This is a genomic window from Streptococcus mitis, from assembly GCF_009496155.1.
GTDB lineage: Bacteria > Bacillota > Bacilli > Lactobacillales > Streptococcaceae > Streptococcus > Streptococcus mitis_BQ.
Window position 1 is genome coordinate 1 of record NZ_WIJP01000012.1, and the last position, 57,671, is coordinate 57,671.

Genomic DNA, 57,671 nt, shown 5'->3' on the forward strand with positions numbered 1-57,671 from the left:
CTGCTGACTTAGTCAAGTCTGACGCTGGGATAACTGCTGTCTTACCTTCTGGGGTTGTGACTGTCGCATTGCCTTTGTCATCTACAACTACTGTTGCATCTGGATTTACAGCTTTAACCTTATCTTCAATCGCTTTCTTCTCAGCATCTGTCAACTTGTCTGGGTTAGCAACTACAGTTTTGTCCGCTGGTTTAACGATGTCGTTGCCTGCGTTTGGTTTAGCTGCATCTGCTGCTGACTTAGTCAAGTCTGACGCTGGAATTACTGCTGTCTTACCTTCTAGGGTTGTGACTGTCGTATTTCCTTTATCGTCTACTACTACAGTTGAACCTGGGTTGACTGCTTTAACCTTATCTTCGATGGCTTTCTTCTCTTCTGGAGTTAACGCATCTGGATTTGCTACTACTGTCTTATCAGCTGGTTTAACGATGTCATTGCCTGCGTTTGGTTTCTTAGTATCTTCAACAGTACGTACTAATTCTTCTACAGGAATCACTTGTGTTTGTCCATCTGGAGTTGATACTTTAGCATTTCCTTTTTCATCTACTGTTACTACAGAATTTGGATTTACTGCTTCTACAGCTGCTTTAATTTTCTCCTTCTCAGCATCTGTTAATTTAGCTGGATCTGCTACAACCACTTTATCCGCTGGTTTAACTACATCATTTCCTGCTTTTGGTTCATTTGCTGTATCAGAAGTTTTCACAACTTGTTCAGGAGTGATGATTTCCTGATGACCATCTGGAGTTGTAACAGTAATATTTCCATCTGCATCTTGAGTAATTTCTTTAGCATCTGGATTTACTTTCTTAACAGCTTCTAAGACCTTAGCTTTTTCATCATCTGTTAAAGCACTTGGATCATTTACAAGAACTTTATCAGCCGGAATATTCACTTCACCTACAGCTTTAATAGCCGCTTTATCTGATTCTTCAATTCCATTGACAGCTTCTGCTGTTTTCGCTGCATCTACAGATTTTTTAGCTTGTTCTGCAATCTTGTCTACTTGAGCTTTAAGTTCTTCTTTAGCTTTAGGAGTCAAGTCGTCACGTGCATCAATTGCTTCTTTTTTAGCTTGTGCTTCTTCATCAATTGCTTTACGAGCGTTTGGTTTATCTTCTACAACAGGGACAGATTTTTCGATTTCTTTTTCAGCTTCGTCTTGAAGTTGCTTAACTGCTGCATCTGTTCCAGCTTTATCGATTTCTTTCTTGGCTTCTTCTGCTAGAGTTTTAGCTGCATCTGCTGCAACTTTCTTCTCATCATCTGTAGCATCTGGAGTGTTTTCAATTGCTTTCAATTGCTCAGCTAATTTATCATCGATTGCTTTCTTAGCTGCTGGTTTCGTTACTGCTTCTGGATTTACAGCTGCAACCTCATCTACACCTGTTTTCTTAGCTGTATCTACTGCTTTTTGAGCTTCAGCTGCTTTTTCTGGTGTATCTGCATTGTCTGGTTGTTCATTAATTGCATCTGTTGCTGATTTAGCCTTATCTTGAGCATCCTTCTTAGCCGCGTCTTTTTCTTCTTGCGTTAAATCAGTACGAGCATCGATTTCTGCTTCTTTCTTAGCTAATTCGTCTGCTACTGCTTTCTTAGCCGCTTCTTTCGCTACTGGATTCACTTTCGCAACTTCATCTAATCCAGCTGTTTTCGCTGTATCTACTGCTGCATCTGTTGTTGCTGCATCGATTGTTTCTTTAGCTTTCTTAGCTTCTTCTGTTGCTTTATCTTTAGCTACTTTTTTCTCTGCATCTGTTAAGTCTGTACGGGCATCAATAGCATTATTTTTAGCTGTTAACGCATCGTCGATTGCTTGTTTAGCTTCCGTTTTCTTAACTGCTGCTGGATTTACGGCTGTAACTTCATCTACACCTGTTTTCTTAGCTGCATCCACTGCATCTTGTGCTGTTTTCGCTGCTTCTGGTGTATCCGCTGCATCAGGTTGTTTAGCAATTTCAGCTAATTGTGCGTCAGCTTTATCTTTTGCTTCTTTCTTAGCTGCTGTTTTTTCTTCGTCAGTTAAGTCTGTACGAGCATCGATTTCTTTATTTTTAGCTGTTAATGCATCTGCAATTGCTGTTTTCGCTGCTTCTTTCGCTACTGGAGTTACGTTTGCAACTGCTGTAGTTCCATCTGTTTTAGCTTTATCAACTTCTGCGTCTGTTGTTGCTTTATCAACTGCATCTTTAGCTGCATCTGCTTTTGCTTTTGCAATTTCTTTCGCTTTAGTTTTTTCTTCTGGAGTTAAATCCGTACGAGCATCGATTTCGTTGTTTTTAGCTGTTAATGCATCATCGATTGCTTTCTTAGCTGCTGGTTTCTTAGTCGCTACTGGATCTACAGCTTTAACATCTGCTACACCTTTATCTTTAGCTGCATCTACTGCTTTTTGAGCTGCTGTAGCTTTATCTGCTGAATCAGTAATAGCTGGTTGTGCATCAATTGCATCTGTTGCTTCTTTAGCTTTTGCTTTAGCTTCAGCTTTTGCTGCTGCTTTTTCTTCTGTTGTTAAGTCAGTACGAGCGTCAATTTGCTCTTCTTTCTTAGTCAACTCATCTGCTACCGCTTTTTTAGCTGCTTCTTTAGCTACTGGGTTTACAGATGTTACATCTGCTACACCTTTATCTTCAGCATCATTAACGATTTTTTGTGCTACCACTGCTGCGTCTGCAGTATCCGCATTATCAGGTTGAGCGTTAATCTTAGCTAATTCAGCATCTGCTAATTTTTGAGCTTCATCTTTAGCAGCTTTTTTCTCAGCATCTGATAAATCTGTACGTTTGTCGATTTCAGAATTTTTAGCCGTTAAAGCATTCGCAATTGCTTCTTTAGCATTTTCTTTCGCTACTGGGTTTACTTTTGCAATTTCTCCAGTACCAGCTGTTTTAGCTTGATCTACTGCATCGTTTGTTGTTGCAGCATCAATAGCTTTAGTTGCTTCTGCTGCTGCCGTATTATTTTTCGCGATAGCTGCATCTTTTTCTGCTTGTGTTAGATTTTGGATTGCTTTAATCGCATCTTCTTTAGCTTTACGAGCTGCTTCAACATCTGCTTTTGCTGCGTCTTTCTTAGCTACTACTGGGTTATCTGCTGCAATTGCACTTGTTCCTGCGTTTTTAGCCGTATCAAGAGCTGTTTTTGTAGTAGCATCATTAATTGCTGTTAATGCTTTTTCTTTATCAGCATTTACTTTAGCAACTGCTGCTGCTTTTTCTTCATCAGTAGCGTTTGGAGTAGCGTTAATTGCTGCAATTTTCTCATTTGCTGCTGTGTTTACTGCATCGATAGCAGGTTGTTTATCTAATTTAGTGAAGTCTGTTAATGGTCTTACATCTTTAGAACCATCTTTATATGTTACTACTAAGTTGTTACCATCTTTTGTAATTGTATCAATCTTAGAATCTTTGTCGGTTACTTCTTGTCCACGTTTAGCTTCTAAGTTTTTATCTTCATTTGTTTTAGAAAACTCAATCTTAATCTTTTCTTTAATTGCATTAAACTCATCATCAGTTACAGCCGTTGGATCAGCTACTGCTACTTTATCAGATTCATCCAAGTCTTTAATATCATATTTTGCTGTTTGAGCTTTTAATTTAATAGTAAACGCACCTGGATCTGTAGCATAAGTATTTCCTTTAGCTGTATTTTCAATAAATGCCCCATCTGTATCAGTTGCTGTTGCATAACGAGTTACAATTGTAAGTTCTTGAGCTGGTTCTTTAGGGAATTTACTCTCAGCAATTCCAGAGTTATCTTTTGAAATGTTACCTTTAATTTTTACAATAGCTGGATTTTCTGCTGTTGCTGGTGTTTCTGTAGAAATTTTTTCAACTGTTGTATTGTACTCATTATCTAAAACATCAGGATTGGATGCATCTTTAGCTGGTGAATCCTGATTCCCACCACGTTTAATTGTCGCAGATGCTATTTTCCCTGAATCATCTGTAAATTTAACAGGAATTTCAAAATCTTCGTTCGCATATACGTAAACGTCTTTTTTACCGTCTACTGAGTATGGAATCTCCACTGTTGGAGCAACATTCGTACGTGCAAAGTCAGTTAATGGTAATGTATCTGTAGATCCATCGTTATACGTTACCACCATATTATTAGCTACTTTTTCAACAGATTTAATCTTGTCGGCTTTATCGTCAACATTTTGACCTTGTTTCGCAACTAAGTTAGCATCTGTATTCGTTTTAGAATAGTGAAGTTTGATGTTTGCATTGTTTGCACCAACTATTTTTGCGAACTCTTCAGCTGTTACATTATTAGCATCAACTACTGGGAACTTAGCAGATTCTTCTGCTGGAGTTGTAACATCATATTTTTGAGTTTGTGGCTTAAGCATGACACGGAAGGCATGGTCGTTAGCGGCATCCTTTCCAGAACCAGCGAATTTTGTTCCTTCGACATCTGTAACTGTCACATAACGCCAACCTAAAGGCAGCCCCTGTGGAGTTTCTCCTTTTGTTGCTGCGTCTAGTCTATCTTGTGATAAATTATCTACTGCCTTCGGAGTACCTGAGTATCTGATAACCGCTGGTGTCGCATCCGATGCTGGTGTTTCAGTTTTAAACTCGTTTGCTGTATATCCATACTGAGTATTGATTTTATCAGTCTCACCGTCTACAGGTTTGAAAGCATTGCTTCCCCATTGTTCCAGTGTGGCTTTTGAAACCTTATCCGAATCATCTTTGATTTTAATATCAAACGAGTTCTCTTCTGCACCATAGACATAGATTTCTCGTTTAGCTTCATCTGAGTATGGAATCTCTACGACTGGATCGACGTTTGTACGTGCCACATTTGAAAGTGGAGTTTCATCTGTCGAATCGTCAGTATATGTTACTACTACTTTTTTGCTTGTAGTATCAACATCAATACTTTTTACTATTGAGCTTTGATTGTCTACAAGTTGTCCTTTTTTAGATTCTAATCTTGCATCTGTACTTGTTTTAGAATGTTCAATTTTAATCTGAGCTTTAATTTTAGCAATATCTGCTTCAGTTAAGCTATCAATATTTGAAACGGCAATCTTATCAGCATTTGATTCTGGCAATTTGATGCTATATTTGTATGTTTGAGATTTAAGGACAATCTTAAAGTATCCATCTGCATTTACACCACTTCCAGAAGCAGACATTGTCGATCCATCTTTTGCTGTTACACGAAGGTAACGATCCCCCATTGCAAAGTTTTGAGCTTCAGTTTTATTATAGGCAGGTTTACTCATGATAAGTTCATTCGGTTGCCCTGTCATTCTTACTGTTAATGGGGTATCTGTTTCTGTAGTGATCTTTTCGAAGTTATATCCATATCCATCTGTTACAGTTGTGTCATTTACAGTTGTGAACTTTTGACTTGATGCTTGTGTTGTTTCTACGTATGTGACTTTGTTTGTTGATGAATTGATTTTAAATTCTACATTAGCCTCTTCTTTGTTATAAACGTAGATTTCTTTTGTAGTATCATTTGAAAACTCTGTAGTGTAAGTAATATTACCTACAGTTTTTGAAGTTTCAGCACGGAAAGCATTGTTTTTGTCTAATGCTTGTCCATTACGTTCGTCTTTTGAACCTGAGTTTTCGATTGAGTTAGATTCTGATTTAGGTTCAGTATTTTCTGCTGTTTTACCTACAGTTGGTTGTCCGTTAGTTGTGTCTACTACTGGAGTCTCTTGTTTCTCTACAGGTTTGTTTCTTAATCTAGCGTTAGCTGTAGTGACAAGTTTGCTGTAAGCTTGTTTTAGTTCAGCTTGAGTAGTTGCATTCGCTAATGTAGCTTTTGCAGCTTCTAAGTCAGCTTTTAATACTGCAACACTTTCTTCTGTTTTGTTATCGTAAGAACCGTTAGAAAGTTTTGTCTCAATTTCTGAAATGTAGCTTTCAAGTTGGGTCTTGTCCAAAGTTGGAGTTGTTGCTTCTACAGATGTCTCTTGTTTGCTTAGTTCATTAGCTGATACAGCTCCATTCCCCAAGAACATGAAAAGAGCAGCGACCGCTACACTAGCCGCCCCAAAACTATATTTACGGATCGAGTAACGCGTGACCTTTTCACGGTGCAGACGTTCAACACGACTCATAGATGGTTTGTTTTCCATTATTTTCTTTTCTCCTTTTATAAGGTTAATTGATTTGATTTCCACATGACACCTGCACACAGAAATCTACAATTTGTATTTTATCTTATTTTCAATATATATGCAAATGATTTGATTTTAAATTTTCGCAAAAAAAAAAAAAGCGTTTTGGGAAAGTAAGGAATTTTCAGAAAAATCAAATCGGTATATTTTCTCGTTTTTATAAATAAATAATTCACATGTTTTTATAATAAATTTGCTTTTGTTTTAATTCCATCCATAAAGATAGCGCATTCATATAGGGTTAGTAGAGAAATAAATAAGTTTGAAGGGTCAAATAAATTATTTTTACGCTACATAAGAAAAAATTATTCGTAAAACATATGAACCAAAAATAAAACATGCTACCTCACTTCGGTAACATGTCATCACTTTCTACTTACAACAACGCCTCAAACTCAGCGATGGCCATGCCTAACTGCTGATTGGCAACTTCAGATGTCAGAAGACCTTGGCGAACGAGATTTACTAACATAGTGAAACTTCCTTCAACTTTCCCACGCTCCAGTCCCTGTTCAATACCACGTTCTAATCCCTTTTCTTCAGCTTGTTCCAAGGCATAGTCCTGAGCGAGTAAGGCTTGTTCTTCACGCATACGTAGTTGGCTAAACATCTTCCTGTCCTCCTCGGACCAGCTCTTATAGTCCAGCAGTTGGTCTGCCTGACTGATGGCTCGCTCAGGTTGTTGGGTAAAGGGCTTATTCCCAAAAAACTCCAACCATGGTTTGCGAACCTTGTCCTTGCTGGTTTCTCTGTATTTTTTTAATTCCAAGAATGCCATCTTGACTAGTATTGGTGATGGTCTTACAACAACGCCTCAAACTCAGCTACGGTCATGCCCAATTGTTGGCTGGCAACCTCTGCGGTTAAAAGACGTTGACGAACCAGATTTAGTAGCATAGACAAACTACCTTCAATTTTCCCACGTTCTAGTCCCTGTTCAATGCCCTCTTCGCGACCACGTTCTAAGCCTTTTTCTTCAGCTTGCTCCAAAGCATAGTCATGAGCCAATAGCGCTTGTTCTTCACGCATACGTAGTTGACTAAACATCTTTCTGTCCTCCTCGGACCAGCTCTTATAGTCCAGCAGTTGGTCTGCCTGACTGATGGCTCGCTCGGGTTCTTGGGTAAAGGGTTTATTCCCAAAAAAACTCCAACCACGGTTTACGAACCGCATCTTTGCTGGTTTCTCTGTATTTTTTTAGTTCCAAGAACGCCATCTTGACTAGTATTGGTGATGGTCTTACAACAACGCTTCAAACTCAGCTACGGTCATGCCCAATTGTTGGCTGGCAACTTCAGATGTCAGAAGACCTTGGCGAACGAGATTTAGTAGCATAGACAAACTACCTTCAACTTTTCCACGTTCAAGACCACGCTCTAATCCTCTTTCTTCAGCTTGTTCCAAGGCATAGTCCTGTGCTAACAAGGCTTGTTCTTCACGCATACGTAGTTGACTAAACATCTTCCTGTCCTCCTCGGACCAGCTCTTATAGTCCAGCAGTTGGTCTGCCTGACTGATGGCTCGCTCGGGTTCTTGGGTAAAGGGTTTATTCCCAAAAAACTCCAACCATGGCTTGCGAACCTCGTCTTTGCTGGTTTCTCTGTATTTTTTTAATTCCAAGAACGCCATCTTGACTAGATGGTTCTCTCGTCCATTGTTTGTAAGTGTTAAAACCTCACCTGTAGTGTCCTCGCGCATACTAAAGCTATGAAAAGCCAAATCATCTTGGAAGTAATTGCTGTCCACAATAGCGATTGCGTATACTGGAGCAATATGTTTGTAACTCTGGTGAGTATTTCCCTCTCGTTGGCGAATTTTTTCAAGATTTTGATTGACCTGACTGCACAAATAAGCCCACAGGCGATTAATGAAAAAATTCTGATGATGCACCTGAATCTCAATGATAACTTGAGTGCCATTATCTAGTTCAGCTAAAACATCTATACTGGTATAGAAATCCTGAGCCGAGTACGGCAGGGAAGGCAAGACATGAATATTGCTTCCCTCCAAAATAGTTACATTTTTAGCTGATAAGTCCAGCATATCGCGAATAAATTGACAAGTGATTTCTGGATTACTGAAAATTTTCTTAGCAACCAAGTCATTAGTTGGGCTGATGCCTGGATGACGTACAGTCATACTTTTCCTCCTTTTATTATACCACAGTTTTAAATCTAAGCTCACTAGATTCACTGCTACTATCTATTTATTCGGAAAGGAAATGAATTGTGAAGATATTTTATCTCGTTTCAACTAAAATATGAGCTTGATCAACCAGTTGTCCATTAACAGTCAGATTCAGATAGAAATCGAGGGTCTTATCAGCAACAAAATACAGGGTTGGTAGGCACAAATCTTTTCTGCTTTCCCCTACTTGGAATTGAAGGACTTGAATCTCGTCCTGATAGACGACACCATGAACACCTGTCCCTGGTTGAATCGAAATCTTAGCTTCCAAAGGGGTACTACTTTCGCTACGTTCAATCCTAAAATGAAGAGTCTCTCCCTTTGTCACAGCTAGACTTTTTTCTGCAAATGCTAGTCCCTGAACAGCTACTTTTTGTGATAAGCTCGGAGTGTTATAGAGGGCAATCTTGGTCAATACAGGCATAGATTGTGCCTCTGTAATGATCACGCGCACCTTCTGTGCCTCTACTAGTGGACCTCGCAAGAGGCGCTTTTGACCAACTGTAAAGCCCATGCCAAATTCTTGCCAGACGCCATCCACCTCTACTTGCAGATAAAAAGCAGCGATTCGTTGCCCTAGCTTCAAATCTTCTCTTAACTCAATGACATCAAAAGTTTTCGGTGACCCTAAGTCAAGTTCTAACTGGATGGGCAAATCTGCATCGCTTGCCCAAGAACTAGTCTCAAGACCATCTGTTAAATGGTGACAAGCAAAGTCTGCGGAAAGAGCAGGACCAGATACCTCAGCTCCCAGAGCCAAATCTTCTTTATAGAGCTCATTACGATAAGCTTCAAATTCATAAAGTCGTTCAACATCCTTTGTATCAAAGAGACCATCTTGATTCGGCGGAATATTAAGCAGGAGTGGAGTTCCTCTCCCAACCGAGTGAAAGTAGATTTCTACCAATTCCTCGAGAGACTTAGGATCCTGGTCCTCGTGGTAAAACCAGCCTGGCCGGATGGAGACATCTGCCTCACCGATTGAAAAAAACGTGCCTGAGGGATCTCCGTGCTGAAGATAGTCTAACTCTGCTTCTGTTCCTAGTTTGTCAGGATTCACCTTTTGCCATAGAGGGGGTCACCTGCATATCCTCGTTCATTACCAATCCAGCGAATACTGGTGCCTTCTGTTGAAAAAATCAAGCAATCGCCCTGCAGGTCACGAATGGTTTCAAACCATTTTTCAAATTCATAATTGACCTTTTGAGCGCCCTCTCCTCTAGCACCATCCATCCAGACCTCAGCAAATTTCCCTGCATTGCCATAGGCAGGATTTGATAAAATCTCCTTCAGCTGGGCCAGATAATAGGCATTATAGTCCGCTTCTCGCTCCACATGGTAGAGAGGACTGTGGGCATCCCAAGGTGACAGGTAGACTCCCATATCCATATCAAACTCAGTAGCAGCTTGGGATACTTCAAGGAGCAAGTCCCCCTCTCCACTCCTCCAAGGACTGGCCTTAACCGAATAATCTGTATGAGCTGTCGGATAGAGGACAAAGCCATCGTGGTGCTTGACCACCAAAATCAACTTTTTGAAGCCCGTTTCCTTGAGTACACGCACCCACTCACGCGCATCTAGCTTTATTGGATTGAAGCGTTCAGGATTTTCCTGACCTGTCCCCCATTCCTGATTATAAAAGGTATTGGGGCCAAAATGGATAAAGGCTGCTAGTTCATACTCTAAATACGCTAGCTGGGCCTGACTAGGCAAGGGTCCATGTGGTTTTATTTCTCTTACCATACTACTTCCTATCTACATTTTTCTTTACTTTTTTGGCATGTACTTGCAATTCTGTTAACGCTAGTGGATTTACCAAGTTTTCAAATCGAAGACGAAGGGCATAGGTCTCCACCTTGTCAAATTCAAAACGAAACTCTTCATCCTTGTCACTTGACACTTTTCTAATAGCTGATACAGGTCGCCAATTCTCCTCTTGTTTGAGCAGAGAATCCTTATCCAAATGATTCGGAGTCCGAGGCAAACTAGGCTCATTCCCTACATAATAATCAATAAAAGTCGGATCCATCGCCACGTATTCTTGATTCTCAACATAATACAAGATCAGGTTATCCACAAATCGCGGTTTTAAAATCCCTGCATCTCCAAAAAGAATGCCCACACTGGCTTGCTCTGACTTGACAATCCAGGTATTGGCTATCGATTTTTTCCGAGCAATGACCTTGTCATTGAGGTAGGAGGCTGGGTGATTCGGCTCTGAGTGGGAAGCAAAGACCAGAGGCAGGTTAGATCCTGTCCACTGATTGGAAATAACTTCCCCGTCTACACTGGCATCTGTCACATGGATGGTGACTGTTGCTGGTAACTTACATCCCGCTACTTGTCCTGTAAGTACACATTCTCCTACCTGAGCATAGACTTGGGGTTCGAGTTCATCCCAAGTCACCTTGGCCGTATCTCGTCTACCATCTGATAAGACTAGCTTAACTCGGTCTGGTAAGTGTGGGGCTTCCTTGACAAGCGTCCAAACCCTTTCAGGCTCAATAGCACAAATCCCTTGGATACAAACCTGAGCAGAAGCCTTTAAATCCAGACCCTCTAGCTGACCAGATACCGTAAACTCATGAAATCTTGCCAAATCTTCTTCGGATATTGCCTCCCAAACAACCTTGACTCGTTTTGCACTACCGAACTCATAGTCCACCAAGACCGAAGATGGAAGCTGTGGATAAGTACCCTTATCTGTATACGCGCGAAGTGGTCGTACAAAAACTGCCTGCCCTAGTGAGGTATTCTCTGCAACCTGCAAATGAGTTTGATAGATCTTCCCTTGATAAAAGGCGCGAATAGACAAGTCGCCTGCAGACAAGCAATGAAGCACTCCCTGCTTAATAATGGCGTGGGCACTACCACTCGTCTTCCAAATCACTTCACTATTCCCCACCTTGTTCACAGGGTTATCCACAGTTTGTGGATAAAGTCCAATAGCTGGGGAATCCCCTTCTTGCAAACCTGCCTGATCGTCCACTCGAATCTCAAACAAGCGCTGATTTTTCACTGGCTGGCAATCCAAAGCCTCTCCCACTAAGAAATCAAAACTTGCTGGCTCTAGCCCTCTGGCACTAGCTTTTACTCTTACTAAACCTGCCTGCTCCAAGCTCTGAACCAAAAGGACACCTCTTCCATGAAAGGCTTTCCGCTTAAACCGACCATTTTTCTGAGCCTGATAACGTTCACGACTGGCCTGCCTACCGTTATCCACACCCACAATGCGAGCTGGTGCTTCAATTTCAAAATGAAGCTGATTGGAAGCATTTGGCACCCAATTTCCATCCTTGTCCAATACATCAAAATAGAGATAGAGGAGGTCTTGCCCATCTGGCTCCAGTTGTGTTTTCTCGGCATGTAACCCGATTTTGGCTGCCTTACCTGCAGTCACCGCCCTATCTTCTGCCACAATCTGACCTTGACGGTCATAGGCCACAGCATGCAATTCTCCTGATTGATAAGCCAAACGCCATTCGAGATAGAGTTGGTCAGCTCCTTCTCCCTCTTGGTATTTTCGACCGTCTGAAGTCCATTTTTCCTGAAAGGTTTTCAGACCTTGGGATTTTCCATTGAGAAATAGCTCTACCGAACCAGCATTTGAATACACTCGAACAGGGATATCCCCATACTTATCCACAACTTGTTGATAACTCTTGTGGATTTCCCAATTCCAATGGGCCAGGATATGAACCATGGGATGCTGATTACCATCCAACCACTGACTTTGGTAGAGATAATAGTCATTTTTGGGAATTCCTGCCGTGTCCACTATCCCAAAATAGGAACTCTTTACAGGCGTGTCATTTTGATTGTGCCAAGGAGTCGGCTCTCCGATATAGTCCACTCCTGTCCAAATAAACTGACCTGCGTAGTCTAGCCGATCTCTATCTGCTATCCAAGAAGCCGTCGCTGTCTTCCCCCAAGGAACCCGATCATTGCCATAGTCTGACTGTTCAAAATTCCGAACGCGGCGATTATCCCCAACCCATTCCTTATCTGGTCGAAAATAGCTATCACGCGTTCGGGTAGCCGATGAGGTTTCAGACCCGTAAAGTCGCCACTTGAGATGTCTTTTGCGAATCGCGTCAATATTATCTTCCGAGTAATTTAAGCCCACTACATCCAGCAAATTGGCTATCTTTTCATGACCTCCAGAACCATCGCCAAAGCGGAATTGATCCATTCCCATGGTCACAAAACGGCTATCATCAACCTCCTTGACCCTTCCCAGCAAGCGTTTGATAGTCTTCAATGAATGAGCATCGCCATTTGCTTCGCTGATTTCATTTCCCAAGGACCACATAAAAATCGCTGGATTGTTCTTACCACGTTCAATCATGGTGCGCAAATCATAATCTGACCAGAAATCGCCTGCTTTCGCTTCTGGATGAGTCGCTTCTTTCTCAAAAAAGCGACCATAGTCATATTCTTTCTTGCCTCCATACCAGGTATCAAAGGCTTCTTCTTGGATGAGTAGCCCCATTTTGGCAGCCACATCCAGCAAAATACTACTAGCTGGATTATGGGTGACTCGAATCGCATTGACGCCCATTTCCTTCATCTGGCGCAATCGTCTCTCAGCAGCTGACCTGTTTTCCACAGCTCCCAGCGCTCCATAGTCATGGTGCAGACAAACCCCATGAATCTTCAACCAGCGACCATTTAGAAAGAAGCCCTTATCCGCTTGCCAATCCATATAGCGGTAACCAAAGGTTTCCTCTTCTTCATCAACCAAAATGTCATTTTTGTAAAGGCGAGTCTTCAATTGGTGAAGGTGAGGATGTTCAATATCCCAAAGCAAAGGTTGGAAAATTGATATGGCTTGTTGGAAAGAATATTTGTCCCCAGCTTCAATCACTACAGAGTCTGTTGCCTGCCAGTCTGAAACCTGTTGTCCATCATACCAGATGCTCTGTACTAAATACACCGACACGGACTGAGATCCATCATTTGAAACCTTGCTTTCAAGCTGAGTCTCCACCCATCCATCTCTTTGTTCCTCGAGCTTGGGACTTGCTATCTTAATCCCATACAAATCCAGATGCACCAGATCTGTAATCAACAATTTTACTTCTCGGTAAATACCGCTACCAGAGTACCAACGACTGCTAGGTTGCTGATTTTCCACAAAAACTGCAAGCTGGTTGGCTGTCCCATCATTTCTTAGATAAGGCGTGATATCATAAGAAAATGGTGTATAGCCATTGGGATAATAGCCCAGCGCTTGTCCATTGATATAGACTTGGGAATTCATGTAAAGCCCGTCAAAGAGCAAACGCACCGATACAAGACTGGCATCTTCTTCCAAGTAAAACTGCGTCCGGTACCAAGCCTGCCCCCCGTTTAACTGACCACCCTCATTTTGCGCTGGCGAATACTGGTCAAAATCATTGTAAATACTCCAGTCATGTGGCACTTGAATAGCCTGCCAATTTTCCCTCTGAAAATCCGACTCCAAGGCCTCTTCCTTCCCCACCTCTTGGCTAAAAAACCAGTGATTTCGTAAAACTTCTTCTCTTCTCATACAAGCATTCCTCTTTAAACGACTCTAATGATTTGACTATAGCACAAAACAAAAGCGCTTTCAATAGTTCATCCATCACTCCCTAAATACTCAGAAAAGATTCTATAATTTGTGGAAAAGTCTGAAAATCATTCCATATTCAAGCAAACTGTAATTTTCAAGAAATAAGGTCGAACCTTACAAGAGCGCAAAAAACACCCCTCTGAATGTTCATTCCAGAGAGATGTCCCTTTTGTCTTAGCTATTGTAAATCGACTGTCTAAAGTCATCTGAATCTTTGAGATAAGCTTTATAAATCGCTTTTTTCAGTTTTTGAACTGGTGTTTCGATAAAGCTATAGGTGTGAGCAGTTGTTTTGCCTGCCTTAATCTGTTTCAACTCCTCTTGGACAGCTTTCTGCATCAATTCACTTAACTTCTGACTTGTCAGACTTATTTCCTGATCTTCATATTGGATTGTCAAAGGTTTCAATTGATTGAGCCTATCCACTCTTTCCTTGATCTGTGCTTTTTTGAACTCAGCATAGCTCTTACCATTCAAAATGTTATTGAAAATGTAAGTATCAGATAAAGGCTTGTTCTCAGACTCTGCTGCTTGCTTATATTGATTTGAAACATAAGGAACAAATCCTTCATAATAACCCAAAGCAGCCATCAATTCAAAGGCTTGTTTTCTAAAGGTGATATCCCCACTCATACCTTTATCATTTTCACTAACTCCAAAAATTGTATCAAACATATCAACAGTATAGTAACCATTTGCTGCAATTTTACCTTTATCTGAAAAACCAGCAATGATATAACGATTAACCATGATATGATTGTCAATCAAACTATCAATATCTGTCAATTTTTTGGCATCTTCTAAGGTCAGAGCTTGAATCTCCTCACTCTTATGAGTCGGTTTAACTGCTGGATTACGGTAATCTACCCAAGTTCTAGAACCTGTTGAAGTGATTGGCATTATTTTTTTGAAATAACTCATCTTGTCTTCTGCAGATAAGTTTCTACTTGCCTCTGCTTCTAGGTAATCTAGAGTATAAAGAACATCAAAACTTCCCTTCATGTAAGATTGCAAATCTTCTGCCGTTTTAAATCGATCAGGTGTTTTATTGTAAAATCCATTCTTATCACTCTCATCATATACAAAATTGAGATTGAAATAAGTATCTTTTTCTGGATTATAGGAGTTTTCAAAAATACCACGCGCATAAAACTCTGCTCCTGTACCATCTCGACGACTGTGATTATTAAACAAGACCGTTCTATCCAGTAAGTGCGTCATTTCATGAGAATAAGTAGCTGAACCTCTATCATCCAGAACCCTATCTATAAAGTAACGGACACCTAATCCGTTAGCCTCAGCTCCCACCTTACTTACTGGAGAATAGTAATTCATAGGAGTCATAAATTGGTCGACTCCCTTATCAACTCCACTACCAGAAGCTGGTGACCAAGTGCTATCAATCTGGGCATTTTGATTGCTTGTATATTTCTTCATCGTATCAATAATCAAGCGATTTGTCAGCAACTTATCACGATTTTCTGGTTTTGTTATACGATAAAGAGTATCAACATAGTTGGCTTGTTGTACAGCCGCTTTTTCAATTAAAGACTTGACTCTAGCAAGCTCAGCCTGATACTTAGTTGGATTAGACTGGGCAAGAGAAGTATCTATATAGGAACCAATATTACCGTAAGTAATCGTCGCCATATTACTAATCACGTAAACATGTGGTTCTTTCACATTCAAAAGTCCCAAAATAGCAGCCATATTGGCCTCTTGTTTACGAGAATCCTTTTCCCCAGCGGTCAACTTGCTATATAGCCCGACATGCGCTGAAGGATTTTCCTTAGATGGTTTTTCAACAATCATAGCTTGGCTAGATTTTTTAAGCCAAGTATCCGCATCATCTGACGTAAAGAGTTGGCGATTGCTGTCTAAAAATTCCTTCAAACTATCCTTACCTGTAATAGTAGATAAATACTTTGTAAATGTTTGAGGACTATTGGTCAATTTCATCTCTTCATAAGACATGGATCCTAATTTCTTCAAACTATCCAAGGCTGTCATTGTCTTATTACCAAATGAGCTTGGATTAAAGGCCAAAATATCACGAATATTCGTGTCCCCAAATTGAATATTATAAAAACGATTGATATAAGACAGTCCCAACAAGATCTGCTCTTTATATTGCTCAAGCTCTTGTTTGACCTTGCTGCGATTTTCAGGGGTATCTCCTATAATCCCCAAAGTATGAGAGGCAATCTTTTTGAAACTTGACTCAGCTTGCATCTTCGTCTGATCAAAGCTTTCTTGAATTGACAGTTTTTGAAGATACTCTGTGCGCAACATATCTTTGACCTCTTGGTCAGTGATATTTGGGCGTGTTTTTCTGAGCGCAATTCTCTTTGTTATAATATCTCGAGGATCATAGACAGGCTCCAACTGTGCTTTTAGTTTACTGTCATGTAAGAAATCTACTGATCTCGTGCTTGTGGTCAGAGCAGACACATCCACAGCATCTTCTCTCTCACTATTTGCTGGAAGGATGTGTGGTTTATCCTCCTGACTACCAACTAAAATAACTCTCGGTTTCATTGGTTTTGTTATTTGACTCACTTCTTGAGGATTAACCAATTCACCAGTTTGTTCATTGATAGCGTATGTTCTGGTAAGTGTATTCTCACCAACTTCTCCTTCAGAGGCTACCTTTTCTATATTTTTAGCAAGTGAAGAATCCTCTCTTCGCTCCTCAGTAACAGCAATCGGTTGTATTACTTTTTCCACATTACCAACTTGAATCACTTTATCGACTGCTGGATTTACTTGTCTAGTGGTGTCAGACACCGTCACCTGACCTGTTGCCTTGTCTAGTTGATAAGTCGTCCTAGTTTCCACCGAACCATCACGCCCTGCAACCGCTACTTTCTCTTGTCTGAACTCCAAAGCAGGATTCACCTGATAGATCGTTTTATGAGATAGGACAGTAGTTTCAACACTCGGTTTAGTTCCAACTTCTACAACTTGATCAACTTTGTTAGCTACTATTTTGACAGTTTTATTCTCAGAAATATTTCCACTTGCTTGATCTTTAGTATAGGTAGTAGTAACTTGTTCTTGTCCCTCAACACCCGGAATCTTTACTCTTGTAACGCCGTGGTCTAGTGCCTCATTCTTTTCATAAATTGTTTCATAAGGAAGGACTTTGGTCTCTACTTTGGTCTGAGGAAGTTGAGTGTCTTCTTTATACTCTGGGAGATCCTCCTGTATCTCAGGCTCACCGGAAACGCCACCTTCATATGACGGAAGAGAAGGTTCTACCAATGATTCGCCGGAAACACCACCCTCATAAGACGGAAGGGACGGTTCCACCAAGGATGCACCGGGAACACCGCCTTCATAAGACGGAAGGGACGGTTCCACCAAGGATTCACCAGAAACACCGCCTTCATATGACGGAAGAGATGGCTCTACCAAGGATTCGCCAGAAACACCGCCTTCATATGATGGAAGCATTGGTTCTACCAAGGACTCATCGGAAACACCACCCTCATATGATGGAAGCATTGGTTCTACCGAAGGCTCGCCGGAAACACCACCCTCATAAGATGGAAGGGGTGGTTGGACTTCCGGGGCTGTGCTTATGCCATTTTCTTGAGGTTCCTTCTCTTTTGTCCCGATCAGAATCACCTGAGTAACTGGTTCACGAAGCACTTCTCTCCCTACTTCATTTCGCGTAACAATACCATCAATAATCCTTACTTCTGTTAAGATTCGTTCTTGTCCCTTGGCACCTTCTATAGAAATTCTTTTTTCTCCCTTAGCCAGAGTTGGGTCAGACTGCAATTGAGTTTCAAACTCTATCTCCCCTACCCTAACTTCCAGTTCTGGCTTGTCTTCAATAACAGTTTTCATTCCTTCATCCAGTACTTTTTTAGACTCAATACTCATACTTTTTTCAGGAGATGGATTTAAAACGGGCGCAACTGCGTAGGTTGGTTGAGAAGATTGCACAAGATCCTCAGTCGAATCAAATTGAGATGCAGTCTGTGGTACAATCTTCTTAGACTGAGATTCTGAACTTTCCTCCTTTTGAGATAATGCTGGCGATTCTACCTTATCAGCAGAAAGTTCCTTGCTAGCACTATCTCTTACCAAATAATATCCCGTAAATTCATATCCTTGGACTGTTTCAGGACTTGGTAAAAACTGACCTTCTACTCTCTTAACAAGGGCTGGTTGCAATTCTACCAGATTTTCTAAAGCAGAGATGGATGCTCCCCAGCCACCAACAGCAAAGACGGTCACAAGGAAGTAAGACGCTCCCTTTTTTCTCTTGATTAAAGTGAAGGAAAGCAATAATAATCCTGCTCCCAAGATAAACATCCCATCATTAGAAAACAGACCTGTTTCTGGTAATCTTGTAGCCAATTTTCGATAGACAAAATAGTATTCTTTTCCCTCTTCTACCTCAATCTTATTTTCTTCAAACCATTGCAACTCAGATTTCAGCTTTTCAGATAAATCCTGCTCATCCAAATAATGACTTGAAATTAGTGTTGAAGTCGTTTCTGTAGCCTGTACAGGTTGAGCACCCATACCAGCAAAAAATAAACTCGTTCCTAGCAAGACCGAACAAGCTCCTATTGTATATTTTCTCAAAGAAAAACGCTGCTTTCTCTCAAATTGAAATTCTTTCATCCCATATCCTATCATTCATTATTACTGTATATTTAGTATATCAGAAATAGTTTGTATTCACAAATCTTTCTAGTTATTCCCTTATCATTCCAAGTTAAGGGAGACAACATACAATAATTTTTATTTAAATGTATATCAATGTTCTTTGCTTTTCTTAACAAAAGCAATACAAAAAGAGCCTGTTGCCAAGCTCTTTATACTCAATGAAAATCAAAGAGCAAACTAGGAAGCTAGCCGCAGGCTGTACTTGAGTACGGCAAGGCAACGCTGACGTGGTTTGAATTTGATTTTCGAAGAGTATTAATCTATTATTTCTTCTCAGCGCGAAGGGCTGACAAGATTTGTGTACGGATATCATCCACACCATTTGGTGTATTTGGTAAAAAGATGGTTTGATTGCCTTTTGCAGCAAAAGTGTTCAAGGTATCCAAATACTGGTTGGTCAAGAGGATGGACATGATTTGTTCTTCTGTCATACCAACATTGGCTTCCTTGAGTTCTGTGATAGACTCTGCCAATCCATCCACAATCGCCTTACGTTGTTGGGCAATCCCCACACCATGAAGGCGATCCTTTTCTGCTTCGGCTTCAGCTGCAGTGACGATTTTAATCTTGTCGGCTTCCGCTAATTCTTGCGCTGCGACCCGCTTACGTTGCGCCGCATTGATTTCATTCATGGATTGCTTGACTTCTGCATCTGGCTCCACCTTAGTAATCAAGGTTTTCACGATAATGTAGCCATAAGTGGTCATTTCTTCTGCTACTTGGTGTTGAACTTCAAGGGCAATCTCATCTTTTTTCTCAAACAATTCATCCAAGGTTAATTTTGGAACAGAAGAGCGAAGGGCGTCTTCGATATAAGATTTAATTTGAGATTCTGGACGCATGAGTTTATAGTAAGCATCTGTCACGCTCTGCTCGTTGACACGGTACTGAGTCGCCACATTCATCATAACGAACACATTGTCCTTGGTCTTAGTCTCAACCACAATATCGCTTTGCAACAAGCGCAACTGAATCCGCGCTGCAATCGAGTCAATCCCAAAAGGCAATCGAATATGAATACCGCTATTGGCAACCTTTTGGTATTTCCCAAAGCGTTCAATAATCGCCACCGACTGCTGACGAACCACATAAACTGTACTCAGTGTGACTATCACCAATAGGAGCACACAAACCACCACAAAAATCATCAAAAATGTTGCCATTATTGCGACCTCCATCATTATTTTTTCCTGTATTATAGCACATTTAAAGAAGGTTGTGCAGTTTTTACTGCGATTTTTTCTGAAATGTCAATAATTAGAGGTGAAACTACATTTCAAGTTAATAATCGCTTTTTTCATTACATTATCTTTATCCATATTCAGGGAATAGCTTGCCTTAACTTTTCCCTCGTGCTATACTATTTATTGAAATGAATAAATAGGAGATATTTCATGAAAACAGCAAAAACTACTGTTACCATCCTTTCTGCACTTGCTTCTGTCGTCTTATTGGCTAGTTGTGCAACAAAGTCTACAGAAACACAGACAAGCAATAATAGCTCATCTGATAATCAAATTACAATGACATATGACCAACTACGGTCAAGAGAAAACACTATGTCAACCCTTTGGTACCAAAAATCAGCTGAAACTAAAGCTTTATACATACAGGGTTATAACGTTGCAACAAAGCACCTAAAGGAATTGCTCAAAACAGAATCAGACAAACCTTACTCTATCGTTTTAGACTTGGATGAAACTGTCCTAGATAATAGCCCTTATCAAGTACAAAATGTCAAAGACGGTACAGCATTCACACCCGAAAATTGGGATGTTTGGGTTCAAAAAGCTTCAGCAAAAGCCGTCCCAGGTGCCAAAGATTTTCTTCAGTTTGCTGATCAAAACGGTGTCCAAATCTACTATATTTCTGACCGCTCAGCTAATCAAGTAGATGCTACCATTAAAAATCTTGAAAGTGAAGGAATTCCTGTTCAAGGACGTGATCATCTCATGTTCTTAGAAAGCGGTGTAAAATCCAAAGAAGGTCGTCGCCAAAAAGTTCAAGAAAAAACAAACCTTATCTTATTATTTGGTGATAACCTCGTAGACTTTGCAGATTTTTCTAAGACTTCTGAATCTGACCGTGATAAACAACTTGAAGAATTGCAAAAAGAATTCGGTGAAAAATTCATCATCTTCCCAAATCCAATGTACGGATCATGGGAATCAGCTGTATACGCTGGTAATAAACTAGATGCTAAAGGTCAAGTAGAAGAACGCCAAAAAGCCTTGCAAGGTTTTGACAAATAAAACAAATAAGCTGATTCTATATAAAATAAAGCTAACTTACAATCTTCAAAAAGTGGATAGGAAGGAATTCTGATAATCAGAAAACTTTTCTATCCATTTTTATAATTGATATAACATCAAGCTTTTATACATCTGATACTATACGTTTTCTGATTTTAAAGACTTTGTCGCCTAGCCCCTGTATTTCAAGCATTAAGTAAGGTTGATGGTCTAAATTTATTGTGGTATACTATTTTTGTCATCGGTTACCGATTACGTTCCTTACGGTTCGTGAGAGGAGGTGAAACTAATGAGCCTTATACCTGAGCTTGCTCTTACTATTATAGCGGACGTCATAGCTGGAATTATCTTGTATTTCGTCTGCAAATGGCTAGATGGTAAGGAGTAGACCGACTGACTAGCCTATCAACACCCGTTAAATCGCTAAGATACGTAAAAAAGCCCTTAACTACTGCAATAGTTAGGGGCTTTGGTGTTCTAATGAACCTTATACACTAATTACATTCTAGCATATAAGCCCAGATATTTCAAGAGTTTTATTTATTTTGTATTTTTAAAGTTCTGTAAGGTCTATAGTGAAGTTAGCCATCTAGTACCCCAAAAACCGACTAGCTCCTATGAACTAGTCGGTTTCTCATCAATGCGCCAACATTTCTTGAGCGATTTCTTGGCCAGATAGATTGTCTGGGTAGTAGGTTGGCCAGTTGTCCATTTCTTCAAAGAGGGCTTCTTGGCTTGTTCCTCCAAAGAAGATATGGAAATGTTCTGCCTTAACTGGGGCGATATTGTGATCACTAAACTGAACATATTTGAACTGTCCAGCGTCAGCATCTGTCGCTTCAAAGAGGAAACGCACGCCACGATTGCCTTTCTTGTAAGTCAAGATTTTCTTACCAACATACTTGTAGGTGAATTTCTTACTTTGTACACCTTGAACAAATTCCATAGTGTTATCAGTGATGTTAATCTTAGTCACATCTGTCTGATAGCCTTTTGTATAGTAGGTCTTGTACTCAGCCTGAGTCATCTTACCAGTCAACTTAGCCTTGTAGTCAAAGACTTGATCAAACGTGCCATCTTCGAGGAAAGGATAAACTGATTGCCAGTTACCTGCATAGTCACTCAAGGTGCGGTCCTTGACAGCTGTATCCTCAAAGTAACCATTTGGGACTGTCTTGGTATCCTCTCCCTTTTCAGGCTCGATTGCTGGGCCTTCTTGGTCCGTTGTTTGTTTCAGAGCCTTGAGGTTTTTCTCCATCACGGAAATATAGTTTTCGCCAGCCTTGGTGTCCTCTTCTGTCAGACTTTCTAAAGGGTTGAGGACATCTGTTTTGACGCCTGCTTCTTTTGAAAGTGTACTAGCAAGGGCTTGTGAAGCATTTTCTTCAAAGTAGATATAGGCAATTTTATTTTTCTTGACATACTCTGTCAATTCTGCCAGACGAGCAGCTGATGGCTCTGCATCTGGAGAGAGACCTGAGATTGCGACTTGTTTGAGTCCATAGTCCAAGGCAAGGTAGTTAAAGGCTGCGTGCTGAGTCACAAAGCTCTTTTGTTTGGCTTGAGACAAGCCTTCTGCATAAGCCTTATCCAAAACTTGCAATTTTTCGATATAGGTAGCAGCATTCTTCTCAAAGGTCTCTTTTCTATCAGGATAATCTGCTGACAAACTATCACGGATGTGCTCTACTAGTTTAATGGCACGAACTGGTGATAACCAAACATGGGGATCGTACTCATGGTGATGTCCTTCTTCTCCATGGTCATGGTCTCCCTCTTCTTCCTCGCTACCTGGCAAGAGCAACATATCGCCTGTCGCCTTGATGGTTTTTACCTTTTTCTTATCCAAAGTATCTAGCAATTTAGGGACCCATGTTTCCATGTTTTCATTTTCATAAACGAAGGTATCTGCATCTTGAATTTTAGCAACTGCCTTGGCAGAGGGTTCGTATCATGGGGTTCTGTCCCAGCACCGATGAGGAGTTCTACATTAGCCGTATCTCCTGCGACTTGCTTAGTAAATTCATAGACAGGGTAAAAGGTTGTCACGATATTTAGTTTACCATCTGCCTGTTTTTGGTTGGAACAAGCTACCAAAAACAGAGCACATAGACTGGCTAGCAATAGGCCAATTTTTTTCATGTCATTCTCCTATTTGATAAAACGTCTTACTAAACTGATCAGTAAAAAGACACTTACAAAGATAATGGTAATACTTGCACTTGCAGGTGTTTCTGCATAGTAGGAAATGTAAAGTCCTGCTACCATTCCCAAAAATCCAATAGCACTGGCAAGCAGCATAACCGATTTAAAGTTTTTCCCCAGACGCAGGGCAATACTAGCTGGCAAAACCATAATGGTCGATACCAGAAGAGCTCCCGCAGCTGGAATCATAAGGGCAATGGCCACCCCTGTCACCATGTTAAAAAGAATAGACATGGTACGAACTGGCAAGCCATCCACAAAGGCCGTATCCTCATCAAAGGTCAAGATATACATTGGACGAAGGAAGAGGAAGGTCAACATCAAAACAACCGCCGCAATGACAAAGAGGGAAATGACCTGCTCTTCGCTGATAGTCACAATCGAACCAAAAAGGTACTGGTCCAAACTCATAGAACTAGAGCTTTTTCCCTTGCTCATGACAATCAGAGAAACAGCCAAACCTGTTGACATGAGGATAGCTGTCCCAATTTCCATAAAGCTCTTGTAAACCGTACGGAGATACTCCAGAAAGACTGCTGCAATCAAGACAATGGCAATAGTGGAAATAGTCGGAGAAATCCCCAGAACTAGACCAAAGGCTACACCCGAAAGTGAGACGTGGCTGAGGGTATCACTCATCAAACTCTGACGACGCAAGATAAGGAAAGTTCCAAGAACTGGCGAGAAAAGACTCATGGCAATAACGGCCAGAAAAGCTCGTTGCATAAAGTCATAAGATAACAAACTAAGCATGGCCCACCTCCTGATCATTCTCATGAACGTTGAAACAACGCCATGGCGAATCTTGGTTACGAACTAGATGAATATTGCGGTCCGCATAGTCCTTAACTTCTTCAGGATCATGGGTAATCATCAAAACAGCCTTGCCATGATGATGGGCGCTGTGGTGCATCAGTTCGTAAAACTCATTTTTACTCCCTGCATCCATCCCCGTTGTCGGCTCATCTAGGATAAACATATCTGGGTCAGAAGCAAACATACGTGCGATCACCGCTCGCTGCTTTTGGCCTCCAGATAGAGACCCCAAGCGTTTATCTCGATGTTCCCACATGCCAACTGAGTCCAAACTGGCCTTGATATGCTCCTCATCATGAGCATTCAAACGACGGAACCAGCCTTTTCGCGGATAGCGACCCGACTTGACAAATTCATAAACCGTACTTGGAAAACCAGCATTAAAACTAGCAATCTGTTGAGGAAGATAGGCTATTCTCAATTTCTTACCCTGCGTATTTGTCTTTGAAATGGTTACCTTACCGATGCGTGGCTGGAGAATTCCAAGACTGGCCTTAATCAGTGTCGTCTTAGCTGCCCCATTTTCCCCTGTCAAGGTAACAAATTCCCCACTATCAACACTATAATTGATATGTTCAAGAACAGGCTCCTTATCATAATAGAAAGATAAATCCTCTACCGTAATATATCTCATTATTTGATTTCTCCTACTAAAGCAGTCAAAAACCGCTGGATCACTTTTTGTTCATTTGGAGTAAACTGAGTCGCCACTTGTTCATAGGTTAGAAGTGTATGCTCATGGTGATGATGGTGCTCCTCAGCAATTGGACGAGCCAAATCAGTCAACTGATAAAAAATCACACGCGCATCTTTAGGATCCTTGGATGTCTCCAACATTCCTTCCTTGACCAAAGATTTAATGGCCTTGGTAACTGCCGCTTGACTGACATTGAGGCGACGAGCCAATTCTGAATTTGTTAAAGATTCCTCTGACAAGAGCATGAGGATATGCTCCTGGGTATTGGTCAGAGCCACCTCACTAGTGCAATGACCTATTAGGATTTCATGCTGATTTTCAGACTTCAAGATAACCTCATTCAAAAAAGTATCAATTTCCTGCGCAAGCTGTCTCATGTGTTACTCCTTTCTTAACTATCACTTTTAGATAAAAGTATCGATAGTTACTGATTCTTTACTGGTTAATTATATCACAAACCAAAAAAGAGTCAAGAAAAAACGTGAAAACTAGTTTCATTCTTGAACTCTTCTATATTATCTATTGAAATTCCTTGACATTTCCATCATAAGTCGCCCAGTCTTTACTGAAAAAGCGCTCATTAAGATGGTAAGTAGGAGCTGGTGTGGGATTAGATAGGAAAGGATCAACAGCCTTGTCAAAAGCCAGCCACCCCATCCAACCAAGATGGATGGTATCCTTCATAAAGAAAGGCTCCCCACCATCCTTAGAAAAATCTGCTATATTAGTAAAACCTTGACTTTCTAACTGGAAGCGAATCTTTTGCACCGTTTCTTGGTACATATCCTCATCTAATCCTGTGAAATCCATCCATTTTTTATTTACGGGAGGAATCACAAACATTACATTGACCTTCGACTTGGCAAACTGATTTAAAACTAACTGCAAGTCATTGTACTCAGAAGATTTAAGATAATTATAACTAGTCTGTGAGCCTTTTAACTTTTTCAAATAATCTCTGATTTGTGTATCATAGAAGTGATTATCTATACCAAATTCATTATTGGAAGTATTTTTTTCAGCATCTGCTTTAATAACATCTCCTATATCTTGATAAGAAAACTGTTCTGGAATAGTATTCAAATATTTATCAACATGTTCTTTATATTTCAACCACTGTCTGATTGAGAACTGTCCAAAAAAATTTGCTTGTTTCTGATTGATTAGAGCGCTAATTTTTATACGAATATGATCAAACTCTGAAAGAGACTCATTATTAGCAATTTTTTGTACTATATCTTTCATTGATACATTTGGAAACTGTTTTAATAATCTCTTAGATGCATGCTGACTACTAATATCTCCTGATTGATTTTCTAAAAAGGAAGTTAATTGGTCACTATTAAAATACGATTGAAATACTGCAGATTCATAATCATTTTCTGTAAACCATTGGGGAGATATAACAAATACGGCTTGCTTATTCTCTATTTCTGGCAACATCTGTTGCATTCCAAAATACTGGTTTAGCGATGCAGCTCCACTCTGTCCTAAAAGATAAGGACGATAGGAGCGATTGTATTTCTCAGCCAATACTGCAGGATGAGCGCCATCAAAACGAAGCCACTCACTTGAACCAAAGAAAGGTATAAATCGGATAGAAGTATCAGACAAAGCTTTTGATTTTTGATTTCGTTCTCTAAAACTTTCTGCAGTAACAGAAGCTGCCGAATGCTTTTCAGATACAATGTCATGTCTAATACTTGCAGGATAACAGCATATAACCAAAATAACCAACAAACCAGCTATCAAGACCGGTCCGAAGATCATCCATAAGCGTTTAAGCATTTTGTAGCTCCACAATACCAGCTATGATTTTATTAGCTGTATTCCAGTCGTCGCGACCAAACTCTGTTACAGGGACACGAATGTCAAAACGGTTTTCAATCTCCACAATCAATTCAACCGTTCCCATACTATCCAAGACACCTGCATCAAAAAGATCTTCATCCATCATGTCAGAAACATCTTCCATAAACAACTCATCAATAATTTCGATAACTTCTGATTTGATATCCATATTTTATTTCCTTTTATTTTTAAAACCATAGATCATTCAAAAATCCAGAAAAGATTAAGAATGACAGCATGACGACATGGAAGGTGACAACCATGCCAAGCAACTGAATCCAGCGATTCTCAGGTAGAGCAGTCTTCCCTGCTTTTTTCCGTTCCTTATTGAGCGTTTTTTTCTTGCGAATCCAAGCGTCATTAATGACCAAACCTAATCCATGAAAGAGTCCATAGGCAATATAGTACCAGGTCACTCCATGCCAAAATCCCATAATCAGCATATTTACAACGTAGGCCACACTTGAGGTTACATTACGATTTTTAAAGACTTTCTTTCTGGTCAATACCATCACCATCCGCATAAAGACAAAGTCACGAAACCAGAAAGAAAGACTCATGTGCCAACGATTCCAAAACTCCTTTAAATCCCTAGATAAAAACGGCTTATTAAAGTTGATAGGACTACGGATTCCCATTAAATTTGAGATGGCTAAGGCAAACATAGAGTAACCTGCAAAGTCAAAGAAGAGCTCCAGACCAAAGATATACATAACTGCCAAGGCATAGAGGTTAAAGAAACCACCTGACTGCAGGGCTAGATTCTTCAGAGGAGGGAGTAAGGTCTCTCCTAAAACATGAGCTAGGATAAACTTATACAAAAAGCCCCACATGATATAGCGAACAGATTCATCCAGCATATCCATCAACTCATCCCGCTCAGGAATGGTCTGATAACTTTCATTAAATCGCTTAAAGCGATCGATTGGGCCACTTGAAAAAGTCGGCATAAAGAGAAGGAAGCGGAGGAATTCCCAGAGGGTAAAATTCTTAATCACTCCATCTCTCAGCTCGATGATAATCCCAACCGAACGAAAGGTCAGATAAGAAATTCCCAAGAAGCCAAGCAAAGACTGCGTTCCATTGATAGCTGGCTGCACCTTGACAAAGATAATCGGAAGTAGGGACAGAAAACTAACTAGGTAGAAGACCCACTTGCCATCCTTACTTTTTCGATAGTGCTTGTAGAAGAGCAGGAGCAATATCTCCCAGCACAGATAAATACTCAAGGCAGCCAATTGATTGGTCTTCCCACCTACCAACATGGTGACGATAAAGAAGAGACTAACCAGTACTTCATACCAGGCAAAGCGTTTCTTAAAAAAGAGGCCGATAAAGATAGGCAAGGTTGCAGCAATCACATAAACAAAATACTGAGGATTGCCATATGGCTCTAAATGAGGAAGCTGTTTAAAGAACTCCATCATCTATTATTCACCTCGTTAATCAATCCTTTGATGTCAATTTTTCCATTTGGAGTCAGCGGTAAACTGTCTCGATAAAGGAATTTAGATGGCATCATGTAGGACATCATAATATCTGTCAAGTCTTCCTTGATAGCCTTGGTAATATCAATATCTCGCTCAAACTGTTCACGAACACCGTCTTTTAAGATGACATAGGCTAGCAGATTTTGTACCTTGTGGTCTTTGTTATAACGCGGTACTGCAACAGCAGACTCGATAAAACGAGACTTGTTGAGGTTTTGAGAGACATCTTCTAACTCAATGCGGTAACCATTAAACTTAATCTGAAAGTCCATGCGTCCACCATAGAGAAGCAAGCCTTCATCTGTCATGGTTCCCACATCGCCTGTATGGTAGGCTGGCAGACCTTCAAACTCAAAGAAGGCTTCTGCCGTTTTTTCAGGATTGTTCAGATAACCTTTTGAAACGGCTGGTCCAGAAACAATGATTTCTCCCTGTTCGCCATTTGGCAATTTATTGCCGTCCTCGTCAATGATAAAGGTTGGAGAATCAGCCTTGGTATAGCCGATTGGTAGGCGTTTGAGAGTCGCCAACATCTCGTCTGTCACGGCAACAGCTGACAAGGCTACTGTCGCTTCTGTTGGACCGTAGGCATTGATAATACGGGCATTCGGGAAACGCTCACGCAGTTTTTGAGCCGTTTTAACCGTCAATTCTTCTCCATCAAAGTAGAAATGCGTGATTCCAGGCATTTTCTCGCTGTTGAAGTCTTCTGACAACATAGCCATATCCGCAAAAGAAGGGGTTGATGTCCAGATAGCGATTGGCAATGAAAAGATGGTCGCAAAGAGTTGCTTAAAGTCCTGAGTGATGGCAGATGGTAAGGCAAAAAGAGTTCCTCCCAGTGCCAAGGTCGGTGCCCAATACATGACAGACAAGTCAAAAGAGTAGGGTGGCTGTGCTAGCATTTGCGGACGACTCGGTGTCGCAAATTCCTTGTCCGTAATCATCCAGTTAGTAAAGCTGAGGAGGTTATCATGTGAAATTTGCACTCCCTTAGGCTTACCAGTCGTACCAGAAGTAAAGATGATGTAGTAGTTATCATCGCCCTTGACTGGATGCGTGATCTCATAGCTTGTCCCTTGAGCAAAGGCTTCTTGAACCTGAGCTAGATTCAACATCGGTGTAGAAATCTGCTCCAATGGAAAATCTGAGATGGCAATAATCAAGCTTGGCTCTGCTACTTCTAAAATAGCCGAAACTCGCTCCAAAGCCGAATGGCTGTCAATGGGAATGTAGGCATGACCTGACTTAGTCAGCGCTACAAAGGTTGCCAACATTTCATATTCTTGGCCTCCAAAAACAACCACAGGAGATTTCTCTGGTAAATTCAGTTGGTCAATAGCTGCAGCTAAACTATCCGAATCAGCCTTTAAATCTCCATAAGTGTGTTCCTGTCCCAAAACATTGTAAACAGGATAGGTAGGCTGTGTCTGAGCAAAATGCTCAATGGTTTCAATCATATCTACTATTGGTTTATTTGACATAATAAGGACTCTCCTTCAAGTTAAAATTCATTATAGATAAAGCTTCCTTGCCCCTGACCAAGATAGCTAAAAAAGTAAAGCAGCCCTAGAAAGATAAGAAAATACAAGGCTGTCCGACCAAGAAAAAGGTACAATTCTTTTCTCTGTTTCATCAAGAAAAACCATTCATTTCTGTAATTTTTCGCTAAAATAAGAGTGATTCTTACTAGCTTATTTTTCTACCATTGTACCACTTTATAGGGTAATTTTTCAATTGTTTACCATACATTTTCACTACATTTAAGCAACTTTAATTTGTTCCATGTGATTCTTTCCAATGATAGCTTGAATTCTTTTCAGTATGGACTACATGGGGAGCTACAACAAAGTAGGCTCCATACTACCTATAGAGGATTTCTCCACTATAAATATTATAGAGCCTTATCTTGCGTCTCACTCTATCAGTGCGGTTCCCTTAATCTAGAGTTTTTTATAGTATGTAACCTTAAAATTCACTATAGATAAACTCTTGAATGTTCGAAAAATCAGTCACAAAACAGTAAATCACGATACTCAAGATAACCGTATAGAAAAATAGAGTCCACAATAGTAAACGTTGTGTGTCAGTCAGTCTCGTTTGCAAATTTGTAAAGTTCTTTTTCAACTTCCATCCATCCTTTCACTCCAACGTGCATCACGTCAAATAAAAAGTAATCCTCATACTCTTTATTTCCATAGTTTAATACAGTAACACCATGGCTCTTGGCAATATTTTCTATTTTTTTATAAGTTTTTTCCCGCATCTCTCGTGAAACACCTGTGTAATCATTCCACTTACCATTTACTGGGAGTATAATAACTTCAACTTCAATTCCCAATTCCTTAGCAACTGTCAAGAAAAGTTCCATGTCTGAATACTCGGGTGACTCCAGATAGCTCAAATCTTTGTTAGAATCTTTCAACGAAGTATAGCGATCTTTTAGGTAGGTATTGTAGTAGTTATTATCAACAGCATAATCATTATTATCTGTTTTCTTTTTAACCTCTTCTACAAACTGATTCGTCATTTTCTCCCAATCATAGTCTGGGGTTTTGTCTCCTAGTGAAGGATAATCTGATTTGGCATAATTTTCATAAAATTTTAGTTTAAGCTTAAAGGAATAAAGCGCGTTATCTAACTCCAATAGTTTTTTATCAACAATGGTTCCTTTTCCATCTATGAAATAACTTTTATATTTTTTATAGATGTCATTTTGTTGCTTGTTCCCTTTAGTTATTTCAATAATTCTATCAATAAGTTTTTCCTTGGTATCTTTACTAATTTTCTTATTAGAGAGTGTCTGAAAAATATGTTCCTGAGAAGCCTTGTTCAAAAAGGCATCTTGATGAGTCCCATCTTTTTCAAACCACTGAACCGACTCTATTATAGCCACTTTTCGCTTACTCATAGCTCCTTCAATCGAACCCAAGGTCGTAGCTTGAATAATATTTTGAGAATAACTGGTTCCTATCTGCATGATATTAAAATCGTTGTAGTTAAACATTTTATTGGGATGATAGTCTTCATTTCTAGTCGCAACCAACTCCGAAGAACCCAATAAAACAAGTGTATGGGGAGTGATATTGCTTGTTAGAATGTCTCTACTTTTATACTTTTCATACGAAGTGCTATAGCGAATACTGTTATCCTTGACTTTATAATAATCGTCAATCTTCTTGACATATGTTACATTTAAAAGGGCAAGCGTCGCAATTACGAGCACAAGCGATAGCAAAAATGCTTTTAGTTTAATCATCTCGTTTTATCCTATCCCTTCGATTCTTCCGATTTCTTTTCAATTTCTTATCTCTTTAAAATCGTAAGTAAGATTTTATAGGGTTCACCTGAAAAGATAAAGAAACCAATCATAACCAAATTCATGGTCACAAACCAACTTAGTAGTTTATACCAATTTTTGTTTTTATTTTTCTTATAAAAAGTGCTTTTCTTTTGATATACTTCAAATCCAGCCATCAAAACCCCATGGTAAAAGCCATAAACAATGTAGCTAGCACTAAGACCGTGCCAAAAGCCCATGACCAACATATTGACCATATAGGCATAGGTTGCATTGTGTAGTCTATTTTTAAACCATTTTTTTCTGATAACCTGCATCAAGACTCTTGAAAATACGAAATCTCTCAACCAGGTTGACAAGGTGATATGCCATCTAGTCCAGAAATCCTTGATATCAACACTCAAGAAAGGTTTGTTAAAGTTCATCGGTGTCTGAATACCTAGAATATTACTACTTCCAACGGCCATTAGACTATAACCTGCAAAGTCGAAGAACAGATACAAGGTATAGAGGTACATATACTTGATTGAATAGACAACTGTGCTAGTATTATTTAGAGCGAGTAACATCTGGTAAACATAGGTTGATAAAACAATCTTGTAAAGAAGGCCTAGAACGATACGATAAACACCGTCCCCTGCTAACTCTAGATACTCTTTTCGAGGCATGACCTCATTTATCTCTGTTAAAAATCTCCTACTCCGATCAATCGGGCCAGCACTAACTGTTGGGAAAAAGAGTAGAAACTGAAGATAATCTTTTATATTGATTTTTTCTTTAATCAAACCATCCGATATTTCCAGCATGATTTGTATTGTTTTAAAGGACATATAAGAAATCCCAATAAAAGCCAACAGATGCAGAGAAGTCAAGGCAAAGACTTTATTAATCACCAAAGGCAGAATGGAAAGAAAAACAAGAGGTTTCAACCGCTTTGCTTCCATCCTTTGTGCTAGAAAAACTATCAAATATTGGTAAACGACAAAGGCGAGTAAATAGACAATCATCGCTCTACTCTTGCCATAAATAGCTCCTGTAAATAAGAGGGAGAGAACCAAAATATAGTAGTCCTTACGTTTTTCAAAAAAGTTTACCACAAAACCAATCAGTAAAACTACAAACAAGAGAAGGAAGAATTCATTCCCCTCGAAATAATTCATACCAGCCAAACTCCTTTTTTCTTTTTATCATCTCCTGATTTATCTTTTTAGGATTAGCTCCTATCATATCACCAAGGATAGTTAACTCCATTCATTATACCATAATTTAAAAACTATAAATACTTCTATTTTCTAATTTTTTAAAATAAAAAATCCAACTGACTCTTAGTACTGAATCCCAATAATGAGACAAAATTATTCACACCATAAATAAAATTCAAGAACAAAAAATTGATGAAGGAACCAGTGAAGAATTCTGCCTTTCTAGCTGTAAGGCTTCGTCCCCTTCCTATAATTCTTTTAACTTTTTTAGGTAAGCTACCTCAGTACGTAAGTATTCATTCTCCTACTGAAGTCGTTCTAATTCTGTCATTTCTTCCCAAGTTTTCTTTCGTTTACACCCCATTTCAGTCGGTCTCTCTCTTGTTTTCTCAACAATAGCATACCCGTTTTTCTTGTATTGTGATAGCCAATTTAAGAGCAAGCTACTGCTTGGAAGTGCATAATCTAGAGGCACACTTCTTTGTGAACAATCTTCCAGCAGAACTTTCTCAACCATTTCTTGTTTTAATTCTGGAGAATAATAGCGATTCTGCCCTTTCTTGACAATTTCAATCCTATAACGATCACTCAAACTAAACATGTACGTTAGTTTAGAAATACCTACTCCAAATATAGTGGAAAGTTGCTTTAAGCTAATTCCTTGTTTTCTTAGTTCATAGATTTGAACTTTATCTTTATACCTCAATTTTATAATAAAACGCACAATATCAAGTTTTTTCAACACCTGATACTATGCGATTTTCTGATTTTTAAAGACTTCTTACCTGGTTTCTCATTTAAAATAGTCTCGTCTGATATAAATTAAAATAGCTTCTATCATCAGACAAATGGCTGATAACCAAAAACTTATGCTAATACCAAAACTCTCAGTAATATAGCTCATTAGCAAAACAAATACTGAAAATGATAGTGTCGAAATCACTTCAAGAACGGAATAGACATTAACCAAATGATTTTCCTCTACTGTTTCCTGAAGAAATACACTTTCAGGAACTTCCTTTAGCTGCGATAACATACCAACTAAAGCTGAAAATACTAAAAACATCTGTGCGTTTGGAAAATATAGAATAGTCAGTGTCACTATTGCCATGGCTACAAGAGGAAAAAGAATACTTTCCCATTTAGCAGCGAGGAACTTTTCAGATAGCCTAAATGCAATTAAGCCACTAATTATAATACCAATAGAGTATGCTGTATTAGAATATCCCCAGTAACTTTCCGTTTTATTTAATAACTCAGTTACAAAGACAAGTATGATAGAAGAAACCCAAATCGTATTTGAGAAAATTTCCAATAAATTTGCTGATACAAAAAGTCTTAATCTAGGATCTCTAGCAACTAACTTCCAACCTTTGAGCAAAATTTCAAGATTAGTTTCTGACTCTAGCACCTCCACTTCAGCGTTAGGAAGAAATAACATCAGAAAGCTAGAAATGATATACAAGATTAAAATGATAAACGTGGTAGGTAACAGACCAATTGTTGCAAATAAGAGTCCACCTAATCCCCAACCCACCAATTGAACAGCTTCACCACTCATTGATAAGGCTGAATTAGCCTTACCCAAATCGGTCGCATAGCGTGGCACAATAGCATAGGAAACGGGTGCTGCAAAACCATCTAATATGGAAATTACAACAACAAATAGATAGGTTACCAGAGGCGCTACTGATTGCATTACGGTAAACATTCCTACCAGTATCGCCAATAATATAGTCTTTCCAAATTGGGATAAAGATAAAACCCTATTTAGCGCTATTCTTTTAGTAACTAAAGGAACTAAAAGACTCGCAACAAAAGAGGATATCCCTATTAAAATGGGAACTAGTGATGTGGCAATTACTGATTTTGAAATAATGTATATGTTCGCAATGATTGTTACTCTAAAGAAAATATCTGCTAAATTTGCAAACAATTGAGAGACTAACAACTTGACAAATGAATTAGACATGTACTTTTTAAAATCTTTCCCCTCTGTTTAAAAATAAATAAAATCCTAAGCAAAAAAGAGCCTGAATTCCAAATATTAAATAATTACTTTTTATACTAAAGTTATCTGCAAAAGCACCGGCCAGAAAATCTGCTACCATAAAACTTATTGAAATAAATAAATTATATGCCGACCACAATACTGCTCTATTTTTCTCTATCGACATATTAAATTTAGAATAAAAATGGTTGTTATAACTGGAATTGAGAATACGCATTAATAGAAAAGTTATAATTTGGATGAATAAATTGGTTTGAAAAAACATAAAAATAGCTAGTATTGGTATCATTAAACTTATTTCAAACTTAATTTTTAGATAACTCCCCAAAGCCATAGATATATTAAACATAAATAGTACGATACCCAACATATCTAATGAGAGTCCCTGTTCATTTAAAAATATACCTGCATAAGAGTTGCTAATCATAATTAGAGTTGAGAATGCTACTCCTAACAATATTAAGTTCCACGGAATATCTTTAACATTATCGATGCTGAATATTTTTTGATTATTATTCAGTGTATTTCTGATTTCAGGTAATCCTATTAAATTTAATTGACTTAAAACCACAAATACAATGGAAATAATAATCGGATAACTATAATTCCTATTCAATAAATATGGAGATATAATTGTAATAATAGCAATAAAAACATATTTTACTGTATTGAGATATTTCAAAAATGATTTATATACTACCTCGTCATCAATTATTTCAAAATTATAAGCATTAAGAACTCCTGAAGATAATGATTCCGACAATCCAAAAGATATTGTTGAAATATATATTATATTTGATTTTCCAAACAGTAAACAAGATAGCGCTAAAATTAATAGGAAATTTGATGTAACCAAAATTTTCTTGTAACCAAACTTACTTGAAATAACGCTTAATGGAATATCAAAAACTGCGCCACATAACTCGGTAATAACTGATAAACTAGCTATTTCTGTGAAAGAGAAACCTAGATACTTTAAAAGTAACATTGTTACAAAGTAATACGGTAATCCAGACAGAAATATATTCATCACATATAAATTAAAAATCCGTTTACTCATAATTTGCAAACTGAGTCTCTAAAATATTCTGGACTCTTCTCCTTAATCAAGTTAACATAACAGCCGCCTTCGCAAATTTTTACTAAGCCACAAGATAAACATTTAGAATTCTTCGTTCTAAAAGAACGAATTTCTCCATACAACCAGTCATCATACCAAATATCTAACAAATTTTTTTCAAAAGCATTTTGCTTGGTTCGATTAATTCCTAAAAAGGCAATACAAGGCATGATATCTCCATTAGACATTATTTCCATTTTAGTATACTTCGCACGACATCCATAATACATTTCATCAAACTCTGAAAATTCAATCGAATTATTTATTAATTCCGGATAGGCGGTGTAAAGATGACACCCCTCAGTAGCAAAATTTAACTTAGCTTCTCGTTGAGTTATATAATCTGTAACATACTTATTCAGTCTTCTCAAATCAGCTAAATCGTATTTTTTCTTTATTTTAGTATATCCTGTTACCTCAGAATAATTAGCTATTGAAAACCTATCTATTTTATTCTCTATACAAAAATCAACTAATTCTATAATTTGTTCATAGCTTTGCTTTGTATACACTGCATTAATTCTACATTTTTTTCCAACAGCTTTAAAATATTTCGCTAATTTTATCTGTCTATCAGGTCTTACCCCCATCAATTCAAAATTTAATTCAGGATTTAAAGTCTGCAAAGATAAAACTGGTGTAATATAGTTAGAATTAGTCAGAATATCTACTGTGCTTTTCTTTATTAACTGGGCATTGGTCGTTATAGTAGTCTTCAACTTTAGTTTTTCACAAGCTATCAATAAATTATCAATATCAAAATATCTAGTCGGCTCTCCACCTAAAATTGAAATACTAAGCACTCCATTATCTTTTGCCTGACGCAAAATTCGCTCCCAATCTTTAGCAGGTTTGGAATTTCTATCTTCTCGATTTGCTAAAAAACAAAAACCACATTTTAAATCACAGTACATACTAGGATATATTACTAATTCGAGTGGAAAACTCAGTATATTATGCTTTTTTAATTTTGCTACATGCTTCCTCGCATTTTTTAAAGTTTCGGCAGGATCTTTCAATGATCCCTCAATATTTTTATCAGAATAGATATCTAATGATAATGCTCGCTTTAATTTTCCTGCTTCTATATCTTTCTTAAAAAAAGAAACAGCAATTTCGAAACCATGGGTTTGAACTAGATATAGAAAAAAAGCCTCAGTCTCATCTAATTCAACTCGATCAAAATTTGTTTTATTTATTAAAATTCCACCAAACTTCTCTAGTCTAAATAAAATATCTTCTGAAATTCTTCTCATCTTGAATACCTTTCTAAAAAAGCAGAGGGAAAAGTAACCTCTGCTTATCCTATGAGATAAATTACTTTATCACTTCCAACCGTCGCCTTTTGCCATAGAACTAGACTCAAGGACTTTTTCAAGTTCTTTAGACATAATTGTAACTCCTTTCAAATAGGATACTGTAATTATATTCTTTTTCATCACTTACAATAAAACATTCCCATATCTGCACACTACCCTTTATCTGCTAAAATTTTTTCTAAGTGCCTTTCATAATTCTTTGCCAAATGGTTACTTCCCGCTAATTTCATTGCTCCAATACACTTCCTCATTTCAATAATTGCTTTGCAATCCGTCTCTGTTTTGTAGCGATAAAGATGTTGTGCATACTGAAACACCAACCGTTCATAAATTTCTATCTCGGTGAAAAAGCATTGGTTTAGTCGTTTTTCAAAATACAAAGCATCAAGAAATTTTCCTCTTTCAATACATGTGATATATCCGTTCAATAGCATAGATGAAATCAGTCGTCTATTATTAGGAATTTCTTTATAAAAATCAGAACGTCTAGACATCTCTCTAGCCAAAACCATGAAGACATCGTGTTTTAGGACATCTAAAGTATTTGAAAAAATCAATAATTCATAGTATCCCCAATATTCAACACTAAAGAGATAGTCAGTGAGATAAGATAAATCATCACCAGAATAATAAGCTTCTCCCGATAAATCTTGTAAACGAATTTTTAATAAAATAATGTTAAGCTTATGAAATTTCTTTTGTTTAGAATCTGACTCCATCTGAGAATAAAGTAGTTTTTTCAACCCATCAACATCATGATTTGATACAAAATGCCTAACCTTTGATAAGAGTTCGTTCAGTTCATCACGATGAAAATCATGAACAGCATACATAAATTCATCAATAGGCATGTTAATTTCATCCAAAATAGCCATAAATTTTGAAATGGTTAAATCAGTCTCTCCCTTTTCAAAACGTGAGAGCTGTGATGTTGATATACCAGCTTTTTCGACATCTTTCAAGCGAAAACCTCTAGATTCTCGAAACTTTTTAAAAATTTCTCCAAATTTTTTCATAATTTCTCTCCAACAAGCATATATGGGAACAGTTTTTGATTTTTAATATTTTAGCATAAAATAGAAGAAAACAAAAGTGAGGTATTTCACATGAAAAAAACAAAAATTATTGCCTTTATTATTCCTAATTTTGGGAGGAATTATGATTATCGTTGTTGGCTAGTACTAAGAAGTTAGTTAGTAGAATACTTACATCTTCAATCGAAAAAGAGACTGGGAAAAAGTCTTAAAAATCAGAAAAACGCATCATATCAGGTGTTGAAATTTGATATGATACGTTTTATTATGAGAAGATTTACTTCATTTTTTGCTGAAATTGGGCTCTTGCCCAAGCCCTATCAACATAATTGTTTTCTAGATTAGAAAAGTGAGAATACAAGTACAGCCAAGGCTGCTCCGATAACAGGTCCCACAACAGGAATCCAAGCGTAAGACCAGTCTCCGTCTCCTTTGTTTGGAATTGGAAGGATACTGTGCATGATACGAGGTCCAAGGTCACGAGCTGGGTTCAAGGCATAGCCTGTTGTCCCACCTAGTGATAGACCGATACCAACAATCAAGCTACCAACTGCAAAGGTTCCGATACCTGCCTGAAAATCGTAAAGACCCAAAGCAAAGATTGTCAAGACCAAAACAAAGGTTCCAAGGATTTCGCTAATCAAGTTAGAAACTGTATCCTTGATGGCTGGACCGGTGCTGAAGGTGGCTAGGATATTGCCTGCATTTTCCTCTGCCTCATAATGCGGTTTGAATTGCAACCAAACCAAAATCTGACCCAGCATAGCCCCTGCAAACTGGGCTAAGATATAAGGGAAAACGGAAGCCCAAGGCAAACCACCTTTCAAGGCCACACCAATCGTCACAGCTGGGTTTAAATGAGCTGGACTGAGCTTGCCAGATACAAAGACTGCAACCGCAACTGCAATTCCCCAACCCATAGTAATCACAATCCAACCTGAACTGTTGCTCTTAGTTTTAGGAAGAACCACACCTGCTACAACACCATTTCCTAGAAGAATCAGGATTAAAGTCCCTAGAAATTCTCCAAATAATTCATTCATCATCTTTCTGTCTCCATTAAAAATAAGGGGCGGGCGACAAGGAGTTCTGCCCTCCACCTCTTTTATTTTTTCTTAATTTTTTAATTCTGCTAAATCGTTGTTAGCAAGAGCTGATTCGACGTCAGCACGGTAAGCTGCTTTCTCATCTTCTGTCCAGTCATAGAATCGTTCCATTTCATCCAAAACTGGCTCAACGATGCTATCCAAACTATCACGCATAAAGAGCATGTGGTTGGTACGACGAAGGAGGAAGTCAACTGGGCTAAGAGCCAACTCATTGCGCATTGCATAGTGAAGTGATAAAGTATCTGCCAAGCTGAGTCCTGGTGCTTGTTCCAAGCTATGAGCAAGGGCAAAGACTTTCGGTGCATTTGAACCGTAAAGATTTGCTAGGTAATGAGCTTCCTTGCTATCCAAGCCACGTGACACTCCAAGTTGTGCAAAGGCTTCGATTTCTGAGTCTACATTTGCTGGGTTCAATTCCCCACCTGAAACAGGGTAAGTCTTAGAATTGATGAGTTTAAAGCTACGGTCAAATTCTGCTTTGAGGATGTCAACCACGCGCTCCATAGCACCTTCTGCCATCTTACGGTAATCTGTGATTTTACCACCAGCAAGGGTCAAAAGGCCATTGTCATCACGATCCAAGCTCGAACCACGTGAAACTGCAGATGGATCCAAATGTTTTTCAGATGTACTGCTTTCAACATTGCTGACAGCAGCTTCAACATCTTCACGCGTTTTTTCTTTAGAGAGATAAGATTCAACAGTCGCAATCAAGTTGTTAAAGCTTTCATCACTGATTGTACCGTTATTTCCTCCATTGTAGTCAGAAGCGCTATTGCCTGCAATCAATGGACGAAGACCTGCCCAGCTACTTTCAATGTCAGCAACTGTAATATTCGCTTCTGGGAAGCGGTTGTTGACAATGCCAAGTAGGTAATCTACATCTTCTTGAGTTACTTTTGGATGTTCCAAATCACCTGTGTAGTCTGTATCAGTTGTACCAAAGTAAGTCTTGTTTTCACGTGGGAGAACAAAGACCATACGACCGTCACCCAAACCTGTGTCAAAGTAAACTGGCTGTGAAACCTTGATCTTGCTTGAATCCACTACCAAGTGAACTCCCTTAGTTGGACGCATTTGTGAGAATTGGGTTCCCTTATTAGACAAATTGCGTACCTTGTCGCTCCAAGGACCTGTCGTGTTGATAACCAGACGAGCCTTGATTTCAAAGACTTGGTCTGTCAACAAATCATGAGCTACAACACCTGTAATCTTGCCACTTTCGTCAAAGAGGAAGCCTTCTGCCTTCACGTGGTTGGCAATGAGGGCACCGTCTTGGTTAGCACGTTTGATGTTTTCAATCACGAGACGCGCATCGTTGTTACGGAAGTCAAGGTAAACCCCACCTCCTACCAAGCCTTCTTTCTTCAAGTTTGGCTGGCGTTCCAAGACTTCTTCCTTACTCAAAACCTTGTTTGCAGCAGGCGTATTGCTGACACCTGCCAAGAGGTCGTACAAATCCATAGCTACTTTAAGACGGAATAGGCTAAAGGTTGCTCCATCTTCATCATAAACTGGCAAGAGCATTGGGTCTGGTTTTGGAATATGAGGTGCAATTTGTTGGACTACTGCACGTTCTGAAACCGTATCTGATACTACTTCTACGTCAAATTGTTTGAGGTAACGAAGACCTCCGTGAACCAATTTTGTTGAACGGCTAGATGTTCCTTCTGCGAAGTCCTGCATTTCAATCAAACCAGTATCTAGACCACTAGCTGCCGCCTGCAAGGCTACACCAGCCCCTGTGATTCCTCCACCGATAATCAAGAGGTCCAGGGTACGTTCCTGCATTTTTTTAATTGATAATTCACGTGTTTTCTTTGAAAATTCCATATTTACACACTTTCTAACTAAGTAGCTTTATTCTTCCAGTATTAGTCGTCGATTTCCGCAAAGACTTGCGTTGCTTTCACAGCCTTCTTCCAACCCTTGTAGAGTTGTTCCTTGCGCGATTCGTTCATAGATGGCTCAAAGAGTTCTCCAGTCTCGTTCAAGAGCTTCAACTCATCCAAGTCTTTCCAGTAACCAACTGCCAAACCTGCTAGGAAGGCTGCTCCTAGAGCTGTTGTTTCCAAGTTTTTGGCGCGTGCGATGTCAATTCCCAAAATGTCAGCTTGGAACTGCATGAGGAAGTTGTTCATGGCTGCACCACCATCCACCTTCAAGACTTGGATAGCTGTCTGAGCATCCACTTGCATGGTGTCAATGATATCACGCACTTGATAAGCAATAGATTGAAGAGTTGCCTTGATAAAGTCTTCCTTACTTGTTCCACGAGTCAAACCAAAGACAGAACCACGAGCGTTTTGGTTCCAGTATGGAGCACCTAGACCTGTGAAGGCTGGAACGACATAAACTTCATCATCGTTGTGAGAATCACGAGCATATTTTTCAGATTCTGGTGAATTTTCGACCATGCGAAGACCGTCACGAAGCCATTGAATGGCACTTCCTGCAATGAAGATTGAACCTTCCAAGGCATAGTAAACCTTGCCGTTGATTCCGTAACCAATGGTTGTCAAAAGATTGTTCTCAGACAACTGCATCTCTTCCCCAGTATTCATGATAATGAAAGAACCTGTTCCATAAGTATTCTTAACCATACCTGGTTCAAAGGCCAACTGTCCAAAGAGGGCCGCTTGTTGGTCCCCAGCCATACCCGAGATTGGGACTTGTCCACCATAGAAATGAAATGGCGCTGTCTTACCGTAAATTTCAGAGTTAGAACGAACTTCTGGCAACATAGCCTTAGGAATATTGAGAATTTCCAAAATCTCATCATCCCATTTGAGTTCTTTAATGTTATAAAGCATGGTACGAGCTGCATTTGAGTAGTCCGTCACATGAGCCGCACCGTCAGTCAATTTCCAAACTAACCAAGTATCGATAGTACCAAAGAGCAATTCTCCTTTTTCAGCTCGCTCTTGAGCGCCTTCTACATGGTCCAAAATCCAACGAACCTTAGTCGCAGAAAAGTAAGCATCGATGATCAAACCAGTCTTTTCATGGAATTTTTCCACATAACCTTGGCTTTTTAGTTGTTCAGCCAGAGGAGCAGTTTGACGTGATTGCCAAACGATAGCATTATAGATAGGGAGCCCTGTTTTCTTATCCCAGACAACCGTTGTTTCACGCTGGTTGGTAATCCCGATTGCTTCGATTTGATTTGGCTTGACACCACTTTCGATGAAAGCTCCCGCAATAACTGACTGGACGGAATTCCAAATTTCATTGGCATTGTGCTCTACCCAACCTGCCTGAGGGAAAATCTGAGTGAACTCTTTTTGACTCGAGCTGACCTTGTCTCCTTTTTTGTTGAAAATAATGGCACGAGAACTTGTAGTTCCCTGGTCAATGGCCATGATGTATTTTTCTTGTGACATGTGCTGTCCTCCTCATAAAAATCTTGAAGATGTCTCCTCTTTACACTTACTAGTATACAAAATAAAGCGCTTTCCTGTTTATCAACTTTTTTTAATTTTTAAAAAAATGTGAGTAGATTGTGTAAATTTCACAAAAAAGACCTGGAACCACCAAGTCTTTTAAGTGAATAATAACTGACGAATCCCTGCCAAATCTTCCATATCCAAGTCATTTTTTAAATAATAGACTGGTGTCTGTTCCTTCTTATGAATCGGGTTATTGGTAACCAGCAAATCATAATGCCGACTAGAGTTATATGCTTCAATGGTAATAAAACGGTTGTATTCCAAATACCGTTTCAAAATGGCTGCCATCCTTGAAAAGACAAGAAAACCAGATGTCAAATCCAGACCAATCCGCATATGCTGACCACCATTTTCAGCCATATATTCGATTAACTGGAGCCATTCCCAGAGAATTTTCTTATCCAAATCCGTCCCCTGCTGAAAGGCAGGTAGAGCATGAAAAATCTCCTCTGCTGTCTCTTTAAAATCATGTTCCATCAGCAAATAAGGATGACGATTCTCCAACTGGTACTTGTAGCGGTCCTGTAAAATATAGCCCTTATAGAGATAGACTTGAGCACAAAGCTGACTGAGTTCATAGGTGACATGATCCTCTGTATAATCCCCCAATAGTTCCTCCTTCTTCATTTCTTGAATCAATTGCGTCAGCAAATCGGCTAACTGCCCTCCAAAACCAAGAATATACTCCATAGTATGAAGAGGAAGAATGCGATGAGATAGGAGGAAAGAGAAGAAAATCATCATCTCCCCATCCTCAGTTCCCAGAGGAAGGTGTTGCCCAGCAAAAAAGGACGAAGCCTTTCTCAGCAAACGAAGGTAGAAAATATTGTCAAAATACCCTCTCATTTTCTCTTCTATCACTTGAAACTGACAGGCATTGACACGGAGACGTTGTTGACTGATGTGAGCCCAGAGAATCAAATCTAATTTCTGCCCCGAAGACAAACTCGCACCGCAGATTTCTTCTAGTGTAGCAATTTCCTGCTTTCTCTCTGGCTTCTGCATGTGGCCTTCCCATTCCTGACTCGACCAGACCTTGCGGAAAAAACAGAAATAGAAATAGCGAATCTGATGCTCTGGACCTCGCCAACGTCCATTTTGGATGGATAAATCAAATTCGGACAAAATCTGATTCAAGCTAGACAAATGGCGACCAAGCGTAGCCTCGCTAATCATCAATTCTTGAGCCAGCTGATGGGCTAAAAACTGTTGGTGGTAGAGAAGATAAACAAGAATCTGGTATTTAACAGCATTCTCTAAAAACAGGCTCCGAATATCTCTCCCCTTGGTAGCTGCACCGATTGACAGACGCAGATTTTCATCTTCTAAGTGAATAGTCAGCTCTAAGCCACTATCCATAGCCCTATCATTGAGCAGGGTGACATATTTGGTTAGGGTTGCTTTTGAAAATCCTGTTTCCTCCATTACAGCCTTGACTGTCGTCTGAGACTCTTGTAATAGAAAGGAAAGGATTGAAAATTGGCCAGCTTCAACCTTTTCCATCAAATCTCCTAAATACATTTGTTACCCCTTTCATTTTCTATCTTAAGCATAGCATAAATCTTACAAATGCTGAAATAATCTGTTTCTCTTTTTATTTTCATGCTAATTTCCTAGTCTATTATCCTGAAAATCGACAAACACACGGCTCCCCCTTTGGGCATTTTTATGCTAAAATAGTAGCTATGGATAAAATTATTAAAAGTATATCAGAAAGCGGAGCCTTTCGTGCTTTTGTTCTTGATAGCACAGAAACCGTCCGCACTGCTCAAGAAAAACATCAAACCCAAGCCAGCTCAACTGTAGCACTTGGTCGAACTCTTATCGCCAGCCAGATTCTCGCAGCCAATGAAAAAGGAAATACCAAACTAACAGTTAAGGTACTGGGATCTAGCTCTCTAGGGGCCATTATCACGGTCGCTGATACCAAGGGTAACGTCAAAGGCTATGTTCAAAATCCTGGTGTTGACATCAAAAAGACTGCAACTGGTGAAGTTCTAGTTGGACCTTTTGTTGGAAATGGTCAATTTCTCGTTATCACAGACTACGGTACTGGAAATCCTTACAACTCTATGACTCCCCTCATCTCTGGGGAAATCGGTGAAGATCTTGCCTTTTATCTGACTGAAAGCCAACAAACCCCTTCAGCAGTGGGTCTCAATGTCCTTTTGGACGAGGAAGACAAGGTCAAGGTTGCAGGTGGCTTCCTAGTCCAAGTCTTGCCAGGAGCCAAGGAAGAAGAAATTACTCGCTTTGAAAAACGCATCCAAGAAATGCCAGCTATCTCAACCCTTCTGGAAAGCGACGACCATATCGAAGCCCTCCTTAAAGCTATCTACGGTGACGAGGCTTATAAGCGTCTTTCTGAAGAAGAAATCCGTTTCCAATGTGACTGTAGCCATGAACGCTTTATGAACGCTCTTGCCAGCCTTCCAAGTTCAGACTTACAGGAAATGAAAGAGGAAGACCACGGGGCAGAAATCACTTGTCAATTCTGCCAAACAACCTACAACTTTGATGAAAACGACCTGGAGGAACTCATTCGTGACAAATCTTAATACACCCTTTATGATTGGCAATGTTGAGATTCCCAATCGTACTGTTTTAGCGCCCATGGCTGGCGTGACCAACTCAGCCTTTCGTACTATCGCAAAAGAGCTTGGAGCTGGACTCGTTGTCATGGAAATGGTCTCTGACAAGGGAATTCAATACAATAACGAAAAAACCCTGCACATGCTTCATATCGATGAAGGCGAAAACCCTGTTTCTATCCAACTTTTTGGTAGCGATGAAGACAGCCTAGCACGCGCAGCAGAATTTATCCAAGAAAACACCAAAACCGATATCGTAGATATCAACATGGGCTGCCCAGTTAATAAAATCGTGAAGAACGAAGCTGGCGCTATGTGGCTCAAGGATCCAGACAAGATCTACTCTATCATCAACAAAGTCCAATCTGTCCTTGATATCCCTCTTACTGTCAAAATGCGTACAGGCTGGGCTGACCCATCTCTTGCCGTAGAAAATGCCCTCGCTGCTGAAGCTGCAGGTGTTTCTGCCCTTGCCATGCATGGCCGTACCCGTGAACAAATGTACACAGGCCACGCAGACCTTGAGACCCTTCACAAGGTTGCCCAAGCTCTAACCAAGATTCCATTCATCGCCAACGGTGACATCCGTACGGTTCAAGAAGCCAAACAACGCATCGAAGAAGTCGGGGCTGACGCAGTCATGATTGGCCGCGCAGCTATGGGAAATCCCTACCTCTTCAACCAAATCAACCATTATTTTGAAACAGGAGAAATCCTACCTGATTTGACCTTTGAGGACAAGATGAAAATCGCCTACGAACATTTGAAACGCTTGATTAACCTCAAAGGAGAAAACGTAGCAGTTCGTGAATTCCGAGGCCTCGCTCCTCACTACCTCCGTGGAACATCTGGCGCAGCCAAACTCCGTGGAGCCATTTCCCAAGCTAGCACCCTAGCAGAGATTGAAGCCCTCTTGCAATTGGATAAGGCTTAAAATGGTTCATACGGCTCTACTGATTATCGATATGCAAAAAGCATTTGATAACCCTATCTGGGGAGAACGAAACAACCCTCAAGCTGAACACCAAGCATTGAGGATACTGGCATACTTTCGTAAACACGCTCTTCCAGTCTTACATGTTCAACACATATCTGACAATCCCCAGTCGCAATTTCATAACAAACAAAATCAGGAGTTTAAAAGTGGATTTGAACCAGTTGCTTCCGAACCTGTCTTTCAAAAAACGGTTAATAGCGCCTTTATTGGAACAAATCTTGAAACCTATTTACGAAAAAATCAGATTTGTCATTTAGTCGTTGTTGGTTTGACCCTGCCTCATTGTGTATCTACTACGACACGAATGGCAGCAAATCTTGGTTTTGAAGTCACTTTACTAGCAGATGCTACTGCCAGTTTTACCCTATCGAACAAAAACGGTCAGACCATCTCTCCTGAGACTATCCATGAGATTAATCTCCTTTCTCTACAAGATGAGTTTGCTCAAATTCTTACTACAGAAGAATTTTTAACCCAAGTACAAGTATAAAAGAATCCGTCAACTCTTATTTGAGCTGACGGATTCTTTTATACTGTAATGCAGTGAACCAAGACACAAATAGGTAAATTTGGACCTTAGAACTGGTGATTAACAATTATTCATAAATGTCTATAGATTCAGTCAGAACTAACTCTACTAGTCTACCCCCTTTAAAGCACTAATCATGTCAATCTTTCTCATACGAAGACTAATAAAATAAGCAGTCCCTAAAGATGTAAACCAAACCAATAACGTAGCAAAAGCAAGGACATATATACTGACATAAGCGGTATACTCAATTCGAATCGTCGAAAATGTTGCTACATATTCTTTCAAAAACCATATGCCTAAAGGAATTCCTACTAGCCACCCAATAAAGGTAGTTAGTATAGTCTCAAAAAGAGTTACCATCTGTAGATATTGATTAGAAAATCCTAATACTTGCAATGTAGCATAGTCTCTCATTCTCTCTACAAAGTTTAAAGAACCTAGATTATAGAGAACAATAATAACAAGTAATAAAGCAAAGCCAATAATCATTAGAAATACACTCATTAAACTAGCTACAAAATCATAGGCATTTTTTTCTTGGCTCCCTTTTTCAATGACAGATAGAACACCTTTGTCTTGCTTAATAGTATCTTGGTCCACCTCTGACCCAACTAATAAAGTATGGGGAGTAAAATCTCCCCCTGCTTTTTCAAAGACTCTAGCATGAAGATAAGCCCCTTGATTGGTTTCACTTGTGACAATCCCTTTTACTTCAAACTTGTAAGTATAACCATCTTGATAAGGAGTTACAGTTAAAAAATCTCCGACTTTAATACCTGCCAAACGGGCAAATGATCTAGTTACATACAAACCATCATCTTTCAAAGATTCAGCACTCTCTGTTTTTGCTTGGATCATATCTCCATCATCAAATATAATCAATAAACGGTTGTATCCATCATCTGGACTAAAATGTGCTTGTGAAATTTGTACACCTTGCCCACCATATTTAGACTTAGAAGTAGGATAATCCGCCACGGTCAGTCGTTTTGAGTAAGAAAAATCTTCATTATATGCCTTATCAACAAGATGATTCATAGATACAGGCATACCAATTCCAGCAATCAGTAACATCATACTTCCTGCAACTCCCACGATTCCCATCAAAACTCGAATACGATTAAACGAGGCATCCCGAATTGCCCATCTTGAAGGATAAGAAATTCGTTGCCAGATAGAGGAAAATCTTTCCACAAAGACAGGTTTAGCAAGTTTTTCTTTACCTCTTAAAAATATTGCTGGTAAGCCTCTAGCTGACTCTCTAGAAGCTAAATAGGCAGCTAAAATACAAATTATAATGACTACAATACCAATGACTATTGATGAAGATGAATAAGAGATCTGCCAATTTGGAAGTGTAAACATTGACTTTTGAGTTTCTAGTACAAACCATGACATCAAGGGAGAAATAGCAAAGCCTGCGAAACTTCCTAATAAACTTACTACTAAGCCAAATAAAATATAATGTAAACTGATAGCCTGATTTGAAAAGCCTAAAGCCTTTAATACAGCAATCTCTTTTGTTTGGCCATCAATCAAACGCTGAATAGTTGTAAACATAGCCAAAATAGCTAACAAAATAAAGATAAAAGAAAATAGGTAAGATAAGTTTCTAATTTGCCCCACTCGATCAGTAGCTTCTGATATTTCAGTTAAACTTTTTTGATCTTGATAAGAAACTAACTCGCTCCCTAAAATAGACTCTAAATCTCCTCGCAAATCTACCTTAGAACCATAAATTTCTAAAGCATTATCTGACGATAAACTCAAAATTCCTTTTGCAATTTCATTATCGGCAATATAACCGTAGGCATCATTGTCAGGATTTGGAGCTATATATTCCATGCTACCTGTAAAATAAATCTTATCTGTCGCCTGAACAAATCCTACAATTTCTAAATCTATCTGTTTCCCCCTTGATGAAATAGAAATTGAATCTCCAATCTGTAAATGATTCTTCTTCGCATAATTCCCATCAATCCAAATCGAATCTTGTTTTCCCTCAGAAAAAGGACTTCCTTCTGTTACTGTAACCAGTTGATTATCTGTAATCGTTTCAAGATTGATTCGTCCGTCAGTCTTGTCTAAACGAACAATATTAGCAAAGCCTTTCTTTTTACTGACAACTTTTTCAACAGAAGATAAGAGTTCAACCTGCTTAATTTTTGATTCATCAATTTGTCTCGCTTGAACCCAAACAACAGGAAGTTCAGATTGTTTCAAATAACTCTCTAGACTCTTTTCAAGTCCATGCCAAGCTCCTTGTAGCCCTACAAAGATTAATACACTTAATAGAGACATCAGAAAAACAGAGAAAAATTGTTGCCAATTTTGCCGAAGATCTCTTAATAATTTTATATGAAGATACCTCATCCCAGCACCTCTTCATTATTCTCTATTTTTTCAATACTTCCATCTTTCAAATATATAACTCGATCTGCAAATTTAGCAAACTCTCTATTATGTGTAACCATTACAACTGCAGCATTCCCATTTCTAGAAACTTCCTTCAATAAAGTTAAAATACTATCACCTGTCTTTGAATCTAACGCTCCTGTAGGTTCATCACACAATAATAGACTAGGCTCTTTAGCCAATGCCCTTGCAATTGATACACGTTGCATTTCACCTCCAGAAAGTTGATTAGGAAAATTATTTTTTCTATGAAGTAAACCAACTTGATCTAAATACATATCAATTTCTTTATTGTTTTTCACTAAATTGGCTGCAATACCTATATTCTCCTTGGCTGTTAAACTTGGAACTAAATTATAAAATTGAAAAACAAAACCAATCTTATCTTTTCGATAAGCAGATAACTCCTTATCCGTAAACTTTGTTACGAGTTCCTCATCAAATATAAAGGTTCCTGATGTCGCACGATCCATCCCACCAAGTAAATTTAGTAACGTACTTTTCCCTGAACCTGATGGACCTAAAATAACTGTAAATTTCCCTTTCTCAATGGAAAAACTAACTTGATCTAGAGCACGAACTTCTTGCTCCCCCACCTTATAAATCTTGCTAATATTTTGAAACTGAATCATACATACTCCTAATATCTTGTCATAAATTTTATTTTTTCCTTTAATGTAGGCTCTTCATACTGCTCTATGATACGTTTAGATACTGCTTCCCTGTTTTCTCGTATAACCTTTTCAGCTAAGGAAATAGCCTCATCTACTGGAACAACTATTGGCAACTTATAATGTTGAATGATCTGATTTAACCGTTCTTTCTGACTACCTTTTACACAATAAGGAGTCAGGCCCAAATTCCTATAAGCTTCATATAATTCCTCATCTGATAAATTTCGATACTCTTCAGATACTGGTCTATGCCCATCTGGATCCATTGCAAACTCTACTGGTAGATGGACAACATCTGTATACCACAATTTCGCATGATTCTTAGAGACGAGCCCATAAGCAGTCAAATATTTTTTGAAAAATGTTCGACCAGGAATACCTAAAATAGATTTCATCAATCGATGAACGAATGCTGAGCCTGGATTAATTCCTACCCTCATTCGAACAGTCCCGTAAATCCATTCATTCAATACTGACCCATCTGATAGAAAACTTCCATGCTCCTTGTATAAAATTCCTTCTGTACGAATTCTCTCTTCAAAACGCTTTAACCCCAGTGCCATTAACTCAGTTGATGACATATCCTGAAATCTTCTTCCAGGATATAAATCTGTCAAAATTTCCCTCGCAGATAAAGCGTCAATTAAGGGAAGTCCCGTTGCAATCGAAAGAGCTGTAGCAGTTGTTGTCTTACCCGTAGAATAAGTACCTGATATGACTAGCCTCAATTCTCTATTTCCCATCACTGCCCCCCTCCATCAGGTAATTTTTGAGCTATTTTACTTTTAAAGACTACCTTATGATCTACATCATACCCAGACATTTCGTAGATTTTCCAATGTTCTTCTCTAATTTTTAACAATCTATTTTTTGAAACACTACCACTAAGTTCTACTACTCCGTTCAAAATTGGTGAATCCAAGTCTGCACTTACTTGCTTCATCCACATGGTATTGCTCTCCTCTCGAGATATCTCTTCGATATGGTAGGCTAACATCTCTGCCATTTGAGAAAAAATAATCAGAAGCTCTAACAAACTATAATAATTCTGTTCTAGACTACCTACACCACTATATTCAATATCTTTGATTAATACTTGCTCTGCTTTACAAGATATACTACTATCTGAAAACTCAACATCGTATATATCATGTTGTCTATCTCTTAAATGCGTTGATAAAAAATCTCTACCTTGTTCTCCTATAGCAACTACATTTTCCATACATTCTAATAATTGATAGCCTAAACAAACTTTCATATCCATTACCAAGCAATCAAATTCAATCACTTGGTTCGTCATTTTGAAATTTTGTAATTCTAATTTTAAATTTACCAATTCTTCTATAGCTTTTATTCCTGATTTTATCTCAAAATGGCTTAACCTATACTGATTTAAGCTCGCTCCCATTCTTTTCAGTATTTCACTTCCAAATAAATGAGCTAATGCTATTCCATCTAATGTACTCAGGTGCTGCTGTATGATTTCAGATTGTTTACTAGACCACAAACCTTCTTGATGAAGAGACCCAACCCCTTCTAAAATATTTTTCAACTTAACTTCATAAGTCGTCCTCTTATGTCCTCTACCAAAATAGCGATTTCTATTATCTCCAAGTAAATAATCTACTGTTAGCATATCCTTCTCCAATCTATTAAACTGACTCTATCTTAAACAAAAAAAGACAAGAAAGAATCCGTAATTTGCGAAAACCTTCTTGCCTTTTTAGGATAAATTATAAAGATACGAGATTTAATCGAATAGCCTCACGTACAGCTCCAACTCTACTCGTCACTCCCAACTTTGAACAGATATTTGAAACATGGGTATCTACTGTTCTCCTGCTTACAAATAAACTATTTGCTATCTTTTCATTAGAATATTCTTTTACAATAAGTTCCAATACACTTAACTCCGTATCTGTCAATAGATTATTTTCTTGCTTTTCTAACAAACCATCTGGGATAACGTGATTTCCCTTATAAACAGCATAAATTGCACTCTTAACATCCAAATAAGAACTTTCTTTGGGTAAAAAAGCTTGAATCCCAAAATCCATCGCTCTCTTATGTAACAAAGTGTCATAAAATCCTGATAAAAGAACTATCTTGGGAACTGTATTCAGAAATCTATTTATCTGACTAATAACATCAAATGCCGTTACTCCTTTCAGCATAAAATCCATAACTAGCACATCTACCTTTTCATTCATAAGACAGAGAAGTAAATCTGCTACTTCTGTATAGGAACCAACAATTTCAAAATTATCTTCCTTTAAAAAATAGTTCTCCAATCCTTGTAATACTAAACTGTGATCATCAATCAAAACCAAACGAATCATTTTTCTTCCCCTCTATAGGTATCCGTATCTTCACACTTGTAGGTTCTATATTTATCTGAACAGTTCCCCCCAATAAATGAACCTTCTCTACAATTCTATTTAAACCAAAATGATGTTCATTAGACTGATAGTTTCCCTTAAAAATACCATCATCTATAACTTCAATTGATAAAATCTTTTCTTTTGTAGATAAATCTACAGTAATTTCTCTAGCATTCCCATGAAGAATACTATTATTCACTAGTTCTTTAACTGTCCTTAATACAAACGTGCCCACTTTATCATTAACTTTTTCTTCATCTATTGAAAAAGTTGTCATAATCGAAACAGTTTCCATCTTCATGAATTGATTTAATATGCTAGTAATAGATTCTTTCAACCCTAATTCATGCACCATTAAAGGATAGATATTGGAACATAAATCTCTTAATTCAAAGACAATATCATCCAACATCTCTAATAAAGCTATCCTATTAATTTGTTCACTAATTTCTAACTGCTTTTTATAATAAATAACCTTCTGAATTGTAGTATCATGTATAAACGTTGCAATTTCTTCCCTCTCCAATTCAGTAGCTACAAAAGTATGAAAACTACTAAAGATTCCCTCCATCTTATGGCTAATCAACATCATTTTCCTTATTTCAGGTAACAAAGCTAGCGAAAAAAGAAAAGTGTAAAGAACGAAAAAAATTGGAGAAAATTCTCTTAATAACAGACTAAAAAGAATAATTAGACTAGTAAAAAACACGGCAAATATCAAGTTATATATGAATGGATTCCACTTCCAAGCAACATATATCATTCGTTCTAATATCAAGTTATTCACAATAGAGAACAAAATAAGCAACAACAGAGGAATACTATAAATAAACGAAACTTCCTTACCAATCGGAAAAATATATCCAAAAAATAGAGGAAATAAGGCAAGAACTGCTAAAAATAAGGTGTGAATTGGCAACATTTCTCTTCTCTGATAGTAATTTATAAGCATCTTTAACAGTAGGATAACTAAAAAGAAAAATACTAAATAAAATACTCCCCTAGAAAAAAAGATGGTTAAAAAATCAATGGGCTGTATAAGATTATAAACATACAAAAGTTGAGTTATGAGTGAATAGCCCAGTATAATACGAGAAAAGTTAGAAATGGTTGAACCTTTTATCTTTAAGACTAACACTCTAATGAAGATATCCATGAATAATGGAAATGAAGTCAAATATGAAATTAATAGACTACGACCAAATACATCTCCTATACTTGATGGAATAATCGATAATAACATCAGACTAGTATAAATAATAAAATAAAAATATCGTTTCCCAGTTTTCCCTCTACTTCTACCTTTTATGTATAAGCGAAATAACAGTAGAATCAGAAAAGCAATGATTGATAAAACAAGAAAGATAATTTGGCTTGATCTCCCAGATTCTATTATTAAAGTCTTTGAAATTCCTCTATCTAATACTGTCACAGAATGAAGCGGTTCAACAATTAAAAATCGAGATAATAAGAAATTACTATCTGGATTCTGACCGTCTATTTGTATAATAGATGACCCTATTATCTCTTGATGATTCGCAAAGCTTCCCAGATTATGGACTTGTCTAACTATCCATTCATTATCATGTTTATCTACGGTGATTCCACTGTATGTTCGATTATACACCGCAAATGAAAAATAAAGAAAGAAAATAAATAACAAAACTAAATAAAATCGAAATGTTTTTGACTTCATTTCCATTAAATCTCCATATTTCAATCGATATTGATGTTTATTCTACCATTTTTTCATTCAATAAGACAAGTTTTATAGTTAAATTTATCCTTTTTTATTTCGAGATATAACTGATATAATCTTCCTCCATGGGAAATCCCTACCTCTTTAACCAAATCAACCACTACTTTAAAACAGGAGAGATCCTACCTGATTTGACCTTTGAAGACAAGATGAAAATTGCCTACGAACACTTGAAACGCTTGATTAACCTCAAAGGGGAAAATGTCGCAGTTCGTGAATTCCGTGGCCTCGCTCCTCACTACCTCCGTGGAACATCTGGCGCTGCCAAACTTCGTGGAGCCATTTCACAAGCTAGCACCCTAGAAGAGATTGAAGCCCTCTTGCAATTGGATAAGGCTTAATAGACCAAAACCCGTAACTCTCTTAAAGGTTACGGGTTTTTGATTGTAAAAATTCAAATACTGAGAGCTATTATTGATTCAAAGCAACACTGGAAACCTTGCCATCCGCTCCTGTTGTAATTTGGATGACTTTTCCTCCACCGATTTTGGCATTATACTTGCCATCATCAAGAGTATAAGAATAGCCTCTGATAGAGTAGTTTTCTTTCTTTCCATCAGCAGATTCTACTGTAAATTGACCACCTGATGAAACTGTGATGGTTTCACCATTAGCTCCCTTCCAATTGCCCGCTGCAGCTGAGAAATCACCATCTACCATGGTTAAAACACCCTTGTAGCGTTTATTTTGCTCTGCTTGCTTGTCTTGAAGTTTGCGGTCAGTTGTAGGATCATAGCTTGATTGGTTAGACTGGGCTTGAGGAGCCTGAGCAGGCGTTTGTTGACTAGCTGCCTGTTGATTAGACACCTCTTGACCTTGTCTTTGCTCTGGTGCAGGTGTTGCTGGTGATGGTGTTGTAGTTGCTGAAGATTGATCAGTAGACGCCTTGGCCTTTTCAGATGAAGCTGAACTTGAGGACTTCTGAGTCTTGCTTTCTTTGCTAGCAGAAGCTGCTTTAGAGCTTGATGATTGGCTTGTCTTAGCAGAACTGCTTGCTTGAGTTGTTTCCTTTTTATTTCCACAAGCTCCTAATAGTAGGGTAGAAGCTAATACAGTTGCTGTCATCAATTTGATATAGGTTTTCTTTTTCATTTTTCTACTCCTTTGTAATGTTTTAGAAATATAAAGAAATCTTTTTGTAATACAATTGTAACATTCGTATTTAAATATGTCAACAATTTATCTAAACTATTTTAAAAATATTAAATACTTTAGATACATTTACTCCTCCTACTCTTCTATTCGTAATAAAACAGAAAAACAGGAGATTTTCCTGTTAAAAATTTGACTTTTTTATGTAATCGCTTTCGTTGTATTAGGCAAAGGAATATAATGACATTGAAATAGGATATTGGAGGTGCACTCTTATGCTAAATAAGTATTACAAGTATCTTCCTTGGTTTATTTTGGGAGCGATTGGTTCTTATAAATCAGCAATTCACTATGGTAAAACTTCATTTGATGTCTTCTATCTGACTACAGTCTTTATGATTTTCTATATGGCTTTGTTATTCCTACACGAAAAATATCTCAAGTATCGATACAAAGACTTTTTTACTCACATGTTGAGAAATTCTAAGAAAGATAGCCACCCATAAAAGCAGTCACAACAGCAAAGCCATCTCATGATGGTACATAAAGAGGTCGGGAACTTTTCCCGACCTCACTTTTATGCAATATCAAATTTTAACTGGCCTGCTTTGACACCAATCTTAAGTGTGCTGCCTGCCTCTAATTCTCCCTTGAGAAGAAGTTCTGCCAACTTGTCTTCCACTTCTGTTTGTAGGGTTCTGCGAAGTGGACGAGCCCCCATCTCTGGGTCATATCCTTGATTTGCCAACAATTTCAGTGCGGAAGCTTGTAATTTCAAGTCAATACCTTTTTCAGCCAAACTTGTCACTAAAGGTTTGACCATAATCTTCACCACTTCCTGCATATGGTCGCTAGAAAGGCTATGGAAGACCACCTTTTCATCAATACGGTTGATAAACTCAGGTCTATAAGCTTTTTTCAGCTCTTCAAACATGCGTTTTTCCATATTTTCCTGGTCAAAACGAATGTCCTTAGCCCCAAATCCGACAGTCTTGTCATCCCGAAGGGCTGTCGCACCAAGGTTTGACGTCATGATGATAATGGTATTTGAAAAGTCGACCTTGCGGCCCTTGCTATCGGTCAAGACACCGTCATCCAAGACCTGCAAGAGAACATTAAAGATGTCTGGGTGGGCCTTCTCCACCTCGTCAAAGAGGAGAACGGAATAGGGTTTGTTGCGAACCTTCTCTGTCAACTCCCCACCTTCTTCATAACCCACATAACCAGGAGGCGCTCCATTGAGACGGCTGGCTGCGAATTTCTCCATGTACTCACTCATATCAAAGCGGATAAGAGCTGATTCGTCATCAAAAAGAACTTCTGCTAGAGCCTTAGCCAATTCGGTCTTCCCGACACCTGTAGGCCCTAAGAACATAAAGGAACCAATCGGACGCTTATGACTGCGAATCCCTGACTGATTGCGACGAATGGCACGGCTAATGCTTAAAACTGCTTGATCTTGACCGATGACACGTTTGTGTAGTTCAGCTTCCAAGTTCAGGTATTTCTTAGCATCAGTCTGAGTCAGTTTTTGGACTGGGATACCTGACAAACGACTCAAGGTGGTCAAAATATCAGACTCTGTCACCAAGTCTTTATAGACAGGCACTTGCTCTTCTTTTGCTATTAGCTGGGCTGCCTGTTTCCACTTGCCATCCATCAAAGCCTTCTCAGCTGGACTCAAACCTGAATCGTCTGCTTTTACATGCTTTGCCCTATTTTGCACTGTTGCTGCCGCTTCATCTAAGAGGTCGATAGCAGAGTCTGGCAAGTGACGACTAGTCAAGTAACGATGGGCCATCTTAACAGCTGTTTCAACCGCTTCATCTGTGATTTGCACACGGTGATGTTTCTCATAAGTCGCCTTCAAACCTTGCAAAATAATCATGCTGTCTGCCACACTTGGCTCTTCAATCGTCACTTTGGCAAAACGACGAGAAAGGGCTGCGTCTTTTTCAATGTGTTTTTGATATTCTTCCTGAGTGGTCGCACCAACCGTTCTCAAAGTTCCACGCGCCAAGGCTGGCTTCAAGATATTGGCTGCATCCAGAGTCGAATCAATCCCGCTCCCAGAACCCATGATGGTGTGGAGCTCATCGATAAAGAGGATGACTTGGCCATCTTCTTCAATATCCTTGATGATATTGTTCATGCGTTCTTCAAAGTCACCACGGAAGCGTGTCCCTGCAACAACGTTCATCAAATCAAGCTCTAACACGCGCATCTTAGCCATTTCCGCAGGTACATCACCACTAGCAATACGCTGGGCAAGACCAAGCGCCAGAGCAGTTTTCCCGACACCAGCATCCCCAACCAAGACAGGATTATTCTTGGTTTTACGGCTCAAGATTTGAATCATACGGGAGATTTCCTTGTCTCGACCGATGACTGGTTCTAACTTGCCAGAACGCGCTTGCTCTGTCAAATCATGCGTATAGTCCTCTAGACCACCACTCGGAGTCTGTGGCATACCCATCATATTAGCCATAGAATTTTGCTTGTCAGCTACTGTACGATGGCGTTGGCGTAAGGCCTTGAGATCTTCTCGAGTCCAACCTGCACGCTCTTCTAGATTTCGACGTAGGGCAGCAATCTTAACCTGATCTTTCTTGTCTTCATAAGAAAAACCTGCTCTCTCCAAGATACGAGTTGCCAAGGCATTGCCATCATGCAAAATCGCATAGAGGACATGCTCTGTCCCTAGCACCTTAGCATGGACCACTGATGCTACATATTCGGCTTCATCAAAGAGAACCT

Annotated in this window: 38 protein-coding genes and 6 pseudogenes (1 of these 44 running past the window's edge); 6 read left to right on the top strand and 38 right to left on the bottom strand. The window is 38.9% G+C overall.

The features are described from left to right. From GEZ84_RS07810 to GEZ84_RS07845, 8 genes and pseudogenes are all read right to left on the bottom strand, one after another. On the bottom strand, positions 1 to 6,106 hold a 6,106-nt coding region (locus tag GEZ84_RS07810), incomplete at its 3' end, for a DUF1542 domain-containing protein (RefSeq protein WP_153224120.1). Between the two features lie 418 nt (positions 6,107 to 6,524). After that, positions 6,525 to 6,935: pseudogene (locus GEZ84_RS07815) on the bottom strand (hypothetical protein); the annotation flags it as partial. 14 nt (positions 6,936 to 6,949) lie between these two features. Continuing rightward, a pseudogene (locus GEZ84_RS10895) lies at positions 6,950 to 7,373 on the bottom strand (hypothetical protein); the annotation flags it as partial. 14 nt (positions 7,374 to 7,387) lie between these two features. Beyond that, on the bottom strand, positions 7,388 to 8,287 hold the full coding sequence (locus GEZ84_RS07825; protein WP_153224122.1) for an Rpn family recombination-promoting nuclease/putative transposase: 900 nt from the start codon (positions 8,285 to 8,287) through the stop codon (positions 7,388 to 7,390). A gap of 100 nt (positions 8,288 to 8,387) precedes the next feature. Beyond that, positions 8,388 to 10,078: pseudogene (locus GEZ84_RS07830) on the bottom strand (alpha-L-fucosidase). 1 nt (position 10,079) lies between these two features. Continuing rightward, positions 10,080 to 13,868 (bottom strand): sugar-binding domain-containing protein, encoded by a 3,789-nt coding sequence (locus tag GEZ84_RS11080; RefSeq protein WP_153224123.1) that lies wholly within the window; start codon positions 13,866 to 13,868, stop codon positions 10,080 to 10,082. 237 nt (positions 13,869 to 14,105) lie between these two features. After that, positions 14,106 to 18,572, bottom strand: coding sequence for a ZmpA/ZmpB/ZmpC family metallo-endopeptidase (locus tag GEZ84_RS07840; RefSeq protein ID WP_153224124.1), 4,467 nt, complete (start codon positions 18,570 to 18,572; stop codon positions 14,106 to 14,108). A gap of 308 nt (positions 18,573 to 18,880) precedes the next feature. Next, positions 18,881 to 19,765 carry an SPFH domain-containing protein gene (locus GEZ84_RS07845; protein WP_025172052.1) on the bottom strand — a complete coding sequence of 295 codons (885 nt, stop codon included), beginning with the start codon at positions 19,763 to 19,765 and terminating at the stop codon, positions 18,881 to 18,883. A gap of 246 nt (positions 19,766 to 20,011) precedes the next feature. Between GEZ84_RS07845 and GEZ84_RS07850 the strand changes: the two genes are divergently transcribed. After that, on the top strand, positions 20,012 to 20,869 hold the full coding sequence (locus GEZ84_RS07850; RefSeq protein WP_153224125.1) for a 5'-nucleotidase, lipoprotein e(P4) family: 858 nt from the start codon (positions 20,012 to 20,014) through the stop codon (positions 20,867 to 20,869). A 637-nt stretch (positions 20,870 to 21,506) separates the two neighbouring features. On the opposite strand, the gene GEZ84_RS11140 is transcribed toward GEZ84_RS07850, so the two are convergent. From GEZ84_RS11140 to GEZ84_RS07955, 22 genes and pseudogenes are all read right to left on the bottom strand, one after another. Then, on the bottom strand, positions 21,507 to 22,127 hold the full coding sequence (locus tag GEZ84_RS11140) for a metal-binding protein ZinT (protein WP_413777005.1): 621 nt from the start codon (positions 22,125 to 22,127) through the stop codon (positions 21,507 to 21,509). 30 nt (positions 22,128 to 22,157) lie between these two features. Further along, positions 22,158 to 23,011, bottom strand: a pseudogene (locus GEZ84_RS11145) (metal ABC transporter substrate-binding protein); the annotation flags it as partial. Positions 23,012 to 23,020: 9 nt separating this feature from the next. Beyond that, on the bottom strand, positions 23,021 to 23,827 hold the full coding sequence (locus tag GEZ84_RS07860; protein ID WP_153224126.1) for a metal ABC transporter permease: 807 nt from the start codon (positions 23,825 to 23,827) through the stop codon (positions 23,021 to 23,023). Continuing rightward, complete coding sequence (locus GEZ84_RS07865) at positions 23,820 to 24,524, bottom strand: metal ABC transporter ATP-binding protein (protein ID WP_153224127.1); 705 nt, start codon at positions 24,522 to 24,524, stop codon at positions 23,820 to 23,822. Before GEZ84_RS07865 ends, GEZ84_RS07860 begins: the two co-directional genes overlap by 8 nt. Continuing rightward, complete coding sequence (gene adcR, locus GEZ84_RS07870; RefSeq protein ID WP_153224128.1) at positions 24,524 to 24,964, bottom strand: zinc-dependent transcriptional regulator AdcR; 441 nt, start codon at positions 24,962 to 24,964, stop codon at positions 24,524 to 24,526. The genes GEZ84_RS07865 and adcR overlap by 1 nt, the downstream gene beginning before the upstream one ends. Positions 24,965 to 25,106: 142 nt before the next feature. After that, positions 25,107 to 26,375 carry a D-alanyl-lipoteichoic acid biosynthesis protein DltD gene (gene dltD / locus GEZ84_RS07875; RefSeq protein WP_153224129.1) on the bottom strand — a complete coding sequence of 423 codons (1,269 nt, stop codon included), beginning with the start codon at positions 26,373 to 26,375 and terminating at the stop codon, positions 25,107 to 25,109. Next, entirely contained in the window at positions 26,368 to 26,607 is a 240-nt protein-coding gene (gene dltC / locus GEZ84_RS07880; RefSeq protein WP_000351967.1) for a D-alanine--poly(phosphoribitol) ligase subunit DltC, read from the bottom strand. The genes dltD (GEZ84_RS07875) and dltC overlap by 8 nt, the downstream gene beginning before the upstream one ends. A gap of 19 nt (positions 26,608 to 26,626) precedes the next feature. Further along, complete coding sequence (gene dltB, locus GEZ84_RS07885; protein WP_153224130.1) at positions 26,627 to 27,865, bottom strand: D-alanyl-lipoteichoic acid biosynthesis protein DltB; 1,239 nt, start codon at positions 27,863 to 27,865, stop codon at positions 26,627 to 26,629. After that, positions 27,862 to 29,412: a D-alanine--poly(phosphoribitol) ligase subunit DltA gene (gene dltA / locus GEZ84_RS07890; RefSeq protein ID WP_153224131.1), complete on the bottom strand. Its 1,551-nt coding sequence runs from the start codon at positions 29,410 to 29,412 to the stop codon at positions 27,862 to 27,864. The genes dltB (GEZ84_RS07885) and dltA overlap by 4 nt, the downstream gene beginning before the upstream one ends. 20 nt (positions 29,413 to 29,432) lie before the next feature. Further along, positions 29,433 to 29,564 carry a teichoic acid D-Ala incorporation-associated protein DltX gene (locus tag GEZ84_RS07895; protein WP_000813667.1) on the bottom strand — a complete coding sequence of 44 codons (132 nt, stop codon included), beginning with the start codon at positions 29,562 to 29,564 and terminating at the stop codon, positions 29,433 to 29,435. Between the two features lie 450 nt (positions 29,565 to 30,014). Continuing rightward, positions 30,015 to 31,187 carry a D-alanyl-lipoteichoic acid biosynthesis protein DltD gene (dltD, locus tag GEZ84_RS07900; RefSeq protein WP_153224132.1) on the bottom strand — a complete coding sequence of 391 codons (1,173 nt, stop codon included), beginning with the start codon at positions 31,185 to 31,187 and terminating at the stop codon, positions 30,015 to 30,017. Positions 31,188 to 31,234: 47 nt separating this feature from the next. Continuing rightward, on the bottom strand, positions 31,235 to 32,389 hold the full coding sequence (dltB, locus tag GEZ84_RS07905; RefSeq protein WP_153224133.1) for a D-alanyl-lipoteichoic acid biosynthesis protein DltB: 1,155 nt from the start codon (positions 32,387 to 32,389) through the stop codon (positions 31,235 to 31,237). 254 nt (positions 32,390 to 32,643) lie between these two features. Continuing rightward, a pseudogene (locus tag GEZ84_RS10725) lies at positions 32,644 to 33,143 on the bottom strand (IS3 family transposase); the annotation flags it as partial. An 81-nt stretch (positions 33,144 to 33,224) separates the two neighbouring features. After that, positions 33,225 to 34,403: a ryptide export MFS transporter gene (locus tag GEZ84_RS07915; RefSeq protein ID WP_153224134.1), complete on the bottom strand. Its 1,179-nt coding sequence runs from the start codon at positions 34,401 to 34,403 to the stop codon at positions 33,225 to 33,227. 7 nt (positions 34,404 to 34,410) lie between these two features. Continuing rightward, complete coding sequence (locus GEZ84_RS07920) at positions 34,411 to 35,502, bottom strand: MFS transporter (RefSeq protein WP_153224135.1); 1,092 nt, start codon at positions 35,500 to 35,502, stop codon at positions 34,411 to 34,413. Beyond that, a complete protein-coding gene (kwcM, locus tag GEZ84_RS07925; protein WP_153224136.1) occupies positions 35,499 to 36,818 on the bottom strand; it encodes a KxxxW cyclic peptide radical SAM maturase in 1,320 nt (439 codons plus the stop codon). The genes GEZ84_RS07920 and kwcM overlap by 4 nt, the downstream gene beginning before the upstream one ends. A gap of 69 nt (positions 36,819 to 36,887) precedes the next feature. Next, on the bottom strand, positions 36,888 to 37,001 hold the full coding sequence (locus tag GEZ84_RS11150) for a KxxxW-cyclized peptide pheromone (protein WP_194252049.1): 114 nt from the start codon (positions 36,999 to 37,001) through the stop codon (positions 36,888 to 36,890). Positions 37,002 to 37,033: 32 nt separating this feature from the next. Then, positions 37,034 to 37,897 carry a helix-turn-helix domain-containing protein gene (locus tag GEZ84_RS07935; RefSeq protein ID WP_153224137.1) on the bottom strand — a complete coding sequence of 288 codons (864 nt, stop codon included), beginning with the start codon at positions 37,895 to 37,897 and terminating at the stop codon, positions 37,034 to 37,036. Positions 37,898 to 38,256: 359 nt separating this feature from the next. Next, positions 38,257 to 38,961, bottom strand: coding sequence for an MIP/aquaporin family protein (locus GEZ84_RS07940; RefSeq protein ID WP_153224138.1), 705 nt, complete (start codon positions 38,959 to 38,961; stop codon positions 38,257 to 38,259). Between the two features lie 69 nt (positions 38,962 to 39,030). Beyond that, entirely contained in the window at positions 39,031 to 40,857 is a 1,827-nt protein-coding gene (gene glpO, locus GEZ84_RS07945) for a type 1 glycerol-3-phosphate oxidase (protein ID WP_153224139.1), read from the bottom strand. Positions 40,858 to 40,898: 41 nt separating this feature from the next. After that, a complete protein-coding gene (gene glpK / locus GEZ84_RS07950) occupies positions 40,899 to 42,407 on the bottom strand; it encodes a glycerol kinase GlpK (RefSeq protein WP_153224140.1) in 1,509 nt (502 codons plus the stop codon). 159 nt (positions 42,408 to 42,566) lie between these two features. After that, complete coding sequence (locus GEZ84_RS07955; protein ID WP_153224141.1) at positions 42,567 to 43,994, bottom strand: helix-turn-helix domain-containing protein; 1,428 nt, start codon at positions 43,992 to 43,994, stop codon at positions 42,567 to 42,569. 164 nt (positions 43,995 to 44,158) lie between these two features. Between GEZ84_RS07955 and hslO the strand changes: the two genes are divergently transcribed. Genes hslO through GEZ84_RS07970 form a run of 3 tightly spaced genes read left to right on the top strand, consistent with a single transcriptional unit; the run spans position 44,159 to position 46,551 of the window. Continuing rightward, complete coding sequence (hslO, locus tag GEZ84_RS07960; protein WP_153224142.1) at positions 44,159 to 45,031, top strand: Hsp33 family molecular chaperone HslO; 873 nt, start codon at positions 44,159 to 44,161, stop codon at positions 45,029 to 45,031. Continuing rightward, on the top strand, positions 45,018 to 45,998 hold the full coding sequence (gene dusB, locus GEZ84_RS07965; protein ID WP_000183308.1) for a tRNA dihydrouridine synthase DusB: 981 nt from the start codon (positions 45,018 to 45,020) through the stop codon (positions 45,996 to 45,998). Before hslO ends, dusB begins: the two co-directional genes overlap by 14 nt. Before the next feature lies 1 nt (position 45,999). After that, positions 46,000 to 46,551 (top strand): cysteine hydrolase family protein, encoded by a 552-nt coding sequence (locus tag GEZ84_RS07970; RefSeq protein WP_153224143.1) that lies wholly within the window; start codon positions 46,000 to 46,002, stop codon positions 46,549 to 46,551. Between the two features lie 147 nt (positions 46,552 to 46,698). On the opposite strand, the gene GEZ84_RS07975 is transcribed toward GEZ84_RS07970, so the two are convergent. The 6 genes from GEZ84_RS07975 to GEZ84_RS08000 form a co-directional block, all read right to left on the bottom strand. Next, the gene (locus GEZ84_RS07975; protein ID WP_153224144.1) at positions 46,699 to 48,966 is read right to left on the bottom strand and encodes an ABC transporter permease; all 2,268 of its coding nucleotides are present in this window, start codon (positions 48,964 to 48,966) and stop codon (positions 46,699 to 46,701) included. Continuing rightward, a complete protein-coding gene (locus tag GEZ84_RS07980; protein ID WP_000614114.1) occupies positions 48,963 to 49,640 on the bottom strand; it encodes an ABC transporter ATP-binding protein in 678 nt (225 codons plus the stop codon). The genes GEZ84_RS07975 and GEZ84_RS07980 overlap by 4 nt, the downstream gene beginning before the upstream one ends. 8 nt (positions 49,641 to 49,648) lie before the next feature. Continuing rightward, entirely contained in the window at positions 49,649 to 50,425 is a 777-nt protein-coding gene (locus GEZ84_RS07985; RefSeq protein WP_153224145.1) for an AAA family ATPase, read from the bottom strand. Beyond that, the gene (locus GEZ84_RS07990) at positions 50,425 to 51,318 is read right to left on the bottom strand and encodes an AvrD family protein (protein WP_153224146.1); all 894 of its coding nucleotides are present in this window, start codon (positions 51,316 to 51,318) and stop codon (positions 50,425 to 50,427) included. The genes GEZ84_RS07985 and GEZ84_RS07990 overlap by 1 nt, the downstream gene beginning before the upstream one ends. 97 nt (positions 51,319 to 51,415) lie before the next feature. Further along, positions 51,416 to 52,021, bottom strand: a complete 606-nt coding sequence (locus tag GEZ84_RS07995) for a response regulator transcription factor (RefSeq protein ID WP_153224147.1) — start codon at positions 52,019 to 52,021, stop codon at positions 51,416 to 51,418. Beyond that, positions 51,999 to 53,765, bottom strand: coding sequence for an ATP-binding protein (locus tag GEZ84_RS08000; protein WP_153224148.1), 1,767 nt, complete (start codon positions 53,763 to 53,765; stop codon positions 51,999 to 52,001). Before GEZ84_RS08000 ends, GEZ84_RS07995 begins: the two co-directional genes overlap by 23 nt. A gap of 116 nt (positions 53,766 to 53,881) precedes the next feature. Between GEZ84_RS08000 and GEZ84_RS08005 the strand changes: the two are divergent. Beyond that, a pseudogene (locus GEZ84_RS08005) lies at positions 53,882 to 54,163 on the top strand (tRNA-dihydrouridine synthase); the annotation flags it as partial. 70 nt (positions 54,164 to 54,233) lie between these two features. On the opposite strand, the gene GEZ84_RS08010 reads toward GEZ84_RS08005, so the two are convergent. Next, a complete protein-coding gene (locus GEZ84_RS08010; RefSeq protein WP_153224150.1) occupies positions 54,234 to 54,914 on the bottom strand; it encodes a hypothetical protein in 681 nt (226 codons plus the stop codon). A gap of 275 nt (positions 54,915 to 55,189) precedes the next feature. Between GEZ84_RS08010 and GEZ84_RS08015 the strand changes: the two genes are divergently transcribed. After that, positions 55,190 to 55,420 (top strand): hypothetical protein, encoded by a 231-nt coding sequence (locus tag GEZ84_RS08015; RefSeq protein WP_153224151.1) that lies wholly within the window; start codon positions 55,190 to 55,192, stop codon positions 55,418 to 55,420. A gap of 71 nt (positions 55,421 to 55,491) precedes the next feature. Here GEZ84_RS08015 and GEZ84_RS08020 read toward each other — a convergent pair whose 3' ends face one another. After that, positions 55,492 to 57,671: the 3' portion of an ATP-dependent Clp protease ATP-binding subunit gene (locus GEZ84_RS08020; protein WP_153224152.1), read on the bottom strand. The gene runs 253 nt beyond the window's last position; the window shows 2,180 of its 2,433 coding nt (coding positions 254–2,433); its start codon lies beyond the right edge, outside the window — the gene reads right to left on this strand; its stop codon occupies positions 55,492 to 55,494.

Bases quoted from the DNA above. Each gene is read 5' to 3' on its own strand.
- GEZ84_RS07825 (WP_153224122.1), bottom strand. From the start codon at position 8,287: ATGACTGTACGTCATCCAGGCATCAGCCCAACTAATGACTTGGTTGCT.
- GEZ84_RS11080 (WP_153224123.1), bottom strand. From the start codon at position 13,868: ATGAGAAGAGAAGAAGTTTTACGAAATCACTGGTTTTTTAGCCAAGAG.
- GEZ84_RS07840 (WP_153224124.1), bottom strand. From the start codon at position 18,572: ATGAAAGAATTTCAATTTGAGAGAAAGCAGCGTTTTTCTTTGAGAAAA.
- GEZ84_RS07845 (WP_025172052.1), bottom strand. From the start codon at position 19,765: ATGATTTTTGTGGTGGTTTGTGTGCTCCTATTGGTGATAGTCACACTG.
- GEZ84_RS07850 (WP_153224125.1), top strand. From the start codon at position 20,012: ATGAAAACAGCAAAAACTACTGTTACCATCCTTTCTGCACTTGCTTCT.
- GEZ84_RS11140 (WP_413777005.1), bottom strand. From the start codon at position 22,127: ATGGAGAAAAACCTCAAGGCTCTGAAACAAACAACGGACCAAGAAGGC.
- GEZ84_RS07860 (WP_153224126.1), bottom strand. From the start codon at position 23,827: ATGCTTAGTTTGTTATCTTATGACTTTATGCAACGAGCTTTTCTGGCC.
- GEZ84_RS07865 (WP_153224127.1), bottom strand. From the start codon at position 24,524: ATGAGATATATTACGGTAGAGGATTTATCTTTCTATTATGATAAGGAG.
- adcR (WP_153224128.1), bottom strand. From the start codon at position 24,964: ATGAGACAGCTTGCGCAGGAAATTGATACTTTTTTGAATGAGGTTATC.
- dltD (WP_153224129.1), bottom strand. From the start codon at position 26,375: ATGCTTAAACGCTTATGGATGATCTTCGGACCGGTCTTGATAGCTGGT.
- dltC (WP_000351967.1), bottom strand. From the start codon at position 26,607: ATGGATATCAAATCAGAAGTTATCGAAATTATTGATGAGTTGTTTATG.
- dltB (WP_153224130.1), bottom strand. From the start codon at position 27,865: ATGATGGAGTTCTTTAAACAGCTTCCTCATTTAGAGCCATATGGCAAT.
- dltA (WP_153224131.1), bottom strand. From the start codon at position 29,412: ATGTCAAATAAACCAATAGTAGATATGATTGAAACCATTGAGCATTTT.
- GEZ84_RS07895 (WP_000813667.1), bottom strand. From the start codon at position 29,564: ATGAAACAGAGAAAAGAATTGTACCTTTTTCTTGGTCGGACAGCCTTG.
- dltD (WP_153224132.1), bottom strand. From the start codon at position 31,187: ATGATTAAACTAAAAGCATTTTTGCTATCGCTTGTGCTCGTAATTGCG.
- dltB (WP_153224133.1), bottom strand. From the start codon at position 32,389: ATGAATTATTTCGAGGGGAATGAATTCTTCCTTCTCTTGTTTGTAGTT.
- GEZ84_RS07915 (WP_153224134.1), bottom strand. From the start codon at position 34,403: ATGTCTAATTCATTTGTCAAGTTGTTAGTCTCTCAATTGTTTGCAAAT.
- GEZ84_RS07920 (WP_153224135.1), bottom strand. From the start codon at position 35,502: ATGAGTAAACGGATTTTTAATTTATATGTGATGAATATATTTCTGTCT.
- kwcM (WP_153224136.1), bottom strand. From the start codon at position 36,818: ATGAGAAGAATTTCAGAAGATATTTTATTTAGACTAGAGAAGTTTGGT.
- GEZ84_RS11150 (WP_194252049.1), bottom strand. From the start codon at position 37,001: ATGAAAAAGAATATAATTACAGTATCCTATTTGAAAGGAGTTACAATT.
- GEZ84_RS07935 (WP_153224137.1), bottom strand. From the start codon at position 37,897: ATGAAAAAATTTGGAGAAATTTTTAAAAAGTTTCGAGAATCTAGAGGT.
- GEZ84_RS07940 (WP_153224138.1), bottom strand. From the start codon at position 38,961: ATGATGAATGAATTATTTGGAGAATTTCTAGGGACTTTAATCCTGATT.
- glpO (WP_153224139.1), bottom strand. From the start codon at position 40,857: ATGGAATTTTCAAAGAAAACACGTGAATTATCAATTAAAAAAATGCAG.
- glpK (WP_153224140.1), bottom strand. From the start codon at position 42,407: ATGTCACAAGAAAAATACATCATGGCCATTGACCAGGGAACTACAAGT.
- GEZ84_RS07955 (WP_153224141.1), bottom strand. From the start codon at position 43,994: ATGTATTTAGGAGATTTGATGGAAAAGGTTGAAGCTGGCCAATTTTCA.
- hslO (WP_153224142.1), top strand. From the start codon at position 44,159: ATGGATAAAATTATTAAAAGTATATCAGAAAGCGGAGCCTTTCGTGCT.
- GEZ84_RS07970 (WP_153224143.1), top strand. From the start codon at position 46,000: ATGGTTCATACGGCTCTACTGATTATCGATATGCAAAAAGCATTTGAT.
- GEZ84_RS07975 (WP_153224144.1), bottom strand. From the start codon at position 48,966: ATGAGGTATCTTCATATAAAATTATTAAGAGATCTTCGGCAAAATTGG.
- GEZ84_RS07980 (WP_000614114.1), bottom strand. From the start codon at position 49,640: ATGATTCAGTTTCAAAATATTAGCAAGATTTATAAGGTGGGGGAGCAA.
- GEZ84_RS07985 (WP_153224145.1), bottom strand. From the start codon at position 50,425: ATGGGAAATAGAGAATTGAGGCTAGTCATATCAGGTACTTATTCTACG.
- GEZ84_RS07990 (WP_153224146.1), bottom strand. From the start codon at position 51,318: ATGCTAACAGTAGATTATTTACTTGGAGATAATAGAAATCGCTATTTT.
- GEZ84_RS07995 (WP_153224147.1), bottom strand. From the start codon at position 52,021: ATGATTCGTTTGGTTTTGATTGATGATCACAGTTTAGTATTACAAGGA.
- GEZ84_RS08000 (WP_153224148.1), bottom strand. From the start codon at position 53,765: ATGGAAATGAAGTCAAAAACATTTCGATTTTATTTAGTTTTGTTATTT.
- GEZ84_RS08010 (WP_153224150.1), bottom strand. From the start codon at position 54,914: ATGAAAAAGAAAACCTATATCAAATTGATGACAGCAACTGTATTAGCT.
- GEZ84_RS08015 (WP_153224151.1), top strand. From the start codon at position 55,190: ATGCTAAATAAGTATTACAAGTATCTTCCTTGGTTTATTTTGGGAGCG.